Below are 57,671 nucleotides of genomic sequence, written 5' to 3' on the forward strand. Positions count from 1 at the left end.
GCCCTCCATACGATGCCACACGCTCCACTGCCTGCTCAGGACCAGATGCTTCAAGAACAGTGTATCCCAACTGTTGCAACATGGTTGAAGTCATACGAAGCACACCTGGTTCGTCCTCGACCAGGAGAATGGTTTCTGTTCCCGTATGCATGCTTCCTATTTCCAGCGTGCGCTGCTGCAACTGACCGGCATCGATATGTCGTGGTAAATATATGCTAACCGTACAGCCCTGCCCCGGTTCACTGCGAACCTCTATATGTCCCTTGTTCTGCTGTACAATACCGTACACCGTTGATAACCCCAGGCCGGTTCCTTTGCCAACCTCCTTGGTTGTGAAAAAGGGATCAAACAGGTTGTCGAGCACATGCGCATCCATACCACAACCGGTATCGTGCACAGAAATACAGACATATTCTCCAGGCTTTCCCCCTTTATGGAGTGTGCAGTAATCAGTATCTAAAAACACATTGGCGGTCTTAATTACAATCCTTCCTATCCCCTGAATGGCATCCCGGGCATTGGTACACAAGTTTGCCAGAATCTGATCAATCTGGGAAGGGTCGACCTTTACCTGCCATAAGCTAAAGCAGGGGCGCCAGACCAGGTCAATATCTTCACCAATCAGACGCCCGACCATACGAAGCATACCTTCAATGACTTCGTTTAAATCAAGCACTTTTGGCGCGATAGCCTGTTTTCTGGCAAAAGCCAGCAACTGCCGTGTCAGATTAATGGAATTTTCAGAAGCTTTCAAAATTTCTTCAAGACTCTCCGTGAGAATCGATCCTGGCTCAATATCTTCAATCATCAGCTCGGCATTACCATATATAACACTCAACATATTATTGAAATCATGTGCAATCCCCCCAGCCAGACGTCCCACAGACTCCATCCGTTGAGCCTGAAGGAGTTGCGACTGTAACAGCTTCTGTTCTTTTTCCGAGGTATTGAGGTCACGTATCAATTTTGCCTGCTGAATATTTTGATACGCCAGGGTAGAAAGATAGTTGGCCATGGTACACAATACTCTGGAAACATGCCCGAACTGCTCCCTGCTCATACAGGGAACGTCATTGAATATTGCAGCAGCCAGCTCTTCATCCTCACCTATTTGCCTGGCATATTCCCTGATTTGCTCTTCTGTCTGATCTTCATCACGGACCTGGCCGATCAACCAGGATGCAAGATGTTTTCCTTCGACAACGATTGCAGCCCCGGCATTCAGGAAACCAGCACCCTGGCATGGTTGTACAATTGGTCCCTCAATGCTCATCTTTCCGGTCTCTGCATCGGATTGCCTGCAACGAACCTCACCAAGTTGACTTTGCCGTGCAATCTCTGTACAAAACCGTGTAAAATTTCCAGGCTGGGTAATGGGACTGCCGTCAGGGTGAGTGATAAGGGTGGCAACGCCTGTTGCCTTTGCAAACTCGTCCTGCAATTTCTGGATATCATCAATATTAAACAGATCTTCAAATTCTATCTCTTTGGAGCTCTCCAATGGCCGGGTCAAAGCAATAATTCGCTTTTCCAGAGCTTCCTCAAGACTGCGACGAGCTGTAATATCTTCAAAAATGCCCATTAACCCGAATGCGTTGCCGTTCTCATCAAAAAGAGGAGCAACGGAACCTTCGATCCAGATTTGCCTGCCGTCTGCATGACGAACCGACTCAAGAATATGTCGCTTAACGGATTTCCCTTCCAACACATCCTGGTCATGTTGTAAATATTTTGCGATGTCTTCCCTATCCCAGGGCAGTTCATAATCGGTTAAACCTACAACCTGTTCAGGATCCTCCAGCCCGGCTATGCCTGCAAAAACACGATTGCATCCCAAATACCTGCCCTGCCCGTCTTTCCAGAAAATGGACAAGGGCACAGTGTCAATCAGCATATTGAGCATATCCCGACTTTGAGAAAGCTCTGCACAGGATTTCTTCCTGTTCGATATATCACGGAGGTACCCGTCATAGTGGGTAACCGCTCCACTTGAGTCACGAATCACCCTGGTAAAATCGTGAACCCAGATAATGCAGCCCTCTTTTGTTCGAATTCTGTATTCCTGTTCAAACGAGTCCCTGCCTTCTTTGCTGTACTGTTCAACCTCGCTGTGTATACGTACAAGATCGTCTTCATGAATGATGTCGCTGAACACCTTTGATCCGGCACTGAAATCACCGGAAGTATAACCAAGCTGCCCGATATTGGCTGAAACCCATTCCACCGGCCATCCTGGAGCATTCAGCCACTGAAACATGACCACCGGTCCGGCCATAAACAATTGCTTTTCTCTCAACAGTTCGGCCTCTACGGCCCTCCGCCGTTCCACCTCTATTTCCAGAGCATCAAGTGCCTTGATATGGGACAACTCCACCAGGCTTGAACCGCTGAGCTTTTCAAGCTCAAACATCGCCCCCCGTTGATTACCGTGTGCAAAAGGAGTTACAGAGACAACCATATGATACCGCTTTCCTGCCCGGTTCAGTATGGTGGAATGATGGGATACCTTCTGTGCACCCTCGTTGATGGCTGTTTTGACCGGGCAGTGTTCCCGGCAATTCTTTTCCTGAGTGCCGAAAACATCCCAGCACTTCTTATGCAGGGCTTCTCCCATGGTATAACCAGATATCTCTTCAGCAGCGGCATTCAGATATACGAGATTCATATCCTTATCTGTCATATATACAGCTGTCTGTAGCTTATTGAGAATTTCTCTGCTCCAGTTTTTCATCATATTACCCGGGAAGACAATATAGTGTTTTATACAGCAGTGGATGACTTTCCACTCATCGAACCCAACTCACCATCAATAACCACTGTTTACCACAAATCAAAATAATAGCTACGAATCAGCAACTTATACATACACTTTCCGCATTTACCTGTATAAAGCCCCTGTAACCACAAGAGATTATTTACATCTCATCCACCTGCCGGGATACATTTCCCGGCAGGTGCCCGGCAATTATTTCGCCATTGACCGAACAGGGATAGGGGCGGATGGAGTGACAGGCTGTTGCTTGACAAGCAGTTCGCTGGTTTCAGCTAAGCGGTAAAATTCCGCTCTGTAGCCTTCAGAATCCTTGCCTCGTCCGGATTTTGCTAATTGCAGACATTGCTCCCAGGTAAAAGTTCCCAGGTGGTCACTTTTGATCAGCAGCATGCCGTATCCGGCCACAGCTGCAGCAAACTGAAAATCCGCACTGTTCTTTTTCGGCATTGTTACTGAAACCGGCAGGCTCATTTCTTCTGAACTTTTCTTACCAAGGGGCTTATAGCGTAACTTCACGGTCAGCAATTCATCGGCAGTCTCTCCAGTTTTTGCCTGCGATTTCTGGTATTTCAATGGATCAACAGTGGGAATGGATGCATGACCGGCAGGTATCAACTCATAGAGGGCAGTTACCCGATGGCCGACACCGATTTCACCGGCATCTTTGGTGTCATCCCGAAAATCTTCATCAGCCAGTGCACGGTTCTCATACCCCAGCAGCCTGTATGCCCCGACGTGGGCCGGATTAAATTCCACCTGGATTTTGACATCATTAGCCAAGGCAAACAGCGTACCGCTCATCTCTTTAACCATCACTTTTTTAGCTTCAAGCAGAGAGTCGATATAGGCATAGTTGCCATTGCCCTTATCCGCAAGGATTTCCATGGTATCATCATGATAGTTCCCCATTCCGAAGCCAAGCACCGTTAGGTAAATGCCGCTTTTTCGTTCCTCTTCAACCAACTTCTGCAATTCTCCTCTGCTGGTGACCCCGACATTAAAATCGCCATCAGAGGCAAGAATCACCCGGTTATTGCACCCTGGCATGAAACTTTGCCGAGCCAGATCATAGGCGGTACGGATACCGCTGGATGCATGGGTTGAGCCACCTGAGCGCAGTTGATCCAACGCATTAAAGATCGTGCCCCTGTCGTTGGCTGCTGTAGGTTGCAAGACCACTCGATCACTACCGGCATAGGCAACGATTGCAATGCGATCCCTGGATCCCATCTGCTCAACAAGAAGTTTCATAGCCTGCTTAAGCAGAGGAAGCTTGTTGACCGACTGCATGGAACCAGATACGTCTACCAGAAAAACAAGGTTGGATGGCGGAAGATCTGCGGGATCAATATCTTTGGCATTCAAACCGATACGCACCAGTCGATACTCTTTATGGTATGGGCTGGGGCCGACCTCAGCGCTAAGACGAAAATCTTTCCCAGACTCAGGTTGAGGATAATCATAGGAAAAATAATTAATCATTTCCTCTATACGTACGGCACCCACAGGCGGGAGATAGCCCAGGGTCACCATCCGACGCACATTTGCATACCCTGCTGTATCAACATCTATACTGAAGGTTGACAACGGATCGTTCGCCGTATTGATAAAACTGTTTTCCTGTATTGCATTATAGGATTCACGGTTCCACTGTGCAGGCGGTTGTACCACGCCGGCAACACTTCCTGCCATTGGAGCTGGCGCATACATCTTGGCCTTATCCTGTGCAGTTCTGGCAAGGGAGGCATTTCTTTCTCTTGAAGGAGAAGCCACCGTTGCCTGCTCTTCTTGCTTTATCAAAGCTTGAGGTGCAACATCCGCAGCTTCTTTGGGTTTGGCCTGATCTGAAGTAACCGTGTGATTACTTTCCTCTTGCTCAGCCTGTTTTTGAGAGCTGCATCCTGTCAACAAAACCAGAAAAACAAGTACACCTGTCATCAGCCATTTCATAATGATCTCCTTAAAAGTGATATGAAGATATTCCTTTACTCAACATCGTACCACTGTTGACGGACACGCTACGGTGATGTGTTGTAAAAAATATGCCGATTACATGTAACTGACCACAGGTATAACTCAGAACTACTTGAAATATCAGTTTTGTTTACCGAGTCGAGAGACAAGCAAGATTGGATAATTTATTGTTTCCATGCCCCTTAAACTTAAGCCAGGTCAATTGTCTAAAGTATGCGCGACTTCTTTGCTCCATTGTGCAACTCACCATAATCACATCTTTTTATAGCACCGCAAAATGCCACACCATAAGGAAATGCTACATCGCCACCATCTTCTCTCAAGGAAATAAAACTGTTCATTTCAATGCGCAGGTAAAGTAATATCTCCCGTATCGTTCAAATTAATTATCTACATGAGGAACTTACACGTGAGTACATGGCAGGAAACAGCAATGGCGGAATGGAAGATGATCAACCGTCTCGCCATGCGCCGTTTTCCCTCGGAAGCACTTGCTGAAGAAGCAGCGCTTTTTGTTATTAACGGACTGGCTGAAGATAACTGGCGTCGATTACGCGCTTTTTCTGGGAAATCCTCTGCAAAAACCTACATTGCAGCCCTCACCCACAGACTGCTGGAAGATTTTGCCCGCAAACGCTTTGGCCGCATCAAGCCTCCTGCCTGGGTTCACCGCCTGGGAGGCATCTGGACGACTCTCTTCAAACTCCTCTGCCTGGAACGATACACGCCGGATGAGGCTGTAGCCATTATCAAAAACCGGCAACCAGCCTCCTCGGCTACCCTTGAACATGCCGCCTATACTCTTTTAGGAGAAATTCCTTCATGTGGAGAGTATCGGGGAGAACCGGCAGAGCTTGTTGAAGAAGCAAATCCTGAACAGGACTCCGGGCAAGCTTCCAGCCAGCAACTGGAACTGGAAAGACAGGAACGGGCCCAACTGCTCACCATCCTCGGGCGTATGTGTCTAAGCATTGAGTCACCTGCTGAGACGGAAGCCTTTGTTGAAAAAATCAGTGAACTCTCCTTTGATCTCGCACCTGAAGAAACCCTGCTGCTGCAGTTATGCTACCGGGATGGCCTTTCTGTAGCAGAAGCCGGTCGCATGCTTGGATTGAATAGATACCAGGTTCACGGCAGGCTTCGCAGATTATTGGAACGAATCCGCAATACCATCCGTGATGCTGGGCTTGAAAAGGAATTGCGCCAGTTGCTCTAGAGGCACCTCAGCGATGAAAACAGTATCTCTTAGGGTCGTGGAAAATAATACATATCCAAAAATTGCGTAGGATATCGGTTTGGTAACGTCGTCGCGCCAATGGTTCCATACTGGCCGTATGGAGCCATTGACGCGACGACGTTACCGAATTGAGAGACAAGTAAGATTGGATAATCTATTTTTTCCGTGACCCTTATTGAAAAAACGACACTCCAACAGGAAAAGACCGTCTTTATACACATCAGATGGTAAAATTTTACTACGATGCAGGTATGACTCAGAAAAAAAGCACTCTCCCCAAAAAACGGCAATCAGACAAAACGCTTGCCCTTCTGGCGCTGGCCAATAAGCAGCCCAAAGCAGCAGACGCCTGCCTTCAACATGAACAGCTCGCAGCTTTTGTGGAAGGACGCCTCTCCAACGAGCAATCTGCATGCGTCCTGAATCACCTGGCAAGCTGCGATGATTGTTATAGCGAGTGGATGTCACTGCATAAAACTCATCAGGAAGACAAGCAAAACAAACCCGTTGCCCGTCTGCTTCAGTTTATGGGTAAACCAAAATCACTGACCACTGCGGGTTCCCTCCTGGCTGCGGCGGCCTGTTTGGTGCTCTATCTCAATATCAGTGAAAAGAACACCCCTCTCACAATGGGCACAGGTTTTAGGCCCCTGGAAGCGCCGCCTTCTTCCCAACTTGCGCCCCCAGCTCCCGTCAACAAAGAAAAAAGCTCAAAAAAGATAGCCGCCCCTGCTGCAGACGACATGGTACAGCAAGAGATTGAAGAGCAAATTTCTCCTGCCATCGAACTCAACAGACAACGGGAAACGCCCCACTCTCTCAACAACTTTTCATCAGGCGAGTCAGCTGTTGATGAACAATTCAGTGATGGAGCATCTTCCCCCCAGTCGTCTGCGAGAAGAGTTGCTCCCGGTTTCAAGGCAGTGCCGGAGAAACAGAGCATAGAATCAAGATATGGCGAGAACTCACACCGCAGCAAAGCAGAAGCCAGAACAAACTCTCCGAACACGATCACCCTCACCCCTCAGGAGTGGTTGACTGCTCTACGGACCGTCTGTTCAAATGGAGCCACCTCTTCTGAACTGGATGAGCTGTATATCCAAGGACAAACATTGCTTCTCCAGCCACAGCCAGAGAACCAACTTTTGATACAACTCCTGCGAACCTTGGAACAGACAGCCTTGAGCCCCGGGGAACGTTGTGAAAGCATCATGAAAAAATTAGCCCGGCAATGACGATCTGTTCGTATACAACGGAATCTCTTTGCAGCAGCACGCGAATGCCGCAGACCTCTTATCAGGAATGCCCGTTACTCTCGCGAAATGCATGGCCAGGATATGTGCCAAGATGCTCAACCTTCTTAGCAAAAAAATGAAGCTCCTCAAACGCCAGCTGTAAGGGCATATCATCGATATGGCCCTCAACGTCAGCATAAAAACGAGCCACGTTGAAATGTTTATCCACATAGCTTTCTAATTTGACCATCTGAATTCCGTTTGTGGCAAATCCTCCCAACGCTTTATAAAGAGCTGCAGGAATATTACGTACTTCAAAAATAAAGCTGGTAATATAGCTTTTCCCCACCTCCAGACGCGGGACATTCTTTTCTTCTGAAAAAATGAGAAAACGGGTTGTGTTGTGTGGAGCATCCTGAATATCCCGCTGCAAAATATCAAGTCCATAAATTTTTGCCGCCAGATCTGAGCTGATCGCTGCCTGGGTGGGATCATTCCATTTTTTGACGTCTGATGCGCCTTTTGCTGTATCAGCAACAACATGTCTGGTAAGCCCTAATTGATCAATTATTTTGGAGCATTGGGGGATGGCATGTACATGACTATGCACATCGGTCAACTGCTCTATTTGCGATCCTGGCAAGCCAAGCAGGCAGTGACGTATGAGTTGAAAATGTTCTCCAATAATATACAGTTTTTCCCGTGGGATAAGATGATGAACGTCTGCAACACGTCCTGCCAGGGAATTATCCACAGGTATCATGGCCAGATCAGCCTCCCCGTCCTTGACCGCACGAAAGGCAGCCAGAAATGAAACACAGGGGACAGTCTCAAGTTCTGGATATGCCATTCTACAGGCCAGATCTGAGTATGCGCCAGCCATCCCCTGGAAAGATATCTTTTTGTATATGTTTTCCATTAATTCACCTTCATTTTCTTTCAGCTTCTCCTGCCTGCTTACCCGTACGTAACTCTTACCACTGCTTTCTCAGTCTGTAATCATACCGGGCGGTACGTCTCAATTTTTTACAACAAGGGTCGGGTTATGAAAGCTCGTCCTGAAAGAGGGGTATCAGAATTCCATTTACCAATGCTTTGCAGTGATGCAACACCTCATTTTCAAGATGGTACTATGGGGCCAGTTTCTACCCAGTTCTCATATTTTCAGCAAATGGTATGTTTCAGATCGTATTCGTTAAAGGTGTACATCAGGGGGACAATCGTTGGGCCGGTAAATCCGAAGATATTGCCATCACAGGAATAAAACCCCTCTACCTGTGGAGTGGGGAGACGGTAGAGGGGTGAGAAGAAGATTGAGGCCGAAATATCCGGCATCAGATATACCATACCCTGAATAATTCCAGAGTCAAACATTAATTTCAAATTTTCATTTAATTTTACAAAAATACAGATCTTATAGTGGAATGAGTATCTGTCGGAGAATTGTTATTTTTTCTCAGATTAAGGCATTGTCAGGAAATCATGCACAGCCATCCACTTGATATTGCGAGCATTGTTTTTCTAAAAACAACACATATATGAGAAAAAGAGCGTCCTCCGACAGATTATATGAACTCCTGGAAAGGGGTCTGAAAACATAGCGTACCGACTTTTACTGATCATTGAGCAGGAGATGTAACGTCGCCGGAGACATATATTTTTCTGGGGAGTCTTCACCAAGAGTTGAACAGTTAACCAGGGAGCACAAGGCGTCATAGATTTGTATCCTTGGCCTGGTGAGACCGTTCCAATCCGTGATATCCACGCCATTGTTACTGAGAGCCTGCATCATCTGAGCGTTGGAAACACCAGGGGATGCCTGGCGTATTAATGCAGCGGCTCCAGCCACATGGGGAGCAGCCATGGAAGTCCCTGACATGCTTTTAGTACCCCCGCCAATGGCATCGGATACAATATTTACCCCAGGCGCAAAATACTTCACAGAGGTATGGCTGTTAGAAAAACGTGCCACGGTATCATCACTGTCCGTTGCCCCTACACTTATGACATTGGAAAGGCAGCCCGGGGCTGTGACTATCTGAGCTTCTCCATTATTTCCTGCAATGGCCACAACAACGACATTTTTTGCTGTCAGATTTGCAACAGCCCTGTAGAGAGCCTGTGTCCAGGCATACGTGGAATCGCAGGTCTCAGAAAAAGTGGCATTGGTATACAGGCTCATGTTCACCACATCCAGACCAGGTCTGTTTATGTTGAGCCAGTCCAGAGCTCTCACAATATCTGAAGAGGAATAAAAGCTGTTGTTACTGTCCAGCATTTTAACCATGGTGATTCCAGAGCCCGGAGCCACGCCCTTTGCCGAGATGTTTCCTCTGGAGGCAATAATTCCCGAAACATGGGTTCCATGACCGTGATCATCTTCCGCACTTCCAGCCCCTGTCTGAGATGCGGAACCATTTGGACAACATCCCCCGCCGGGATTGAAACAGAAACATTGTTCGGCAAGCAAGGCACTCTGCAGATCAGGATGATCACTATCCACACCCGAATCAAGGATGGCCACTTCAATCCCTTTGCCCGTTATACCAAGCTCGTGGATTTTATCTGCCGCAATAAGAGGAATACTGGAAGCCAGGCCACCACCTCCGTTATCTCGTTGTTCTATATCCTCCTCATAGACTCCACCGGATACATCGGGATCAATGGCACGAATAAGTTTATTGCCGTCTTTCAACAGGCTGTTCTTTTCAGCGCTAACAAATGCCGTGCTGGTAATCCACCCAGAAACGGCGGGAACTGTTGCAAATTTATGTACCAGACTGAAGCCCTCGGACAATGGGCCCAGTAATGCCTGTTCCTGAAGCTTTTGAACCAATTGCATCTGCTCTTCAACGGTGCCTGGCCAGGTCTCGTATTCAAGCATAATAACCACATAAATCCGGTCGTCTACGGTTTTAAGGGTTTGTCGATCTGTCTCAGCGGCCAGAATCCACGAACAGCTGCCAAAGAATACCCAGACCAAAAGAACCAAACCCTTTAGAGTATGGTTACATCGCTTTTTTCTCTTATTGCCCTGCATAATTCACTCCTGCAATGGGAAAACAAATTTTGCTCTTGAACGAACATCCTCATCAAAACGTAAGGGTCTCGGAAAATGATAAATTTGAAACGCCCCTGTATTTGTAACTGGTTACAGGGTGCCTGAGATTTTCGCAATCAGGCTGATCGTGGAAAAATCAGATAGCATGTGAGCAGTTACTGTTTTTTATCATCAAATTCTCAGAGAAAGTATAAAAACTCTTCTATAGAACAGAAAGAATATGATAGGCTGATGTATATACAGTGTATTTTTTTGCCGTTACAGCCTACAGTTAAACTACTTTTACGCTTAAAATACCAATGACGGATCACCAGATAGAACAACGAGCCAAGTCAATCGACGGTATTTCAATCTATGCGTTTCTGCAGATGCTCGAACACGAACGAAAAAGCTGTACTCTGGTTATCAACCAGGAAGACTCCGTCAGCTACATGTATCTCAAAGATGGGAGTCTGATTGATTCGCAACATGGCGACGAGCATGGGTTAGATGCGGCTTTTGCAATTCTGGCCCTGGAGAATCCTACGTTTTACCTGACCAAATCAGAAGAAAGGATACAACGAATTACTCTGCCACTGGGACACATTCTCCTTGCTGCGTCCACGCAACATGATGAAAAGCAATACCAGACTTCTGGCAAAAAAACAGCTGCCGTGCGGCCTAAGTCATCAGTCAGCCCAGCCCTGGCAGCGATCATTGACAAAATCATCGCCATACCGGGTGTGCAGCACTATTATTTTTTAAATAAACAGGGCAAATTGATTGCGCAATCAAGCAAAAAACAGAAAATGGGGGATTTTATTGCATATTGCATTGTCAGTGGCATTCAAATGCGCGAGGCTTTGGGGGCAAAGGGACTGCATAACATCAGAATAAAACTGCAAGATGATACCATGCTGCTGATCGTACCTGTCAGCGGCCTGACCATTGGTCTCCTTCTCAGTCAGGAGACTTCTCTTGCAGAGGTCTACTCCGGCTTGCGTAGTGCGTTAACCACCAAGACAACCAAATCTTAAATGGCCAGCCTGTTATGCCTATAAAAAAATTACTTGATGAAATCTCAGTACTTCCCGGAGTAACCGGCTCATGTATTTTTGATAAAGTTGAAGGCCCTCTCTGTACAAATTCAGATGTTAACATAGCCACTGACGTCCTTCTTCAAGTTGGTTCCTATCTCATTCGTATGCTTAAAATGGGGAGTATGCACGGCATGGAAATATCAGGAACCCACTACCGATTCGACACCTGTACAGTTGTCGGCACCCCCCTTGGTTCAGGAACCATACTGTTGACTATCTGTGATACCAAAGCCAACTGTTCCCTGGTCGCAACCACCGCAGCAATGCTGGCAGCAGACATGCAGGAGCAGCTGCAGAAGGAGGCGTTGGAACCTGTAGTTTCTGAAGCTCCCCTCAAGGTCCAGCCTCCTATCGAGACTCCCGAAGCTCCCCCTCCGGAAAACGACCTCCAGGAACACTTTCTACAGATTGAAGAAGCTTTGGCCGTAGCTATTGGCCCGGTTGCAGGCATTGTTACCCAGGATTATATTGTGAAATGGCAAGAGCAGGGTCCTGCTGAGGCTTCCAGACTTAAAGAATTGATAGCCATGCTCTGTGATGAAATAAGCGACCCAGCATTGGCAGAGCAATTCACCGAGCAAGCCAGTGCAACTCTCCTGTAAACATTTCCCAGCATTTTTTATGAAGTAACTGCTCACAGTGCATTCAATCTCCGTACTCAGTTACGTATGACTCAATACGCCCAACGAGCCGGTTTACGGAAATCTCAACCACTCTGTAGGCAGTTACAAATGCTGTAGTGTATCGAAATACGCAGACTCCTACGAGTAGTTACTTTATGAGAAGACAAGAAAAAGAAATTCACGATACCAACATCCTTTCAAAAATCATACGGCAATGTGATGTCCTCCGACTGGGGTTATCTGCAAACGACAGGCCCTACATCGTTCCGCTTTCATTTGGCTATGATGGCCAGGCTCTCTATTTTCATACAGCCACAGCGGGACTGAAAATTGATATGCTGACCGCCAACAATACAGTCTGCTTTGAATTTGAATCCAACGTCAGGATTATCTCCAATGACACCAAGCCATGCAACTGGTCATTTTCTTTTCAGAGTGTAATTGGCTGGGGAGTTGCCAGAGAACAAACGTCAGAACCAGAGAAAAGGCATGGGTTGAGCTGTATCATGGCCCAGTATTCCGATGATAAATGGGATTTTACACATATCCCTTTGCAAAGCGTGCGGGTCTGGAAAATCCATATAGAAAAGATGACAGGAAAGCAGTCTCTGGATCACGCACACTAGAAGCCTGTCGGAGAAAGCTCTTTTTCCGCCATATTTGTGTTATTTTTAGAAAATCAATGCTCGCAATATCAACCATATGACGGTGCCTGATTTCCGAAAAAATGCCTTAATCTGAGAAAAAAGAGAACTCTCCGACCAAACTCTTAGTGCATGTGTATAAATGAGACTGTTTATCCAAATCTAGGTAATCGATCGACAGGACTCGGAAAAAAACTTCATTGGCTGGCACAAACTAAGAATGAGAATGTTCGTATACGCAGGTGCTGCGAGATACCCTTCTGCATACCGCTTCAGCAAGTTCCTGATATGAAAATGGCTGCTCAAGATAATTCTCTGCTTCCTCCTGCAGATCGTAGTATGGCAAAATACTCGCTGAATATCCGGCGGTAAAAAGGCAGGCAATATCCGGCAGAATCTCCCTTAATTTATAGTGCAGTGCGCGGCCGGTCATCCCGGGGATAAACAAATCGGTAATGAGAAGATCTATCTTTTCACTGCGATGGCGAACCATCTCCAGCGCTTTCTCACCAGATTCTGCATAAACTACTTTATACCCAAACCGAGGCAGCATTACTTTAAACGTATCACGTATCGACTCAGCTGCAGCCACCACCAGTACCTGTTCCCCTTCTCCTCTGGGGAGATTCACTTCCTCCAGCCCATGGTTAAGGTCTTCTGCAGAATAACTGGGAAGAAAAACTCCAACGCTGGTTCCAATATCAGGAGTGCTGCAGACTTCTATAAAGCCATTGTTCTGTTTGGCAACGCCATCAATACTTGACAAGCCCAGGCCGGAACCCATACCTTTTGATTTTGTAGAAAAAAACGGTTCGAATATCTGGTCAAGGGTTGCCGGGTCCATGCCGGAACCTGTATCACTGACACTCAATTGTACATATGTTCCAGGTGTTATCAGAATATTACCGAACGGGTTATCCACTTCTATAAGAATGTCTCTTGTGCTTAACACAACGGTGCCGGTCTCTTCTATCGCATCCCGCGCATTGCGGCAGAGTGCCGTCAATATCTGATCAATCTGTAAAGGGTCTATATTGACCGCTGAAATGTTTTCTGACAGGCTATTTTTCAGCTTTATATCCTTACCAATGGTTTTCAGGAGCATATCCCATACACTGATCACACACTCATTTATATTGATAACCCTGGGATGCACAATCTGTTTTCCGGCAAATGCCAGTAACTGCTCCAGCAGCGTTACAGACCGGCGAGCTGTGTTTTCAATTCCATCCAGTCGCTTATACAGCGTTTTATCGGGCTCACAATACCTTTTTGCAAGTTCCACATGTCCCAGAATTGCAGCCAGCATATTACTGAAGTCATGTGATATGCCTCTGACAAGCCGGCATAAAGCCTTATTTTTTTGAGCATGGACAAGCTGATTCTGAAGTTTCTGCTGGGTTTCTTCAGCCTTCCTGCGGGCCGTAATATCTTTGATAATACAATATGTCTGCTGGAACTCTCCGTTGATGTTCGTACCAACCCTTCCATCAAGATTCACCAATAGGAGCGAGCCATCTTTTCGTACCATCTCAAATTCAAAGCCCAAAATTTCACCAACAGCTTTAAGCTTGGGAAAATTCTTCTGAAACGGCTCTTTCCATTCCTGGCCCAGAAAATCGGCAAAATTTCTTCCGATTACTTCTTCTTTTTCATACCCCAGAGTATCCAGCCAGGCTTTGTTAATTGCAACCAGACAGCCTTTTTCATCCAGGCATTGATACCCAAGTGGTGAACGGTCGTACAGTTCTCTCAGGTACATGTTTTCCTGAATAAGACTTTCATTCCGGCGTTCTAACTCTTCGATATATGCTCTGTATTTTGCGACTTCTGCCGAGCTGCAGGTTGCTTTGTTTTCAGACGATGACATACGAGGACCTTTTTCTCACAGCTACATAACCGTTATTTCGTCATATCCAAACACTTTGTAACGTGTATACCAGTCAGAGTGCTTTAGCTCAGTAAACTCCATATCACCCTGAAGCTGCAACAAAAATCATCACACAAAGCATCCCTGCGGCCGTTATTGGCCTTCCGAACATCTACGAGCAAGGCTCTGAAAAAACGGCCCGAACCTCACCAGGCCGCATCCAGCAGTCTTTCAACAACTGGTCATCTTTATCCTTGTCTCTGCCCGCCAAAGAGTGCTAGTCTTTCGTGAATACAACACACAAATGCTCACTGAAGAACGGAGAAATGCATTTTGGAAAACCCGGCTGAACTCTCTCTTATCATTCCTGCTTTAAACGAGGAGGATACTCTCCGCCGGCTCCTGCCCCAGTTGTTTGCGTTGGCGCCTTGTCCACAGGTCATTGTCAGTGATGGACAAAGTAAAGACAAAACTGCCAGTGTTGCCAGCGACTTAGGAGCAACGGTGGTTTCCGGCCCTCCCGGCAGAGGGGCGCAACTGAATCGCGGGGTTACACAGGCCTCTGGAAGCACATTGTTTTTTCTCCATGCTGATTCCTTTTTCCCTGAACACAGTTATCACATGCTTCTTCAAACCCTCAGGGAAAGCCCGGAACTCGATGGCGGAGCTCTTCGTTTTTCCCTTGCCGGAACAGTTGGAGCATGGCCACGGATATATGAGCACATGGTACATATCCGTAACAGGACATTACAGTTACCTTACGGTGATCAGGGATTTTTTCTCAGGACCCACCTCTGGGAAGATACAACGCAATTTGCAGACTGGCCACTCATGGAAGACGTTGAATGGTGGGAACGAATTCAACGGCAATATACCATGCGAATATTGCCCTGGCCTCTCGTAACCTCAGCACGTCGATTTGAACAACGCGGCTACCTTACCAGTGCCGTGAGGAATCTCTCTACTATGGCCCGATATAGATGGGGCACCTCTCCCTTCATACTTGCCAAGGAATATTATAAATGAACAAAACAAGGTTGAAGGAACAAGGCTCGCATATCAAAAACACATGCAAACCAGAAGCATGATATCTTCCCTGGGCACAGTGGTTTTTGCTCGCACGCCTCAAAACGTTGGCAAGAGCCGTCTGGCAAAAACCTGGAACCGCGCCGCAACCGACACATTCTACCTCCATTGTCTCGACTGTGCTGCCCAATGGTTGCAGGAAGCAACAAATCATTCTGCAGGCTACTGGGCGCTCACAGGAGAAGGCTCCAGACAGGATATATTCTGGAAGAGCGGTAACATTCTTGAACAGGGTGCAGGCGGCCTGGGAGAACGTATGGCCAGTGTCTCTGCCCAACTCTTGAGACGACACGATTTCTGGTGCCTGGTAGGCAGTGATATCCCCCAGATGCCTGCATTGACCGAGCTGGCACTCTGTGAACGCCTGCAACACTCCACCTTTGTATTTGGCCCTTCCCTTGACGGAGGTTTCTGGCTGGTCGCCGGGCGTCGGGCACTTCCCCTGGATATATGGACCACGGTTCCATACTCCTGTTCCAACACCCTGGAAAAAATGATTTCAGCCCTGATTACAAGAAATACAAAGTGGCAAATCGATACCAGCCTGCCTTTGCTTAATGATATCGATCATTACGCGGATCTCCTGTATCTGTTCAAAACGTTACAAGAGATGCGCCCCTCTCTGTCCAGGCCCCAGAGCAGATTACTGGAATGGCTCGGCAATCAGCATATATTCACAGGAGAAGAAAAGTAACTGATCACAGGATGTCTGAGGTTTTCGCAAACAGGCTGGTGCAGTGTATTGGGTTATACTTCTGCCGGGCTTATCGAGGAAAAATCAGGTGCGCCGTTAGCAGTTACCTGGATATTTTTTATTTTCTGGCCAACACCCTTGTTGACAGTTCAATCCGCTCAGGACCAAATCAGCTACACGTATCAGCCTCCGTGTTCTGGTACTCCAGAAGATTTTTCGTGATTGCCATGCAATAAAATAGAATATGTTTCAAAGCGTCTATCAGCTCCATATGCAGATCATGGCTTGTCTCTGAGACGCTGACCTTCTGCTGAATTCTCTGCAGATGATGGCTTTCGGTCAGCAGCTCAAGCCGTTCGAACTCCTCCATCTGCGCCAAAATACCAGATGCTCTTGTGCAGTCTGCGCTTTCAATGGCCATTGTAAGCTGCTCCATACAACTGCAGACGTGTGCGTGCAGAGTTCGAATTTCCAGCTCTCCTTCTCTGCTTAACGCCACCCTCTTGCTTTTCTTTTCCCGCAAAAGCTGCAACATCCTCACCTCAATCACATCACCCAGCGCTTCCTGATCCTTAACAATCTTCAACAAAGTAAACACTTCCCCTGACTCTTTTGGGTGTAATTCCTGCCGCATGATCTGGAAAAGGTATGCAGTCACCTGGGATTCAAGATAATCAATTTTCTGCTCTCGCATCACGATGCCGTCAACAAGCGAAAGCTGGGGAAAAATAACATCACTGGCAGGTTGCTTATTGAAAAACGGAGGGATTGCAGATGCAAGCATCCTGCTAAGTATCTTATTCATTCTGCCGACTTCTGCTCTGGCATAGCTGAGTGCCAGCAGTGGTGTGGAAACCGCAGAATGTTTCAGGTGCCACACCATGGGGATCAGCCGTGCCTCTTCAGGTTTATCAGGCAACAGCCGGACAACCAGTTTGGCGAAAAAAGGCGTAAGGGGCAGAAATGCAAAAGCCATAACCAGATTGTACAAGGTATGCGTATTGGCGATCTGCCGGGGGATATGTGCTACTGTTGTTGCAAGGTCTCCGTCAACCGGCCCAGGCGAAAAAAACCGCACGATGCCAGCCATCTCCTGGATAAAGCAAAGAAAAAAGGAAACACTGCTGAGATTAAACAAAATCTGCGCCAGTGAGACCCGTTTCGCGGCCCTGCAGGTACCAACACTGGCTATGGCTGCAGTAATACACGTTCCTATATTAGCACCGAGCATCAAGGGAATGCTGGTTTCCAAGGTCAATACTCCCTGCTGGGCCAGTACAATAATAATACCCACAAAAGCGCTACTGCTCTGAATGATTGCAGTACACACCATGCCTACGCATACGCTGATCAGCGGTTTTGAGAAAGTATCCAGCAAAGCGATAAAAGGCCTGTAATCATGCAGGGGCTCCATCGCCTGCGACATAAGCTGCATGCCGAAAAACAACAGCCCAAAACCAGCCAATGCTTCCCCGGCATTCTGATAGCTCTGTTTTTTGGCAGTAACGTGCAACAGAAAACCTGCTGCAAAGATGAGCAGGGCATAATCATGCAACCGAAAAGCTATTAACTGGGCATTGACAGTGGTGCCTATTTCTGCGCCAAGAATAACGCCCATGGCCTGCACATAGGTCATTATCCTGGATTGTACCAGCCCCACCAGCATCACGATGATGGTACTGGAACTTTGAACCACCATGGTTGCAAAGGCACCGGACAGCATCCCCAAAAAACGATTGGCGGTCAGTTTTGACATCAATGAGCGAATACGATCGCCTGACATCTTTTTCATGCCGCTGCTCATGGTTCTCATGCCATAAAGAAAAACAGCAAGACCACCGAGAAAGTGAATGAGTATGTATTGATAAGATACGTGTTCCGTCATGGCCAACGCTTAACAAGCGTGAGTATTTTTATTAGAGAGAAGTCTGTCGAAAAATTGCCGTTTTTTTTTTCAGATACGCCCCTGGGTTGATGCAATTCTCAGGCTTGCATTTATATTATCCAACTCTCTATTTCATATTCCATACAGCGCAAGCTGAAAAAGACACATCCAATACAGTTGGAAACCGACATGACCAGACACAAAATCCCCTCCAGTCAGCAAGACCGCAGATATACCCGAAAAGCGGCAAACCAGGCGCGTCTTCGATGGCTGGAATTTCTCCTGCTATTTTTTCTTATTCCTTTTATCTATGCCTTTCATCACGAAGCCTCGCCTCTCTATTTTCTCGTAATTCTGGCTTTTTTCAGCGGAATTGTTCTGTACAGGAATCATGATTTCAGAAATGAGGTTTTCACCAATAAGGATCCCTGGCTCAAGGACATTCGCAGAGTATTATTGCAGTTTTTTCTCATCGCCCTGGCACTGACAGGCCTCGTCTACATCTTTCTGCCTGAACAGCTTTTTTATTTTCTCAGGCAACATTTTTCAGTCTGGCTATCCCTGATGGTCATCTATCCGCTGCTTGCAGTCTATCCCCAGGAACTCATTTATCGAGCTTTTCTCTTCCACCGCTACCAGAGAATTGCTGAGAACGAAAAGTATCTCCTGCATTTTAGTGCGATAGCTTTCTCCTTTGGCCATATCATTTATTTTCACCCCATATCCAACCTGTTAACCCTGGCTGGAGGCTACCTTTTTTCCTGGACCTACCTGAAAACACGCTCGCTGCTCGCTGTTTCATTTGAACATGCTCTCTACGGCTGCCTCATGTATACCATAGGGCTTGGGCGGTACTTTTATACAGGATTTGACAGTTTGCTGTGACGACAAGAAAGACAGGTAACATACATTCAATGGACCGTTCTTTTACCATGAACGTATTATTTTAACTTTCGTTCCCTGATGATATGTATAATTTCTCTGTTAAAGGCACATTCACAAAGAGCCTCACAGCGATCAAGCTGTTCTTTTTGCAGACAGTACGAAGGACAATCTTTTTTACCCGTTCTTCGCTCCTCATACTTTTTGCCGGAATACAAATCAAAAAATTCTTTTGCATAGATGGTCAGCGTTGACCCGCAACCTGGCGCCTGGTGGGTAAAATAGAACAACCCCAATTCAAGTTGCTGAAAATCAACGCCATAGCCATTAATTTCAAGGGAGAGATCGTCTATAAAGGTATCACGTGTTTCCCAAACCGTTCCACACATGGGGCATTGTTTAAATATTGTGTTCTCTTTCATGATATGTCCAAAATAATTTGAATACGTGGTGCCCAAAACAAAAATGACAACACAAAAAACGAAGACATGACGACATGGCTGGCGCCTCGCATCTGCTGCAGAATATACTCACAAGGTACTCCAGACTAGAAATTCTCGGGGACATAACAAGACACCAAGGTATCCATATGCAACACCAGGATTTCGAATATTGAACCAGTAAAAATACTTGACTGTCTCCTGGAAAAAATAAAGAGCCATAGAGTACGATTCACTGGTATACAATATCATATCACTACTCAAAGTGTAGGGAGACAAAGTCTGTAAGTAATGGTTGTCAACCTTCTCCTGCTAAACCAACAAACCGCCTTGCGTGAGGGTACATGGAGCGCGCCCTCTGATTTTTAGATTTTAGCATGTTTTTTTGGAGCAATACATGAACCTCCCTGTTTTAAAAATATTAATCATTGAAAACGACACTGCCTTACTGGATGAAATCTCCAGAAACATACTGCGTTGCGTTGATAATTTTGCCAGAACAGATCTCAGCGTCGAAACCCTGAACGAATCCAGTGTTACCCATGCCATACAATGCATAGAGGAAGATATTGATATTCAGGCAGTTGTTCTCAGTTGGGATATTGATGCTCAGTGGAACGACAGCATTGCCAGCAACGCTTCCAATATACGAAACAACACCGATATCATCACAGCGATAAAGGCAATTCGAGTTTCCCTACCAATCTATATCCTGGGAGACGACACAAAAGGACTTGATATCATTAATGAATCAGACGATATAGAGTCCTTCTTCTTCCGGGACGATATTATTCAGGATCCAGAGTCGATACTGGGTTACATTCTTAACGATTTTGATGACCGTTGCCAGACCCCTTTTTGGGATGCTTATAAAAAATACATCACCGAATCAAATGATTCATGGCACACTCCCGGCCACAGCGGCGGTTTAAGCTTTCGCAACTCTCCTTACATCAGAGATTTTTATCAATTCTATGGCCGGAACGTTTTTGTAGGAGACCTGTCTGTTTCAGTTGACTCGCTAGGCTCTCTCACTGAAGGGACTCATGCCATTGGCAAAGCCCAGGAAGCTGCAGCATACACGTTTGAGAGCACAAAGACCTTTTTCATAACCAATGGCTCAAGCACCTCAAACAAAATTATTCTGCAAACCCTTCTCCGCAGCGGAGATAAAGTTATAGTAGATAGAAACTGCCATAAATCAATCCATTATGGGATTCTCCAGGCAAGGGCAAATCCAATTTATCTCAGCAGCATCTTGAGTCCTGAATTTGGAATATTCGCACCTCCTGCTCTTGATGAAATAAAGGAAAAAATAGAACAGCACCAAGGTATCAAGCTGATCGTGCTTACAGGGTGCACCTACGACGGTCTGCTCATCGATGTACGCCAGGTTGTAAAAATGGCCCACGCAAAAGGCATCAAGGTGTTTATAGATGAAGCCTGGTTTGCCTATTCTCTTTTTCACCCTGCATTCAGGTACTATTCCGCCATAAATGCCGGCGCAGATTACATAACCCACTCTGCCCACAAAGTCGTCTCAGCCTTTTCTCAGGCATCATATATCCATGTCAATGATCCTGATTTTGACGCTGATTTTTTTCATGAAATCTACAGCATGTATTCAAGCACATCACCCAAGTACCAAATTATCGCCTCCCTTGACGTCTGTCACAAACAGCTTGAAATGGAAGGGTATGGTCTACTGAAAGGTCTCCTTGGGCAAGTTGAAGAGTTGAAGACACAGATGCGCTCTTTCAAGCATATAAAAATACTGGAGCAAAGGGACTTCCAGGAACTGTTTCCCCATTTTGCCACAGATAATGTTGGCCATGACAGCCTTAAAATCCTTATTGACGTCTCTGGACTGGAATATTCAACCAGCGAGATTCATAGATACCTGCTGGATGAAATCGGTCTGGAGATTGAAAAATTTACCCATTCAACCATTCTGGTTCTTCTTACCCTGGGAGGAACACGCTCAAAGGTAATCAGGCTGTATAACGCCCTGAAGAAATTGGATCAAAAGAAAGTTACACTTCCTGTTTCGAGAACCAAGAAAGCACTGATAAGCAACCTCCCGGATATCACATTGCATTGCCTTCCTGCAGATGCTTTTTTTGGACCGAGAAAATGCCTGGATTTTGATAACGCTATTGGTAAAATCGCCGCTGGCCTTGTAACGCCATATCCGCCAGGCATCCCTTTGCTGGTTCCCGGACAACTTATAGAACAAGCGACCATCAACTATTTACGAAGCCTTGTTGCCCAAAACACGCACATCCAGGGGATGTATGGCGGACAGATTTACGTGGTTCGGGAACAAGTGACAGCTGGCACCACAGCGTAACAGAAAGAAAACAAGAAACATTTTCTTTACTACTTATCTCCAAGAAGGGTAAGAAGCACTTCATGCCGCTCCTGAAGGTCCTCTTTATCATGTTGCTCCTTGAAATAGGTATCTGATGATTTTTTCAACATATTACCATGTCGCAGGAGCGCCTTTTGAGACCGGGAATCGGTAAGGGTTGCAGCGATTTGTATATATGCTTCCATGAGCCGGATACTCACCGCAACACTTGCCGTACTGTTTTGACGAATTTGATTAAATGCAGTATCCAGAAGGTCTCCGAACGTAACAGGTTTGGTTATTACCCTTAATTGGCCTTCAGGATCATAGCAACGGGAGTGGGGAAAAGGTTTCCCTGAAAGGTAGCACAGCGCTGAACTCAGATAATCAATGCACGAAACCGCTGTAAAAGGGTCATTGATTCCCGGCGAAAGCGAACGAACCGCTATCTCAACGAGTTGATGGATGGCAAATTCCACATCCTGTTCAGCTGTGCGCTGCCTGCCGTAAATGAACCCGCCCTGTACCTCACGAACAAGGGTTTCTGTGAGTTCTGTTTCCCCCTGCAGCATACCCAGGGTGGTCGTATATGTGGCGAACTCTCCAGCCTTTACATACAACTGCATACATATATTATGGGTCGCGCAGAGAGACACCAGTCTCTCGTAATCTACCGATTGCAGGTAACCATCATTTTTCGCAGCTATTTCAGCACTATACAGACAGGAACGATTACACTCTTCAGTGCTTTCCCCTGGTGTTTCCTTGGCATTAGCCGTATCGATATCTTTGAAAATCCTGTCTATATTTTCAATGAGATTTCTGTATACGCCGTGGATTACATGCTCGGCTTTAATGGAGGTGCCTATATTATGAATAAAATAGATAAGGATACCAGCGTTGACAATGGCAAGAAGCACAGAAATATTAACAGAAATCATTGGCACAAAAATATCATTTTGTGCAGAATTAACTGATCGCAAAACAAGCAGACAATAAACAAACGTGGCAACAAATACTCCGAGAACAAACTGAGTACTTTTATCCTCCATGAAATTTGTCAACAACCTGGGACCAAATTGAGAAGATGCCAAGGTCAAGGTAACAATCACAATGGAAAAAACTACACCGGTAACGGAAATCATGGATCCCGCGATGGTGGAAAGCACTGATCGGGCACCTTCAGGCCCCACTATTAAAAAATGTTTGAAGACCGCCCTTTTATCAAGGTGCAGAGTATGCTGTAGCAACTCATACTCAAGAACCACATCCAGAGATATGGTGATAAAGGAAACACAAAAAGCAGAACAAATCATTATTGAGGGAATAAACCATAAGCTGCCGCTTATGCTCACCCAAAAGTTATAGAGTTGCGCTCGACTCATTGTCTGGTTCCAATTCATTATCCTTGCGTGTTAGTAACTGCTCACAGCTACCCCACGAGGTCTTCCGCTGGTCGCTTATCTCTTTGCACCATCGCGGTTTCCCACATAGATAGCCTACCGGAGTCTTCGCTTAGGGCCGCGGGAAATAATAAATATCCAAAAATTGCGTAGAATATCGGTTTGGTTACGTTGTCGTATCAATGGTTCCACGGGCCGTATTGAGCCATTGACGCTACGACGTTACCGAGTTGAGAGACAAGCAAGATTGGATAATGTATGTTTTCCGTGACCCTTACCTGCGAAAAAAACCGTGCTTACCCAAATCTGAAGCACCTGTGACCAGTTACAATTCAGGACTATTTGAAATATCAGTAGTGTTAACCCCTTGATCAGTTACGCTTTTTCGTATAATTACTCATTCATCGTGACCGAGGCCCAAGAAGGAACCAAAGAATCAATCCTAGTAAAGGAAGTATCAGGATCAGCAGAATCCAAACGACCTTACTTCCCGTTGATGCACGGCTCTGAACAGTACTTACAATGGCCCATATATCTCCGATGAGAATGAGTAATCCAAAAATACCCGTAACTTCAATGCCCATATATCCTCCTTGTTTCCCTCTGCCTTCCTTTCCAGAGAGCATACAAACGTTCGCTAAACGATTATAGGTACACCCTTTACTATCATTTGTTCCTGATATTCAGGTGTTGTATTACCCGCACCAACAAAAGACCTCAACAATAAATCCAGCAAAAACATAGAGATAATTCTATGTATTATTTACCGGCTGTCAAGTATCTGGTCATCCTTCGCTCCTTCACGACCTATTCGCTATCAATATCACTGTATTTATGTATTTTTCTTCATATAGAGAAATAACTACAATCCTATTTTCATTGTAAGTACATACATAATCGGCGCTCTCTATATCAACTCATCACACATTTTCAGGTAAATACGAATTGAATCAAAACTAAAAACAGACTGTATCAACATTGACTTTTTTGTGCTGTGTTCTACATATCTATATAATGATTTTGTATTAATAGATTACTTTTTGCACACATACATTTTCACAACGTCAATTCACTTCACACAACCTTATGAATATTACAGACCTAAGAAACCTTAAAAGATTTAATGAGATTGCATTAGTTTTATTAAAATACGGTTTTGATGAAATAGTGAACCGGTTTGAAATCCCAGGAGGACATGTCTTGCAGAAGATACGTCCCATAGATGGAGACCTCACCATATATCAACGTATCAGACTTGTTCTTGAGGAGCTTGGCCCCACGTTCATCAAATTTGGCCAGATCATGAGCTTACGCCCTGATCTTTTACCCCAGGAACTGCTTGCAGAGCTTGAAACACTTCAAGATAACGCTCCTTTCGTTGACACAGAAGCAATTATTGATTCCATAGAACAAAGTCTTGGCAAGGACATTCCTGAGGTCTTTTCCACCTTTGCCCCTCAGCCTGTTGCCGCAGCTTCTCTTTCTCAGGTTCACACCGGAGTACTGAAATCATCCGGAGATCGTGTTGCGATCAAAGTTCAGCGCCCGGGAATCAGTGAAATCATGAAACATGACCTGGATATCCTGGAATCAGTCTGTGCATTTCTGGATGAACAATCAAAGGATCTAAAAACCTTTGAATTGCCAGAGCTTGCGGCCACCATCAGGCGGACCTTACTTCAGGAACTGGATTTTACACTGGAATGCGGCAATATGAACATTGCCAGATCCCATGCTCAAGGCACCGATGTTTACATCCCCAGGCCGTACGATGAACTTTGCTCAGAACGACTCCTTATAATGGAGTTTTTTGACGGAAAAAAATTTAAAGAAGCCATTTCCCAGCAGGAAAAAGACCGCAGACAACTGGCGAGGAATGGCCTGCGGGCAGCAGTAAAACAGATACTTGAGGATGGCTTTTTCCATGCTGACCCACATCCAGGTAATTTGCTCGTAGGCAGCAATATGAATATCTGTTTCATTGACTGGGGCATGGCCGGCAGGTTAACGGACCGAGATCGCTACATACTCATTGATCTGTTATCAACCATTGTTGAAAAAAATACAGAAGGCCTGGTTCGCAGTTTTCTCAGAATATGTGGAGAAACCGGGCAACCCATTGACAGGGAGGGATTAAAAAGAAAACTGAGCGATCTCCTGGATCGATACCATGCTGTACCGCTTAAACAGATCAATGCCGCCCATTTCATTTTAAGCATGATGCAGATATTACGAGATTTTGACCTGCACCTTCCCTTTGAATACGTTATCATGGCAAAAGCATTGATTACCGCTGACGGTGCTGCCAGGCTTGCCTACCCTGACCTGAATATCGTGGAAGAAATGAGCAGCCAGGTACATGCCATATCCCGTAAACGCTACAGCCCCGAGCTGATCTGGAAAAAATTCAAAAATTCATTTGCCGAGCTGTGGCTCATGCATGAGTCGCTTCCTGGCCAACTGCAAAACATTATTCGAGCCATTGAACAGGGCGATCTCAATATCACCCTGACGCTGAAAAAAATCGAACGGTTGGTCACAACAATTGAAAATGCCTCTAACCGTCTAACCATAGGTATTATCACCGGCGCAATCATCATGGGCTCTTCCATGATCATCACAACCGGTGTAAAGCCATTCCTTTTCGGCTATCCGGCTTTGGGCGTTATAGGTTACATCATTTCCGTCGTACTTGGATTATGGCTTGTTCTCACCATCCTGCGTAATAAAAAGTATTAACGTTGGGGGTAACTACGTGTAGCCAAACATATCAACCACCCAAATCATCCTTTAATTCCTGCGTTTTTCTGATATGGCTGAAGTTAAAGCCCGCAACAAAAACACTACCGCCTATGAGGTTACCAACCATTGAGAGCCCTATAAATCGCGCTCCATCCAGGAATGTAAAATGCTCGCTCATATATATGGCTGTCAATATTTCCACAGAGCCTGCGATGGAGTGGTGAAGCCCACCAAGGCCTATCAGAAAAGTAACGATATAGATGCACAGCATCTGGCTGAATCCTGGAGGAGAAACAAGAACAAGCCATGCGCCAATGGCCATTAACCACCCTGCCAACACTGAACTTACAAGAAGTGTCCCTGCACTTTGCCCTACAAGATGATGCCCGATGAACAGATACCCGTCACGCGCCAACACAACATCATCGGCAAGCATCAGTAATCCGGCACTACAGGCTGCCCCCAGTTCATTACCGATGATTACACAGATCCAAAGCCGTAACAGCTGACTGACACTGGCCTGTTTTGCCAAAACAGGATACACTGCCGTGGCTGTATGCTCTGTAAAAAGCTGGGTTCCACTCATGATACAGATGATAAACCCAAGAGGATAAACGAGCGCCATTGCAAGCCTGGGAATCAGTGGGTTTGCCGCAGAAGAGGTAAAGGTGGCCATCACAGCGACCGCCATAACGGTAAAACCAAGAATCAGTCCTGCCCCAACAGAAGACAATACAAAAGAAAGCAGAGGCCGCCTGAGTTGCTCCAAGCCTTCATTGATTGCTTTTTCCAGTACATCATCAGGATGCCGTACAGCCTCATCGTTTCTTTTAACAATGACTGGTATGAAATCCTTGTCTTCAATTTGCCGCTCCACACTACGTTCAGTGTGCACGGCATCTTCTGAGAAGTCGCTTTGTTTACCTGAGTGCTCAGAAGGTTCTTCCTTGTCTGATACGGAAGCTGTTTGTTTGACCTCACTCATTTCCCAAATACCTCTACAATTATTTGTCTTAGTGTCATATTTCAAACAAGAGAGAATGCCTTTGCATGTGGTCTTAGCCTTTATCTTTGCTCATATACCGAGGGATGCCCCAAAAGCCGCAAGCGATCATAAAATTTCTTTTCATCTCTTGTCAAAGAATCCATTACGCCTCCGAAAACCGGTATTGCTTCGAGTATGAGCCTGGAGAATATAAAAACAGGTCGCATACAGCTACGTATATTTTTATACTGCACGTTCAGGGTATTGAGAAAAAATAACGGCTCACACTGCGTCTGCTCTTTCAACCATCAGCCTGGCCTACATATACCCATACGCTGTACCAACCTACTTGCGAAAAATTTAGACACACGGTAACCAGCTACACATACCAAGGGAATTGTTACTTTTAATTGTTTCACCTGTGAGTAGTTACGAAAAAAGTTATAGTTACATGCCAAGCTTCCCATTTCAAGGGTGCCGGTAAAAACAATGCGCATAACATTTTTATATTTCAAGGGATAAACATATGGCCAAACAAAAAGTCGCCGTTGTAACAGGTGGAGCCGAAGGTATAGGAAAAGCGATATGCAAAGCCTTTCAAGCTCAAGGAGCAGCAGTTTGCACCATTGACATACTTGAAAACGACTACTTTGTTGGCGACATCAGCGACGAACAGGTGCTCCGTGATTTTGCCGCAAAGGTCATTGCTGATTATGGATCTATTGATTACTTGGTCAATAATGCCTGCCTTTCAAAGGGTGGCCTGCACACCTGCTCCTTTCAGGATTTCAACTATGTACTTCGGGTGGGGATAACAGCTCCCTTTCTACTAAGCAAACTCTTTATGGAACATCTTAATACACCGGCAAGTATCGTGAACATCTCTTCAACCCGTCACCTGATGAGTCAGGCTGACACTGAAAGCTACACTGCAGCCAAGGGAGGCATTACAGCACTTACCCATGCCATGGCTGTCACTCTTGCCGGAAAAGCCCGGGTAAACACTGTTTCTCCAGGATGGATTGATACCAGGGGAGAGCAATGGGAAGATGCCGATAAGCAACAACACCCTGTGGGCAGAGTAGGTGAACCATCTGATATTGTACACACGGTTATGTTCCTATGCGACCAGCAAAGCAGCTTCATTACTGGCCAAAACATAACCGTGGATGGCGGGATGAGTAAATTGATGATTTACCACAATGACTGTGGCTGGACCTATATGCCATAGCCATGGTGTTCACAAGTATCGTTTTCCTCACCTGCAGGGCACTTCAAGTTGGGCGCACCCAGCCAGATCCCGTATGACCAGATTACCTTCGCCAATGACATCCAGTGTCCTTGTTGAGATGGTGGTGTCCTGGTCGTTGAATGCATTCAAACTGAGATCAACTATTTGGCCGGACAGCAGGTCGTACTCAAACTGAATTCTCACGATGTCCGTGGAACCACAGCCTCCACTCCCGGGATAGTACTCTGCCAACCTTTTATCCACTTGAAAACAAACCGAATCTTTTATCAAGATTCGATTAAAACGCTTGCACTTCAGCAGCAATGGATTGTTCCTGGATATCTGTTTGCTCAACAGCTGGCCGAGTACGGTTTTAAGAAAGCAAACCCCATGGCGATTAAAACGCTCGTCAGGAGACTGCTTCTTTATACTGATGCCAAAGTCGAGTCACAATTTGACGGTTCAGTCAGAGAGACCCTCCGACGCCAAGTCGTCACGGTTGAAAACTAACAAACAAAGAAAAGTGAATCCGTTTACCGAACCGGTTCTTTGAACAAATCTCGCTTAGCCTGACAGCTTTGGGCTACACGCGGGAAGAAAACTTCCCTTTCAGTTAAAACTTTCAATGTGGATATACTTATCAGCAACACCTCGTTCAGTTAGAAGAGATACCATGTCGGCGAGAAACCTTTTTGACCCACATACAAAAAATTCGGCACTGTTTATAGGGACAAATTTTTCCATAACCCCCATATCAATACGGCCTGACCGATGGTAATCCCGATCTTCTACATCCTCTTCATGCGGATTAGTGTACAATACAATCAACTGAATCATGTCGTTCGAGCCGGCAAGAGCGGCGACCTCTTCTCTAAATGGATGATGAGGCCCATTGCGTGCTCCATGGACGAAATATATCCGACGGTTTTGTATTGCCAGAACATGAAGCATGCTCACCATTGGTGTGATACCGATTCCTGCGCTAATAAGCACGATGGGCCGATCATTATCCACAGAAAGGATAAACTCACCTTCCGGTTCTTTTGCGAGGATGACATCCCCTAGTGAAAGGTGATCATGTAGTAGACGGGAGACCAGCCCCAATGGTTCTTTTTTACGCTGATGCGGTATTTTCCCTCTCCGGGCGGGTTTGATAAGGAGTAGGTTCTTTCCACCGATTCGTTGTCACTAAGCTGTAGCTCAATCGGAAGATACTGGCCTGCCCGATACAGCGGTAATTGGCCATTGTCCCGAGGGACAAACACAAAGGAGGTAACATCTTCGCTTTCAATAATTTTTTTGACCAAACGTAGTTCACGGACAGGGCCGTTAGAGGGACTCCATCGCAGAGGCAATACATGATTTAATTGCACGATACGGTCAATTTGAATATTAATAAGCCTCTTTGCACCAAAATGTTTGGCGACCTCGACGGAATCCCAGTCAATTTCAGCATTCCCACTAATTTGCAGCATAGAGCCATTTCCAAAATTCACAAAAAGCACTCCCACCCTGGAATCCACAGTCAAGTTGCCGATGGTGTTGAATAGATTGTTGCCTGCATAATCAGGAAGAACAAGGCAGGTGTCGCTGCTGACTTTGACAAAGCCTGCCCGACCACCCCTGTGAGAAACGTCCATTCCTCTGCTCCTTTCTTCCTGGTTTGCCTTTTGGATGCCGCTGGCAATAAACAACGTATCTGCTTGGACGATTAAGGATTTCATTTGATCATCAAGATGTGTGTGATATGAAATGTTTGCTTTGTCCAAATTTGTGTCAGCCTTGCGCCAGATACGTTTCGATATATATTGCGGGCAATTCCCATATGACTGGTCGACTGCAACAGTAAAGCCTTTATCGTCCCAATGCGTCACCTTTCCATTGGCTCGGTTGCGTCGACGAGTCTCAAGCTCAATTCCCAGAAGGCCAATCTCTGCGCCTGGAAAAAATGACATTTCCAACGCATCGCCTTGCAAGGGTCTCGACCCGACTGTCAAGTGTTTAGGATCAAATGATTGCACAAACCCGGGAGTACCGACCAACAATGTCGCCCATGGAGCCCCTGCAGCATCCCTGGCGGCTGCAACTAAAAAGGGCAGTTGTTGAAAAAATACTCGATGATGGTCTGGCATGAATGGGCGTATCGCATGAGGGGCCCAGTGGCTGACCTCGTCGAGGACACCGACACGTTTTTGTACCGCAATTTCACCCTCATGAAGTGGAGACCACGCCTTTTCAGCTTTCATGATATCGCTCCAGATTGATGGGAATAATTATGTTTTACCCTGCAAATTGAACCGACTCAGTTCAATGCTGAGCCAGTCCAGGAGGAACAACCGTTTATTTAACCCTGACGGGATAAGGAGGGGTGGGGATAATAGGGCAGAAGTATGTATAATTTCCTTTGGGCAAAGAGACGGTGAAATCACCTTGCTCACCATTTTTCAGCAGGATTACCTTCATGCTCGTTTTATCTGTCGTGATATTGTTTTGCCCTTTGTTGAAAACAAAACCTGCGTCTTTACCTGATTTATTGATAACTACGAACTTATACTCTCCAGCCTTTATATCAAAGACATCGCCCTGGGTTTCAAAATAGCCAGGTCTTTCTGTTATGGTAATTGTATTGTACTTGTCTGCAGCTACTACTGTTGAAGCTACGGCGAAAACTGCCAGAGAAATGACCATGGTTACTATCCTTTTCATGACTACCTCCACCTTACCTATATGTGATGTATCTTATCGTAATGCTTGAACCAGCATGACTACTCACCGGTTTAAGCCGACTTGCGATGGTATGGTAATTTTGCAAGAACTAAAGCGCAATCCACCAGACCATCTCTACGCCTTGTCCTTTGGAGGAGTTGAGACGCTTTGCTCTTTTCAAGTCAAGAAACATGCCATTTTTATAAAGTTGCCAACATGTTAATATTATGACCATTTGCCAAGTATGGAAGATGACCAGAGATGACGAAACTTCGTGCAAACACGAAGTTTCGTTGGCAGACAACGATATTTCGCATTTTAAGAGGATAGAAAGCGTGGTATTACAACAAATAAAATTGGGATTCATGTGATGAAATAACTCTGTTTAAGATCGGTATTTGCCATGAACACTGAATTTTTACAAAAGATCGCTCTTTCTGTTGCAAATGAACAATCAATTGGAACCCTGTTACAACGAATCACCACTGGTCTTTCAGATTCCCCCAACACGGTTCTTGCCAGGATCTGGCTGAAACAGCCTGGTGATATCTGTGATAACTGTTTTGCAGTGGATGAGTGTCCTGATCATCGTCTATGCCTTCATCTCGTAGCTTCAGATGGGACTCCGCTTGATCCTGGCATACCAAGACCGATTGGGCTTAATGGTAAATACAGGAGGTTTCCTCTTGGCATCAGGAAAGTCGGAAAGATTGGATCTTCAGGTGAAGGAGTATTGCTGGCAGACGTGGATCAATCACCTCCCTGGCTTAAGGATCCAGATTGGGCTCGACGAGAAGCCGTGAAGAGTTTTGCAGGTCAGCCGTTGCTTTTTCGAGGAGAACTCTTGGGGGTCATGGTGATCTTTAGCAGGAAAATTCTTCGACAGGCAGATTTTGAAATATTACATGCTTTTGCAGACAATGCTGCGGCCGCATACGCCAATGCACGTGCTTTCGAAGAGAATAAGCGGCTTCGGTACAAATTGGAGTCAGAAAATGAATACCTCCGTCGTGAGGTCAGTACCATCTATGATTCGAAAGAAATTATTGGAAATAGTCCACTCATTCAGAAAATGCTGGAGCAGGTGAATTTAGTTGCTCAGGCCGACACAACGGTATTAATTTCGGGTGAATCCGGTACCGGTAAAGAGCTTGTTGCCCGAGAAATCCATCGGAGATCGGCAAGAAAAGATCTGCCAATGGTACGGGTTAACTGTGCCGCAATTCCCAGGGAACTCTTCGAAAGTGAGTTTTTCGGTCATTTGAAAGGTGCATTTACCGGGGCAGTGAAAGATCGGATCGGTAGATTTCAACTTGCAGACAAGGGAACTCTTTTTCTCGACGAAATTGGAGAAGTCCCTTTGGAACTCCAAGTCAAGCTTTTAAGAGTTCTACAAGAAGGTGAATTTGAACCGATTGGTGATAATAAATGTCATAAGACTGATGTACGAATAATAGCAGCAACCAACAAAAATCTTGAAAAGTCTGTTCGCGAGGGAAACTTTCGAGATGATCTTTATTATCGGCTTTCAGTGTTTCCCATTAATGTTCCTCCTCTCAGAGAGCGGGGAGAAGACATCGCTCTGCTAGCCTTTCATTTTATTGAACTGTTAGCTGCGAAATTAGAGATGCCGGTACCAACTTTAAGGGAAAAACACGTTAACAGTCTAAAATCATATGACTGGCCAGGTAATGTAAGAGAATTGGAAAACACTATAGAACGTGCTCTCATTCTTTCCCGCCACAGTCCGTTATCTTTTGAAAATCTTTCTTCTATACAAACACTACGTAAACAGAAAAGCATAGAACAAGTCTCACCCCAAAGCCAATCTCGAACTGTTTTCACATTTGCAGAAATGAAAGAAAGAGAACGCGAGAATATCATTACAGCTCTAAAGCTGTGTAATTGGAAAATAAGAGGAACAGATGGTGCAGCTTCGTCTTAGGCGTGAAACCTACCACTTTGGCCTCACGTATCAAAGTAATGAAAATAACCCGTTAGGACCAGAAAGAAGATAAGTAAAATTAGCATGATACACAACATCGTTTTCCCATGATTTGTCAACAACTGTGTTTTGACACCAAAAATCGCCATTTTTCACAATTTGTTAAAAATGCCTTTTTCAAAATTTCGCAATTATAGTCAGATAGTAACCTGAAAGTCGGCTAAAGCGTCCACTTTAAACAAACGGTACCGCTCTATAAGTACGGCATTGTTGAAATGCCGTGCTTTTTTCTTGCCTTTAAACGTGTACGTATTATTATATATACGCGCATCTTAAAGGGAGGATCATGCATGGCTAAGCCAATAACAGGAAAAACTCATGTCGGTGAACGGCGTGAAAAGCGTCCGAATGGCGATATTTACGTCTATGAACGGATTACGGCCTACGACGAAAAGACCAGGAAGACCTACACTGTCAGTCAGAAGCTAAAAGGAAAAATCAAGGCGGGGACCCAAGAAATTGTGCCGACTCGTCCTAAAAAACGTAGAGGTGAAAGAGATGTTGTTGATGCAACACGTCAGCACACAGGCCTCACGGATATCCTGGAATGGGTTGGTAGGGTTTCCGGCATCGATAATGATATACGTTCTTCATTTAGCGAGGGTGATGCGGAGAAGATGCTTTCTATCGCACGTTACTGGATCGGTTCAGGTGGCAACACGCTCCCGCGCCTTGAAAGCTGGCAGGTGATGCACCCCCTTCCATACCAAGAAACAATTACTGAAGATGTGTATGGTAAGCTGTTCAGGGATGTTGGACGCAATGAAGATGGCGTTCAGCAGTATTTTTCAGCCCGTGCAGCACGACTGGGGAAGTCTCCCGTACTTGCGTTTGATTCAACCACCATTTCGACCTACTCTGAAAACCAGTCAGAGGCACGACGGGGATTCAATAAGGATGGCGACGGGCTCAACACGATCAAACTTTTAACCTTATATTCCGTGAAGGCTCGCGAACCCATGGCCTTCTCCAAACAACCCGGAAATATTCCTGATGTCATATCCATTGAAAATACGCTGGCACAACTCAAGTGCCTCAATCTGGAAAAACCCCTGATTGTCACTGATAACGGCTATTATAGTCAAAAGAACATGATGGAATTCGCCTTGCGCAATGTGAAATTCCTGACCTTAGCCGATCCAAATATTGTCTGGGTTCGGGAAACAGTTGACGAGCTTCGTGCAACAATTGCCGGTATGTCCAGCACTTGTCCTTTTGATCCTACCATCTGTGGCGCAACATCGCGTAGAATGCACCAATTTAGCCGTGTGCGTCAACGATCACGCAATGGCAAAATAGCCGGTGAAAGAGAAACAATCTCACGACGCCTGTATGTGCATGTTTATTATTCTCCAGACAACGAAGTCAAGAAAGAACTGGCCTTTCGCAAGGATCTGCTTGAATTGAAGGCGCAAGTAGAAGAAGGGCAAACCGAGTTCACGGAATCGGCGCAAAAGAAAATCGACAAATATCTAACCTGCTCCAGAAAGGGGCGAGGGGGACGACTGAAAGTAGGATTCAAAGACGAATCTATTGCTGAAGCAAAGAAGTACTTCGGCTACTTCGCCCTGGTCAGTAATCAGGCAATGGACACTTTTACCGCACTTGAAAACTATCGGTTGCGAGAAAAAATCGAAGAACTCTTTGCCGTGCAAAAGGGAAGGCTCGACGGTGCTCGACCACGAACATGGTATCCGGACAATCTACGCGGAAGACAATTCGCACAATTTATTTCGCTGGGCTATCATTGTTTCCTGACGAAAAAAATAAAGGAGGTGCAAGCCAGGCTCAAAATACAAGAACCCGGAAAGTCCAAGTCACTTATTAAACTTGAAAAGAAACTGGACTACTGGATTTCACAACGTTCTTTAGCTCAGATCCTTGATTGGTTCGACTGCATCGAAACCACAACGGTTCAGACGGTTATGGCCGAACATCGATGGTCCACCGAATCAGTAGCCAGAGACAAGCTGTTCTTGGAGTATTTGGGCGTTGATATATAGTGTACGCTTTAGCCGATTTTCAGGATAGTAAAGTGTTTTTTTAATATAGACCGGCAGCACCCTTCTCCTCATGGCCATGAATAGTAAAATAGTATCGACTATAATTACTTCCGCCGAGAGTACAGTCTCCTGTTGACAAACGCCTGTGCTGCTTGTAAATTCTGCCCACATCTTATTATTTCAAGGAGCTTTTATGTTTACCCATTCAATTGATCTTGTGCTCTACGTTACTGGAAGACAGGCAGCGTAACAGACAGACGATTGAGCAGTATTTCAATACGCCATAAAGAGATTATATTCTAAATCCCTCTTTTGGTTACTCTCCGAGTTGGTTCGATAGAACCTCTGCGTTATAGTTGCGCCCTGCCCCAGTAACACTTCCTCATAGCATTCAGAACACGTTAATTACCTGGATCAACTTCTGTTTTTTGCATGCACATGCAATCTCAGCCAACAGTGTTGATTCACTCTGGATATTTCAACTATTTGGAAGAAACCATGAATTCAACAGACACCATAAACACACTACACAACCAGAATATACCAACATCACTTCAACAGGTTGGCTGGTCGTCTTTTTTTCAGAATCAACTGCAAAACGACTCCAACGACACAAGCCCTGCTCGCATTATAGGGGTAAGAAAAAACACATACCTGGCAACTCTGGGGCACCAAGAGATACCTGCCACCCTTTCAGGCAGGCTTTTCAACACATCCGGCTTGTCATTTCCTGCTGTCGGAGACTGGGTGCTGTTACGCGATACGGTTATTACTCAGATTTTTATGAGAAAAAATGCACTCTCCCGAACAGCATCCGGCGGCAGAGACCGTAAAAACAACGAAGCATTTTCCAAACAGCAGGTACTTGCGGCAAACCTTGATATGGTCTTTATCGTATGTGGCCTGGATAGGGATTTCAATCCCAGAAGAATAGAACGCTACCTTACCCTGGTCTATAACTGCGCCCTAGTACCGGTTATCATATTAACCAAATGTGACCTGCATCATGACCCCACGATCCTGATTCAGGAGGTGGAATCAGTCGCTTTCGGTGTTCCTGTATACCCGGTTGCAGCAAATGACACAGCCACAGTCTCACAGTTGAGAGCACTGCTGTCCGTTGGACAGACAGCCGCACTTATTGGATCTTCAGGTGCTGGTAAATCCACCCTGATAAATCGTCTCTATGGGGATGAAATACAGGCGACCAGTCACGTGGGCAGCAGGGTTGGTAAAGGAAGACATACCACAACAACCCGGGATCTCATTGTACTTCCCTCGGGCGGCATGGTTATCGACAATCCGGGCATCAGAGAGATTGCGCTCAGCCTTGATACTGTTGGGGAAAATTCAGCCTTTCCCGACATCGAGGCAGCTGCCAGATTATGCCGCTTTGCCAACTGCAGCCACAATCACGAACCTGGGTGTAATGTTCTGGAGCAGGTAGCAAATGGCCAGATAACGTTAAGCAGACTGCAGAGTTATCAAAAACTGCAAAATGAACTCGACTATCATCACCAACGGGAAAGCAAAAGCGCTTCAAGACTGGAAAAAGAGCGCTGGAAAGCTGTTTCTCAACAAGCGAAAGCCATAAAAAAGAGGAAAAGATAATGGACATACGAGAAGCAAACAAACAGGATGTGCCTGCAATTCTCCAGGTACATCAAAAAGCATTTGGTGAGGACAAAGGTACTGTTATTAGCCGATTAGTGAACGACCTTTTTCAAGACACCACCGCAAAACCCAGCTACTCTTTTATAGCCAATGACAAGGATACCATTGTTGGCCATATTCTCTTTACACATGTTAACATAGAAGGAACGGGCAGCGATATAGATATACCAGCGCAAATTCTAGCGCCTCTGGCGGTTCTGCCGGAGCACCAAAATCAAGGAGTCGGCATTCAGTTAATTCATGCAGGCATTGATGCACTTCGAAAGTACGGTATCAAACTTGTCTTTGTGCTGGGTCATCCCGGCTATTATCCACGTTGTGGCTTTATCCCTGCTGGATCGATCGGGTTTGAAGCCCCATATCCCATCCCCCCTGAACATTCCGAAGCCTGGATGGTGCAGGAACTTTGCCCAGGTATTCTCGACCAGGTGAAAGGAAAAGTCGTGTGCTCAGTTACTTTAAATCAACCTGAACATTGGAGGGAATAATTACATGATGATATTGCGGCGTACTGGCTTGTTTGTGATCTTATTTTGTAAACAGGTTTGAAAAATGCGACAGGTAAGGTAGTGTAAGGAACTATTCATGGTCACCATCTCCTGTCGCAGACAATATTCACCAAAACAGCATATCGCCAGAAAGCCTGGAGGTATGCTGGCAGAAAACAACCAACAGAAAATACTGTAAGAAACTTTGCCCCATTACAGTTCTCTACAGTGCCCCAGATAGTCTGCAACGTTGCCGATCAGCGTTGCAGCATTGACGACAGCCATTATCGGCCCAACTCAAACAAGGAGGAAAAATGCCAGGAATCATCAAATTTGTTGTGCATGCATTCATCTGTTTCTTCATCGCCATCGGCTCAGTGCAGGCCAAAGACCTTATTATCGGCGTAGATGCTAATTTTCGCCCTTTTGAATTCAAAGATGCTCAGGGAAAGTTCACCGGATTTGACGTTGAACTGTTTGATGCCATTGCCAAAGACCTTGGCTTAAACTACAAATGGCAAACCATGGATTTCAATGGCCTTATCCCAGCCCTGCAGTCAAAAAGCATTGATGCCGCCATCGCGGGAATCACTATCAAATCATCCAGGGAAGAAGTGGTGGACTTCTCCTATCCTTACTACGATGCAGGTCTGGTTATCCTTGTACGTGCCGACAACACCAGCATCAAAACCATCGAAGACCTGAAAGACAAAAAAGTTGCAACCAAACTTGCAACCACCAGTGCGGACTACCTCAAAACAAACGGAGTCAACGATGTTAAACTCCTGCCCAACACAGATAACCTGTTTATGGAACTGCTCACAGGTGGAGTGGATGCTGTCTTCTTTGATTCACCACCCCTTATGTACTTCTCCCAGAACCAGGGCAAAGACAAAGTTAAAATTGTAGGTCCTCTGTACCAGGGGCAGTCATACGGTATTGCCTTTCCCCAAGGAAGCGAACTAAGAGAAAAAGTCTCCATCAGCCTGCTAAAATTCATGGAAGATGGAACCTATGAAAACCTCTATGGAAAATGGTTTGGCAAGTTACCGTAATTGTGCATTTATAAACTAATCACCAGCCCGTCTCCTTTTCTAACCAGGAAAGGAGACGGGCTGTTTTTATATGAGATATCATTATGGAAATGGGTTTTGATTTTCAATACAGCGTAATGTGGGAATCGGTTCCACTACTTTTATCCGGCGCAAAGCTGACTATCATCATCACCGTGTTCGGTCTGGTGATTGGCTTTCTGCTCGGTGCAATTACCGGGCTTATGAAGATCTCCAGAAATTGGTTTGTTCGGAAGTTAGCAGGGCTATATATCGAGTGCATTAGAGGAACTCCCATCATGGTGCAGGTGATGTTTATCTATTTCGGACTTCCAATGGCCCTGGGAATGCGCATTCCTCCAATGGCTGCAGGCATCGTTGCCATTGCGGTCAACTCAGGCGCCTATATTGCAGAAATTGTTCGCGGCGCCTTTCAATCCATTGAAAAAGGACAGACTGAAGCTGGACGATCCATTGGTTTGAGCCACTTACAGACCATGTATTACGTAATCTGGCCTCAGGCGTTGAGGCGCATGATACCGCCACTGGGAAATCAGTTCATCATCAGCCTGAAAGATACATCGCTCCTTGTCGTAGTTGGCGTCGGCGAACTGACACGAACCGGACAGGAAATTGTTGCCTCCAACTTCAGAGCGTTTGAAGTCTGGCTGACTGTCGCCTTGATGTACCTTGTGCTGACCCTTTCCCTTTCGCGGTTACTGCATTTTCTTGAAAAAAGGATGGATATCAACACATGATCAGAATCGAAAATCTTCATAAAAATTTTGGATCTCTTGAGGTGCTGAAGGGAATAGATCTCACCATCTCCAAGGGAGAAGTAACCGTTATCATGGGCCCAAGCGGTTCCGGAAAAAGTACCCTGTTGCGTTGTATTAATCGACTGGAAGGCATTACTTCGGGAAAAGTTTTTATTGATAATCAGGACGTTGCTGATAAAAAAACAGATATTAATTTTATCCGCTCAGAAGCAGGAATGGTATTTCAGCAGTTTAACCTTTTTCCCCACATGACCGCCCTTGCAAATGTAACTCTTGGCCCTCGCAAGGTACGTAAAATGCCCTCTGACAAGGCTGAAAAACTTGGCAGGGAGCTGCTTGGCAAAGTGGGGCTGGCTGACAAGGCAGATAGTTATCCGGATCATCTCAGCGGCGGCCAGAAACAGCGAGTTGCCATTGCCAGATCACTTGCCCTGCAACCAAAGGTCATGCTCTTTGACGAACCAACCAGCGCCCTTGATCCTGAACTTGTAGGCGAAGTTCTGGAAGTCATGAAGCAACTGGGCCGCGAGGGGATGACCATGATAGTCGTGACCCATGAAATGGGATTTGCCAGAGAGGTGGCAGACAGGGTTATATTTATGGATGGAGGATATATTATAGAGGAGAATACACCAAAAGAAATATTCACCAATCCACAACACCAGCGTACCCGTGAATTTTTGCGCAGTATCTTATAGTCACCAAACGACTGTCAACGCTCCATCTCATAGACTGTGAGCAATATCAAGGAGAAATCCATGAACCCTGAAAGCAATACAACACAAACATATCATGTGCTTCCTGGACCTAAAATGGGTTTGGTTACCCCTGAATATCTTGAACAGGTCGCCGCTTTAGCTAAAAAGCATGGTATTCCCTTTCTTAAACTCACTGGTGCCCAGCGAATTGCCATTGCTGGACATTCCAAGGAAAGTGCAGAAGCGATTTGGAAGGAGATGGGACAGGAGCAGGGGCCCTCCAAACCTGTGGGCATACATTATATCCAGGCCTGCCCCGGTGAGAAATGGTGTAAGTATGGCAAAAGAGACTCACTGGCTCTGGGGAAAAAGATTGAAAAAGCCTTAATGGATATCCCTTTACCAGCCAAAACAAAGGTCGGCATTTCAGGCTGTGCCATGAATTGTTGCGAATGTTATATTCGCGATATAGGAATTTTTGCGCTCAAAAAAGGTTGGACGCTGATTTTTGGAGGAAATGGTGGAGGTGTACCGCGTATAGGTGATGTTATCCAGGAAGGATTGACCGATGACGAAGTTATTGCATTGGCAAGAAAATGCCTGGAATTCTATGCCAGTAATGCCAGAAAAATGGAAAGAACCGGACGCCTTATGCGACGCACCCCCATAGAGGCTCTTCAAGATTTCATATCAGGTAATTCTTCGGAATGACAATTCATTTATCTTTGTCTTGTTGTAATAGCTCTTTTTTACGAAGGGCAACCCCTTGTTTATGGAAATTTTTTGCATGAAGAAGTAGGTTCCCACGATTTTCGTACGTCAAGGATTGTTCATTGCGCAATTGTTTCATTCGTTGCAATAAGGACGAATCTTTGGCTTCTAAAGCGCTGATTGTTTCATCCAAAAGAATTCGGATAGATGCGGCGTAATAGGATTGAGCATCGATCGTTGTAATACTGTACGCTGAAAAGAGGATAAAGCATTTTCACCAGAACCAGCGAAAACACCCAGTATAAGTTGTATCTGCAACATGCCAACCCCCTTGGCTTGCCCGACCTTGCCGATGTTGGCATGTACATTATTCTGGCGCGCAACAGGGCTGCTTCCCTCCTTGAAAATATCACTGCATTATCAATATATTATCCAGCCAGGTAACACAAAAAACAGTGACTGATGGTATGCACGGCGCACCCTGCCAAGTGGATTGCAACAAAGTAGTTGCGGAAGAAAAACTTATAATTTGAAAAGAGACAGGGACAGATTGTATTCCCTCATCCCCATACACCATATTGCCGCCAGGCTAAACCTTACAGGTTCCAGGCATAAACCATGCCTATGCCTGGAACTCACTTTGCATACTCAACAATTTCGGAATCGCCCTGAAAAGGGCATACCAGGTGTGAACCTAATCAATTGGAGCCTGGACGATTCCCGTTCCCACATCCTCCTCTTCAATGCCAGATACCAGGGGAACAGTAGTACCGCTGGCAATAAGCTGGGATAACAGTGAGCGACTCTCCACCCTGCCTGACCTTTGCCGCTGCCGCTGTGCGAGCAAGGTTGCAACGCCTGCGACATGGGGCGTAGCCATGCTGGTACCACTCATGCTTGTCAGGCCTCCGCCAAGAGCCGCAGATATGATATCCACTCCCGGAGCAGATACATCCACCTGATTATTTGAGAAATATGCCACATCCAGGCCATTGCTCTTCTGGGCAAGGGCCCCAACCGCTATAACACCGGTACCTGCAGAGGGAGGAGCAACAGCAATTTCATATTCAGGCCTATTACTTTCATTTCCCGATGCCGCCACAATAACAGTACCATCATCAAAATAATCTTGAGATTGTACAAACGCAGATAACTCAGAAAACAGATTTATATTGGCACGATATGCCTCCAGAGCCATTGAGGTGGCAGGCTCTATGTCATACTCGTACTCCTCCACCAGTTTGTGTACAAAACCGGGAAAATCGATACCCAAAGACATGGAAATAACATGGGCACCTTCATTCACCGCCCACTGGATGGCCCTGGCTATTGTTAAAGACGAGCCACCACCTTGGCCCAGAACTTTCCCAATCAGCGCCCGACGAACGCCCTTGGCCAACCCTATACGCATCCCGTCAACATCATTGCCGAAAATCGTCCCTGCACAATGGGTACCATGTCCATGTGTATCATTATCCTCCTCTGAGGTAAAATTCTTCTGAATCAGGTTAACCTGCCTGAATGACGGGTGGGAAGGGTCTATCCCTGTATCCAGAACTGCCACGGTAATGCCGGAACCATCAAAAGAAGAAAGCGGCGCACTTACAGCCTGTACTCCCCATGTGGCGGCAGCGAACAGCGATGCATCAATATCTTTTTTTTCCACCGGCTCGATGAGTTTCAGTGGCATAGGGGGAGCGATTGCACGAATTCTGGGGTCGCGCCGCAAATCATTACGCTCTTTGGCGCTCAACTCTGCTTCCATTACTTCAACAGTTTCATGTACAGGGGTAAAAGCTGATGATCTCGATACAGTTCTGAGATTGTCAATGGTCGGAACAACTATACTTTGGCCACTCAATACCACATACGTATTCACTGACATGACTACCTCCTCTTTGTTTGTTGAAAAACATCTTTTCCTCAAAAGATGCCGGGTTGCCTCCTCCGCAACACCAACAAGTCGGTAACAGCAAGTTGAGTATGCGGCTCTTACAGAGCCTCTCAAAAATCACACAGCAGATTCATTTCAACCTCCACAAAAAACACCATCACTGTGGACAACTGTCTTCAACCACGTATGGCGAAGATACAACGGGGTAAGACCTATGAAGAGTATGGAAATATTTCGTAAACAGAAGGATTATCTGACCAGGACGTAACAAATAATTTCTTACGTAAACGTAACTGCTCACAGCCCACCTGATCTTTCCGCGATCAGCCTGGTTTACGTATGACTCAATACGCTGCACCAGCCAGCTTGCGAAAACCTCAGGCGCCCTGTAACCACTTACAAATAGGGGAAATATTCAAGCCTATTTGTATCCGCTGGGAGTAGCTACACGTAAACGATACAACAATTACCACATGCGTTCTGCGTAATCGCCTAAAATGACAGCAAATTGACAATATGATTTGTCAGGTTATCTGAATGGAAAGGGTAACAAACTTGTCCAGCAAATTTACTACATTGAGGAATAAACAATTCAAGTACACAATATGACTAAAATCAAGTTAAAAATACTTACAATACCTGATCACGATCACCTCAGATGGAGATTGTTCTGTTCGACAGCCTGAAATGTCTCTATAAATTTTCGATCTATATGGTCCTTTATTGTAAAGGCAAATCTCCCAGAAAAGATGAAAAACCATTTACACAAAATTCCAACACCACCGCCGAGGTTATATATAAGAAGGTATTGTCCCCCTGGATCAAAAGAGAGAAGCTGTTTGCCATCCAATGCTGCCATCAGGTTATGGTAAAGAACAGGGTTTGCCCTTACAGCGTACACGCCCACTTTGGCCAGTGGTCGTGGCTGAAAAGAGATACAATCTCCACCGCCAAAAATATTGCTGAACGTAGTTGACTGGAGATATTCATTCACAAGGAGTCCCCCATCCGGCCCTGTTGGCAAGCCTGATTCTGCAAATATTGCGGATGGCTTGACGCCAATGGCTGGAAAAATCATATCTGCTCTGTAGGATCTCCCGTCCTGCAATGTGATGTATCCGCCCTTCATCTCCTGGACGTATGAGCCCTCAACGACTTCAATGCCTCTTTTTGTACATATCTTACGGGCCAGTATGCCTATCTTTTCAGGATGATGTCTCATGAGTTGTTTGCCGGCTAAAATACGGATAGTGACGGCAGGTAACTCCTCCAGTTCACTCAGTTGCCAGATATTGCCTGCTATTTCCAGACCTGAAGGGCCGCCGCCAATAATGGCTATTTCCAGTGACTCACGTTTTCCGCGTTTGATTATTTCCTGCCGTGCTTTCAGCAATCCTTCTATGGGCTTGGCAGTAAAGACATTGGGGCCTTGGATGAAGCTGCCCAAAGGGACAAACGAGCCGGCATTACAGGAAAGGACATCATAGGCGATGTTTCCTTCTGCCCCCTCCAGCGAGACCACCTGGTGAGCAGGATCAATCCGCCTAACTTTCCCACGGATAAAACATCCCCCCTGACCTTCCACTACTTTACGGGTATTAAAACGGATTTCATCCGGCGTATAGGTTCCCCCCAGCATTCCAGGCCCCATCCCGGAATAATAATGGTAATCAGAAGGTTGGATAACTGTCACTTCATAGCCTTTTTCGCTAAAAGTGCGCAAACGGGCAAGAGTGACCATATGGGCATGCCCGCCCCCAATCAAGACCATTTTTTTTGCCGCCATATCCGGCTCCCGGAAAAGTACATTGAACCTACGGGCTCAATACCAGCAGTTTAAAAGATACACGCCTGTGGATTCCGCTAAGGCACAGTATTAGCGTTCTTTCGACTTGGACTTGGCATACAATGGACATTGAGCAAAGATACATTCTTTATTCTTTGCAAACTGCTCACATACAATGGGCGTCACTGGCAGAGTCATCCCAAGAGTCTCCTTGAGCATGCGGGATACAGCCTGTAAAGCAATCCAGCAGTCTCTCTGGCAGCAACGGGGGGCTGAATAGCTTGCGATGTCTCTCAGAACTTCTTGTGTCATTTTCTGGACCATCTGCCTTTTTTCCCCATCATAAGGAGTGGCCCCCAACAATACAGACAAGGATATCCCCACACCTGTTGCCGCACCGCAAACACCTAAAAAGGCACAGGCACCACCCGCAATAGTTGTACCCCGTTCAATCGCGGTAGTTATCTGTTGATCGGTGATATCATGTCCATTGTTTTTCAGCGCAGCAAGAATGACAGCAGGTACCAGAGAGTGATGTTCAGGACCGTGAATAGCAAAATGAGGGTGTGAACGGATTTTCTGCATCAGGACAGCCGCATCTTTTTCCTTGCTGGTCAGGCAAATATGTTTTGTGATCTCCACGGCATCTGAACGATGGCACGCATCGCACACAAAATGGCCGCTGGTACAGTGCGCATTTGCCTGCATTGTCCGCCCGCAGTAATCGCAGGTCATTGCTGTATCCATTGCGGTGTAGACGAGATCGGCACCACAGATCATACAATCCACTTTTCGTGCCGGGCGTACCCGCCCCGAGCCCTCGTGTTTTGGTTCTGGTTTTACAAAACAGTTACAGGATGGCTCGGTTTTAACTTCCTTCATGATTTCAGTAAACACAGGGAAATCATAAAGTACAGGTTCTGCATGCTGCAGAGGTTTTGTTGCCTGATAGGTTATGGAATAAAAATCATATCCCTGTATTGACCTGTAGTGATAGCCTGCATGTATCCGGCTATGTGAAAATCCGATGTCATTCAACAATCCGAAGAGGTCATGATATTTCAAGGCACCGCCAATGCACTCGCCGCGAAGTTTTTCATTATACTGTATGTGCAGTGGTATGGTGTCATTATAGGTGATGTCTGAGATAACCAAACGGCCTGCAGGCTTCAGTATTCGATATATTTCTGAAAACACCCTGCGCTTATCCGGCGAAAGGTTCAAAACGCAATTTGAGATCACGAGGTCCACAGATGCATCTGCGATGGGCAGTTCTTCCAAAAATGATTGTCTGAATTCGATATTATTATACTGCAGATTATGAACAACATGGCCCTTGGTGGCTTCAGCTGCCGCAAGCATGGCATCTCCCATATCAATACCGATAACCCTGCCCTCAGGTCCAGTGAGCTTACTGGCAATAAAGCATTCAATGCCTGTGCCGCTTCCCAGGTCAAGTACAACCTCTCCAGGTTGAATATCAGCTTCCATTACCGGTGAACCACAACCATAACTTCGATAGCGCATTGCTTCCGGAATATGCTGAACCAGAGATTCCTCATAGCAGATCGGGTTGAGGATATCTTCCTGGGTCTCTTCAGCTGCTTTACTGTAAAACTGATTGATCTGGGTACGCGTATCATGCCCCGGCAGGCTGAGTACGCAGTTGGAATGCGTGAAAAAAGTCGTGCTGCCTTCAACAGGGCATTCCCCCAGCTTTTCTCCCATTTTTACAACAAAGGCAGGATGACTCACATCCTTATACTGCTGTGCTTCACGTGCGATAAGCCATGCAGCAATGGTATTATACAACGCAACATATGGATCACCACCAGTAAGCTCACCGCAATGGATATAGCTGTGGTCGATATCACCGCCCCCCACAAGATAACGGAAAATATTGGTTTTATAGGCTTCGCTGTTGTTGAGAGAAGCGCTGCGCACACGTTTCAAGACCTCACTGTGAAGCCAGACCTGCTGCACGCCGTCATCAATATGACCGCATTGCATGCTCTCGTTGTATATCAGGGCTGGTGTGGGATAAATATGTTTATCAGGCCCGACGGCCAGGGATTGCCATCCTGCATTGCTCAGGTCATATCGGGTACCGGGACAGGAAAAAATCTGGGACCGTAGAATTTCTACATTATCAATGGTCACGCCCATTTTTTCGGCACGTTCCTGAGCTGCAACCAGATGGGGAAAAATAGCCCCTGGCTCAACAAACTGCATGTCCCTGGCATTACCTTTCTGAAAAAGCCAGAGGTAATGAACATTGGTAACATGCTTTGCTGCAGCAAAATCTATTACCTCTTCCATTTCAGCAACATTGTTACTGGTCACAGTCATGGCAAGGGTTACAGGAAAGCCCAGCTCATGAATGATGGACAGGTTTCTGTCCAACCGTTCAAAGGCATGATCTCCCCGAAGGGCATCATGGTTGGCTTCCATTCCATCAATGCTTACCTGGAAATGCAGACGATCCTTGGGAAAATTCTGAAAAAAATCTTTTTTCTGCGCTATCAGGGTAAGATTTGTCAAAACAACGGCGTGGGTTCCGCTACGTTCGAGTACATCCGTAATACTATTCCAAAAAGCCTTTGAAAGAAAAGGCTCGCCACCTGTGAAATAAAAAATACGGCATCCAAGTTCATACGATTCTCTGATCACATCAAGGCAATCTGCTGTGCAGAGCTTATCACTGGCTTGAGACGATGATTGAAACATGCAATGCTTACAATGCATATTGCATTGATTCGTGACATGCAACCAGCATTCCTTTAATTCCCCCAAGGCAAGCTGCTCAGTTCGAAATTGGTACCCATGTGCCACTGGGCCGTCCAATCTCCTGCAAAGCCAGCGGATCGCATCTGAAGCCTTATCTCCGGAGAGCACACTTTGCAATGCCGTATCTGCAACACTGTTGGGAACAAACCAATCTGGTCTTTGCGGATGAATATAGATGGGAGTTTTTCCATATGCAGTACGTTGCCATGCCGCGATCATATTTGTATCCATTTGCTGTTGTATTCTTTTGCCCTGAGTTCACCACCATGTAATGCTGCTGCATGAACTAAGGTGACACATGCCTCCATATCTGACAACTCTCATGTGCCATATTCATAAAATATTCCATTTCAACGCATTAACAGCCGGCATGAAAAGATGTGAGTGCCAGGGCAATTCAGCATGCTGTTTTTGCACGGTGCATATGACGCTCCCTGTCTTACCTCAGGGATATGGCCTGGATGTACTTTATGTTTTTCTGCTCCTGTAACAACGAACCTGGTACTATCTTTCACATGCCCTCCAATATGCGTCATGCAACCAACAACAAAGACCAGCCAAGTGCAGCGGTATGCCGTTGATAGTGAGTGACAAAAATGAATCTTCTCATCTTTTTTCCAAATACCTGTCAACAGAGGAGTAAAAAAAAAAATCTTTCTGTTACAATAGGTTCATCGCGACTCTGATTTCTTTTCATTCAACTATATTTCAACAATGCGTAATCAATTCATGGGGATTTTTCATTCCAAAGGTTTGCTTCTCATCCTGGCACTGACCCTCTATGCTCTCATCTGCATATCACATGAAGCATACAGCCTGGAACTGTCTCTCAGGGAGCAGGAATATATAGCCAACCACAAACCCATTCGTGTACATAATGAAACTGACTGGCCCCCGTTCAATTTCTATGAACATGGTATCCCTCAAGGGATAAGCATTGATGTAATGAACCGGGTGGCGACTCTCACAGGACTGCGTATCCAATATGTTACCGGACCAAGCTGGGACGAATTTGTTGCAATGATGGCAAATGGTCAGCTTGACGTCATGCTCAACATCATTGACCTCCCGGAAAGAAAAGAGCAGTTTCAGTTTACCGCTCCTTACGTCAAAAGCCTTACCGGTGTCTTCGTGGCCGGCAGTCATCGACACGACATTCATTCGTTTGATGATCTTACAGGCAGGACTGTAGCTGTTCCTGCAGGATTTGATCTTGAAATCAACATGCCCAAATATCACCCGGAGGTACGGCTTCTACCTGTACGTGATATTCTTGAGTGCATAAAAGCGGTGAACGCAGGCAAGGCAGATGCCTTTATGGAAGAAATTGGAGTGGCCAACTACATCGTTTCCCAACGTGTTATCCCCAACATTCATATGGCTTTTCAGGTGGATGAAAAGCCATTTATCAGCAATCTCACCATTGGCACAAGACGCGATGATCCCCTGCTCCATTCCATTATCCAAAAGGGGCTCAACGCCATATCTGGAGATGAACTCAACAACATTCGTCATAAATGGCTCCTCCAGGCTCATGAAATCTATGAACAAAGCATGATCAACCTGTCGGTGCAGGAAAAAGAGTATGTATATCAGCATAAAACAGTCAGGATATGTGTTGATCCCTCCTGGCCGCCTCTGGATTTTATTGATAAACAGGGGCATCACAGCGGTCTTTCCGCCGATCTCATCAATACCATCGCAAAACGTTTAAACCTCTCTCTGCAGCTTGTACCAACCAGCACCTGGGAAGAGAGCCTCTCCACCATTCGAGAGGGGGCCTGTGATATCATTCCACTCATGAACGAAACCCGGGAATCCAGCGATTATCTTGATTTCACAACACCATATTTTAATTTCGCAACGGTCATCGCCACCAGAAAAGATGATGCATCATTTATTGGAGACTATTCGGAACTTTACGGTAAAACCATTGCTCTGCAAGCCTATTTTTTCATCACAGAATATGTTCGATCACACCATCCCAGAATTCAAATTATCGAGGTGGAAAACACGGAAGAAGCTCTCAAACTTGTCAGTGAACACAAGGCTTTTGCAACCATTGACAGCTTACCTACCATTGTTAATACCATTGAACGTTCTGCCTTGGAAAACATCCAGATAGTGGGCTCTGTTCCCCAACAGAACAGTATGAAAATTGGAGTCAGGAAAGAAGAAAAGCTTTTACTTTCACTTCTGAATAAAGGTGTAACCTCCCTCAGTGAACAGGAAAAAATCGGTTTCTACAAAAAATGGCTGAACGTGGAAATCGAAAACCATCTGATGCCCAGAGCGACAGTGATAAGAATCGTCATTGTCTTTTTTATGATTCTTGTTTTTCTGCTTTGGCGGCAACTTACCCTCAATCGCTATACCAGAAAACTGCAGGCCTTGAATACCAGGCTTCAGCATGCCTCAACCATTGATCATCTCACCCAGGTGCTCAACAGAAAATCCATTGAACAGCGACTGCAAGCGGAAATGGATCGTGTGGCAATGACCGGCGATCCACTCACCCTGGTCATCTGCGACATTGACCATTTCAAGTCTATTAACGATTCCTTTGGTCACCTGACAGGAGACAGGGTACTTCAAAAGCTGGCCGGTCATATAGCAAAGGCTATGCGTCATTCAGACCATCTTGGACGATGGGGTGGTGAAGAGTTCTTAATCATACTTCCAGGTGCCAATCGTGAAGGAGGAGCTGGTTTTACCGAAAAACTGAGAAGTTCCATCGAATCCACAGCCTTTGGCATCAACAAAAAAATTACGGTAAGTTTCGGATTGGGAGAATATGAACCAGGGGAAGATATTACAACCTTTATCTCACGCATAGACGCCTGCCTGTATGAGGCCAAAAACAAGGGACGCAACAAGGTTGTTACAGCAGCTCCAACAAATAGTTGAGGGGGGTGACCGGCATGTAAAAATGCGACCGACTTTACCGGGGGACGCAGCAAATCCGATAGGTTGAAAGCGTCCTGAGGAATACGTATTATGCCTCTTCTTCATCCAGCCGCTGCAAACCCTCCATCAATGTCCCTATAAAATCACCGAGCGGGGGATGCTCCCGAATTTCATCCGGGATGCCCTTGGAATAGCTGAAATGTCCTTGATTGCTACCAAGCAGGGAGAACAGAGCATCTTTATCCCGAAGGGTATTAAAGCGAACATGGACAATCTCACCATAATTAAAAAACACCAGGGCCTGCCCCTGATGAAGCAAAAGCTCCACTGTTCCGGTTTTCTGTGCTGTATGCATGAGCTGTAAAAGATCTACGATAGATATTTCCCCCAGCTCGCCAGTCATACCTGAAGCGATATTGCCAGAGCGTAAATTCAGGGTCTGGGCACGTTTTACCAGCATTTTAAAGAGGAAAAGCTGTATTACAGGATACCTTACAATGGCATTTTTAAAATTCTTTTCACTCAGCATAGCCACCTTGGTTGCAGACAGGGTATGAACCGATTCACTGAAAAGTTCGCCGGAAACAAGATTCATATCGCCCAGCAGCTCTCCTGCTCCCAATTCACCGATTTTTGATCCATCCTCGGCAATCAATCCGAGTACCCCCTTCAAGATAACGTAGATATAGGTGGCGGGATCTCCTTTTTTCACTATCGCCTTATTAATGGGAATGGTTTTAAACTCCAAAAGGGAGATCAGATCTGCCAGCGCATCATCGTCAAGGGATTCAAAAAGAGACAGGCTTCGTAATACTCCAAAATATTTGGCAAGAAGTTGTTTGCGGCGGAGCTTTTCTGCATCATCAAGCAGTTTCATCTGCACAGTAGCATATGCCTTGTCTCGCTTATATTCAAATTGGATCAGCCCATCACAGCCTCCACAATCAAAACGAGATTTGTTTTCACTCAAAGCGGGCAAACCACTGAGCCTGACCTGGGACGTAAGAATTTCCACAAGCTTCTGGCTCAGAATAAGGCACCCAGGCTTGGAGGATGATCCCCTGAGGATGTGATTGGTCACCTTGAGCTCCTCACCAACACTATAAATGGGACATGATCGTTCCTGGGTGACGATAAAAACCGCATTACGAATTGTTTTCTTTTTTTTGTTGACCTGCATTTACCTATCTATCCAAAACTGAAGAATTCACAGTCGTCTTCTGCACTTCTCAAACACACAGCGGCATGTCCGCACAAAAGTTTTGTAATTATGTTACGTTGAGAACCCATGAAACGTCAAAGAAGAAAATACACTTTAGGAATCAAGCCCCTGCAAATAAATTAAAAAAGCTCCCTCGCTTGACCTGTTCTTTTTTTATGTGCCATACTGAAAGTGACAGGCAACTACTTGAGACGGATCACATCTTGCTCATGGTGATCTCCCTCTCTTCTTATTGGGGTTTCAGAAAAAATGTCTTGTTCTTTCACCCATAACATCTCCTTTGCAGCATTGAACATCAAGGATTTTTTTTTCATTTTCATCCCCACCACATGCCTCATTCTCACGGGAATGTTTTTCGTCTATGAGATGGAAATCCGGAGTCACATAAACCTGTTGAAAGAAAAGGAAACCAATGCAGTCGTCGTGGGAGAGCAGCTCATCTACGACTCCATCGATCCCATTCTCGAAGACCTGTTATATTTGACCAAGATTGCCACCCAACTCTATTATCAAAATACTGAAACAAAGGATCCGTATCGTTTTCAGCTCTTGGAAAAAACCTTTCTCTCATTTGCCGAAAGCCATCCCATGTACGATCAAATACGCCTGCTCGATGCGCATGGATTGGAAAGGATTCGTGTCAACTTTTCAGCCAACCATGCCGAGTTAGTTCCTCGAGAGAGGTTGCAGGATAAACATCAGCGCTACTATTTCAAAGATACGTGGCAACTTGATCCCAACCAAGTTTTTATATCCCCCCTGGATCTTAATATAGAGCATGGTCAACTTGAGCGCCCTCTGAAACCAATGATCCGCTTTGGACGTGTGCTCACGGATCCATTTGGAAAAAAAATTGGTGTAACTATCATTAATTACAAGGCAAAAGTGCTCCTTGAAAACCTAAAAAAATGGAGCGAAAGCCAGGACGGCAACCTCATGCTGCTCAACCGCAATGGCTACTGGCTGGCCAGTAATCAGCATCAGGAATGGGGATTTATGTTTCCCGAACATACCAGCCAAACCTTCGCAAACCAGGAGCCGGAACTCTGGGCCTCTATCATCAATGTACGAGAAACCGGTCAGATTATGCGCACAAACGGGCTCTATACATACAAGACGGTTCGGCCTCTGCATACAAACATCATCTCCAGCACCGGTTCACCAACAGCAACTGGTGACAGCCAACATGCCCTGAGTACCTCCGAGTATTACTGGAAAATTATTTCCCAGGTGCACCAGGAAGATATTGCCAAGTCACTGCAAAACTTCCGCCAACAAATGCTGGCCGCAGCCTGCCTTGCAACCATTATCATCTTTATCTTTTCCTTCCTCCTTGCCAGAGCTCGAATGCGAAGAGATCAGGCCACATTGTCATTGAAGAAAACCAATGAAAACCTGGAAGCAATTGTTGCGAAGCGAACCAGCCAATTGCAGATGCAAAATGCCCACCTTGTGGATGAAGTCAACACCCGCAAAGAGACAGAACAGGCGCTGCGAGAAAGTGAATACAAACATGCCACCCTCTTGGAAACCATGCAGGAAGGATTGGTTGTATTAAACCCTGAGGGTAAAATCACTTACTGCAACGCCAGGCTTGGTGAGATGCTTGGATATAATGTGGAGGAACTTGTTGGCCACTCTATGGAAGATTTCCTCAAAGAAGAGGACAGACAAATATTTCGTCAACAATTTCAGTATCGGAACCAAGGATTACTCCCCTCCTACGAAGTAACCTGGCTAACACAATCCGGTACCATGCTGCTCTCTTCCATCTCCCCGGCCCTGCTTCTCGACAAACAAAAGAAGATTATCGGCAGTTTTGGCCTTGTAACCGATATCACCGCCCAACGAAAAGCCGAATTAAAAAAACAGGCTCTGGAACATCAACTTCAGCAAACACAAAAGATGGAGGCTTTGGGAACATTGGCAGGTGGTATCGCCCACGATTTCAACAATATCCTTTCGGCTATCATAGGGTATGCTGAACTGGCTGCCGAAAAGGTGGAACCAGGTACCAGTGTAGCCAAATCATTGGAGGTTATTCTTTCCGCAGGAAGCCGTGCAGCAAAATTGGTACAGCAGATACTCGCGTTCTCCCGACAAAGCGATCAGGATAAGCAACCGCTGGAGATTGTTGCAGTTGTTAAAGAGACGATGAAGTTGATCCAGGCCGCAACGTCGTCGTCGATCAGCATACATCTGGACCTCAAAGAAAATGTGGGACAAATCATGGCTAACCCCACCCAGATTCATCAGATTGTAATGAACATCTGTACCAATGCCTGTCACGCCATGGCAGCTAACGGTGGCAAACTTAGCCTTATCGTCAAAAGGGTGGAACTCAACAAAGAGGAGGCACGAGCCTTTCAAATACAGCCAGGCACTTTTGTGCGTCTAACATTCAGCGATACTGGAGAGGGTATTCCTGATGCGGTGCAACAACGAATTTTTGAGCCGTTCTACACAACCAAAGAAGTCGGCAAGGGGACCGGACTAGGCCTTTCACTGGTGCATTCCATTGTTACCGACCTTGCCGGCTCCATCCATGTTGACAGCAAAATAGGTCAAGGGACCACCTTTACTATCCATTTACCAATCAGCCAGCAGCAGGAAACACAGCAAGCCATCATCTCTGAAAAAATTCTCTATGGCAACAATGAACACATTATTTGGCTGGATGACGAGGCACCCCTGATGACAATGGGATGCCGGATTCTCACATCACTTGGCTATCAAGCAACAGGTTTTACGGATCCGGAGCAGTGCCTGGCAGAAATCGTGCGTCATCCCGATTGGTTTCAGCTAATCATCTCAGATTACAACATGCCTAAACTCAACGGATTGGCCCTGTTAAGGGAAATTCGTGCCAGAGGAATAAATCTTCCCATGATCCTCTGCTCCGGTTTCAGCGAGGAAATTTCACTTGAGAATGCACGGCAAAAAGGCCTGCAGCATTATTTAATGAAGCCTGTACGTAAGTACGATATCGCACTTAACGTACATAAGGCGCTTCACAACACCTAACATAACCTGTTTTCCCAAAACAGTCGTCTGGCCCACAACCTGGTACCCTATGTCATAGAGGCCATAAAACGCTTCAGATCTTCCGCTACTGCTGTACAAAACCAATACTCCTTAACAGAGAGGCACGAATTATGATAAAGACAGCTTCCATGTTCCTTTGGGCTTTCATACTGCTAGCAATATTTACGCGTCCCGAGTTGTCTGTCGCGGTTGAAAAAATGGATGTACCTGCGGACAATCCATGTAACGCCTCCATTTCAAAAATGATTCAATCGTACCAACACGACAAAGTATTCAAAACGCTCATTGACCAGGCCTTCATTACTATACAGCAAGTACCGCAAGGCTATCGTGATGGAGGCAATCCCTGGATAGATAAATCCTTTGTTGATATGGTTTCTTTCTTTGCGGAGTGGTGCACATTCCTGCCAGAGGCAAAGGGCAGCTCTGACACAGGGCTCAAGTACATAGAGCAGATGGACCTGTTTGCGTATAAAAATCCGTTTGCCAGGCTAGCTTTTCAAACAGCCCCCGGCATTGATCTTTTTGACAGCTTCGCAAAGGAACGTGGCAATTTTCTCAACAGCGATGAATCCACCAAACAAATAAGCCAGTGGCTGGCTGATCCCCGCATAGAGAAGGAAGAATACCTGATACCAGACCCCTCGGCACCAGACGGTGGATTCAAGTCTTACAACAATTTTTTCTCCCGCAGGTTTAAAGATATTAACAAAGTTCGTCCCCAGACCATGCCTGAGCGGGATTATGTCATATCATCTCCCACAGATGCCATTGTAAACAGCATTCCGGTCAACATAGTTGACGAAAGCACCAAAATCCACACCAAGGGAACACAGGAGCTGAACATCAGTCAATTGCTTGCAGGATCGAAGCACTGGAAAAACTTCGTGGGCGGTACTGCCATGTCATGCATCCTAATGCCAAACACCTACCATCACTATCACGCCCCTGTAAGCGGAAAAGTTGTAGAAACCCGGCTGGTGCCAGGTGCTTTGCTGGGTATGGAGGATTTCCCAAAATTTGTACCACCCAGTGGAAACGTAGGATATCACGGGGCCAGCTTTGGTGCCTTTGAAAGTTACCAGCGAGGATATTTCATCATTGATACAGGAAAATACGGCGTAGTAGCAGTTGTTCCTGTAGGACTCAGCACCGTCGGGTCAGTCATCTTTGAAGAGAAGTTTTTGAACGCCAAAGGGCCGGTACCGGTAAAACGCGGGGATGAACTGGGCCATTTTCTTTATGGTGGGTCACTGGTGATCCTGATTTTTGAGCCCGGCAAATACAAATCGGCAGCTATTAAAGTACGGCTTGGAAACCAGATTGGTCTGTTTGATACGAGTTCAAACGACTGACAAGCTGTCATTCTGCAACGCTTTTATATGGGTTTATTTCACCTCCGGCATACAGAAAAATCATTGCCGGAGGTGCCAGTAGCTGCATGGACAGCGGCATATTGAAGATGTTTTCATGGTTACTCCACATTTTTCCTCAATTTTAAGCCGTTGCACTATTGTACGGCTCCAGCATTTTGTGTCTTCGTATCAACGCCCCCTAACTCTTCAAGCTCAGATATAAATACCCGAACCTGCTTTGCAACTTGATCATTTTCCTTTAAAATCCCCTGCATAACAGTCATCACAGGCTGCATGGCCACCGGCTCAACCACAATTTCCACCTTGAGCTGCTGCACAAATTGAGCCGCATATCGTGCTCCCCGATAATTCCCAACGCGTTTCTGATCACGATTAAAAACACGCATAGCCGTAATGGAAACCGAAAAAGCCCCGGCATCCAACAAACTTTCAGAGACAGCCTCATTATCTATGGATAACGGTAAGAATACTTCTATTTTTCGCATTACTATCTTCCTTGAAGGTGTTGACAAAAAGTATTTACGAGGGTGTTAATATCTGCAGCCGGAGAGGAAGCCCGCAGATGATAGGTGTCTTCCAACGTATCCTCCCTGCTCTGCATATGAGCGATATAAACATCCAACCCCAGCTTATTGAACAACCGGTGCATTGTATAACGTAAGAATGGCATATCTGCCGAAACAGCTGATATTTTCAGTTTGGCAAGGCCTTTCGATTTCTGCCAGGAGAGTGCGATATCGATATCTTTTCCAGGATTGGCACGCAACGCCGGAATGTCGCGGGTGTTCGCCATATCGTTGCAAAGTTCCTGTTCTACATCGGCAGCAAATTGAGCAAGCTGCTCGGTCTGTCGTGAAAGAATAGTCAATATTGCATAATCGCCCTCTCCTTGTCGAAACTTCCTGCCAGATACAATTGAGAGTTGATGTAAATATAGAATAAAAAAAATCTTCTCAAGAAACGAGTCATCCACTGGTGCCTCTATTTTCACACGAGATCTGCCAGCCACAGCCGGTTCGACCCGACACCGCGCAGAAGATGAAGCAACAGGCTCAGAGGCAGCTGCGTCGCTCTCCTCGTATGCGCTCTCAAACGTCTCCAATTGGGCTGCATCAAGCATTGTGCAGCGACTTATACGTAGATCACGAACAGCCTTAACAGTTGCAAGCTTCGCTAACAAAGATGGTGGCGGCTCAGTAATAAACATCTCAACTTTCATATCGGCAGATTGCTTTCTTGAAAGGGATCGAGGGCCGATCTTTCGCCAAACGGATTCCTGCCGATTACTTACGCCAAAATAACGGAGAACAACTCCGCCGATTATTTCGGGGTCGAAGTCAAATAAAAAATCCAGCTCTTCCAGTTGGGTTCCGGCAGTGTGTAACTCAATCTTGTGCGTCTGCATATCTTGGCACCTTGTAATGTGGAGGTATGGAAATCGCTTTCACATCAAAAGAAGCAAATAATATGCCGAAAAAGATTAAACATTTTAGGCAGTTCTATCGTCTTCTAACAACCTGATACACCGTCATTCGATGATTAGAAAATGATGTCCACAGCTCTTTCCATCCACTTCTTTCGCGGAGCGAATTACATAACTGTAATCAAGGGAGACAAATACCCTACAAACATGAAGTAAAACTCTATACTTCACTACTCATTCGTTGTGCCTTCATCGTCCAGTCACAGAAATAACACCACCTCTACAGAAGTAACTGATCACGGGGGTAACAATACTGGCATTTCAATTAGTTCTGAGTTGTAACCGGTCACAGACTCCGTGGAGTCTGTGACCGGTTACCTCCAGAAGCACCCCGAATTTTTTGCTGTATGTATACTAATAAGAAGTCGATCAACCGAAAAAGCAATGCAGGTGTTGGGAGAAACGAACCTTGTCATGCTATAGTGGGGAAATTATAGAGAATGTGTTGCATAAAAAAACCGGACAGCATGTAACCATCCGGTTTTTATATCGAAAAATGATTAATGCCATACAAGTTGCATCCACACTGAACGTTTATGGTCGCGAAAATAGATCAGTGCTTCATACCGGCCCAGCAGCACGGTTGCTATGTTAATTTCTCTGAAATTTTCTTGTTTGAGACCAAATTTCTACGAATAAAAAACCAATACGGAGCACGAAATTGCCAGAGAAAAAGACTTGTTACATAGTTAGCTTGTTTAAAAATAGCTTTTTTTACCTCTGATATAATATTTCTATCAAATGGTATTTTTGTGTACCCATACTTCTTTTCAATATATGTTTCAGCTTCTGAATGGTGCTTCCAGGTTTCGTTTAAAGTCAATCCCGGAAAATATTGAGCAAAATTCGTTGGAAGAGTCG

The 57,671-nt window shown here is 45.7% G+C and carries 43 protein-coding genes (2 of these 43 cut by a window edge); 22 read left to right on the forward strand and 21 right to left on the reverse strand.

Annotated features, from left to right (window positions below; genetic code table 11):
- Both G493_RS32040 and G493_RS28695 read right to left on the reverse strand, forming a co-directional pair.
- Window positions 1–2,734, reverse strand: the 5' portion of a protein-coding gene (locus G493_RS32040; protein ID WP_084813510.1) for a PocR ligand-binding domain-containing protein. 224 nt of this gene lie to the left of the window's left edge; only the first 2,734 of its 2,958 coding nucleotides appear in the window; its start codon is at window positions 2,732–2,734; its stop codon lies beyond the left edge, outside the window.
- 231 nt (window positions 2,735–2,965) lie between these two features.
- Window positions 2,966–4,723, reverse strand: a complete 1,758-nt coding sequence (locus tag G493_RS28695; RefSeq protein WP_051309186.1) for a vWA domain-containing protein — start codon at window positions 4,721–4,723, stop codon at window positions 2,966–2,968.
- A gap of 433 nt (window positions 4,724–5,156) precedes the next feature.
- Here G493_RS28695 and G493_RS0109720 point away from each other — a divergent pair, with 433 nt between their 5' ends.
- Window positions 5,157–5,963: a sigma-70 family RNA polymerase sigma factor gene (locus G493_RS0109720; RefSeq protein ID WP_161629816.1), complete on the forward strand. Its 807-nt coding sequence runs from the start codon at window positions 5,157–5,159 to the stop codon at window positions 5,961–5,963.
- A gap of 272 nt (window positions 5,964–6,235) precedes the next feature.
- Window positions 6,236–7,219 carry an anti-sigma factor family protein gene (locus G493_RS0109725; protein ID WP_153306468.1) on the forward strand — a complete coding sequence of 328 codons (984 nt, stop codon included), beginning with the start codon at window positions 6,236–6,238 and terminating at the stop codon, window positions 7,217–7,219.
- Window positions 7,220–7,280: 61 nt separating this feature from the next.
- Here G493_RS0109725 and G493_RS0109730 read toward each other — a convergent pair whose 3' ends face one another.
- Window positions 7,281–8,138: a prephenate dehydratase gene (locus G493_RS0109730; protein WP_028580218.1), complete on the reverse strand. Its 858-nt coding sequence runs from the start codon at window positions 8,136–8,138 to the stop codon at window positions 7,281–7,283.
- A 693-nt stretch (window positions 8,139–8,831) separates the two neighbouring features.
- A complete protein-coding gene (locus G493_RS32045; RefSeq protein ID WP_051309187.1) occupies window positions 8,832–10,259 on the reverse strand; it encodes a S8 family peptidase in 1,428 nt (475 codons plus the stop codon).
- Between the two features lie 320 nt (window positions 10,260–10,579).
- Between G493_RS32045 and G493_RS0109745 the strand changes: the two genes are divergently transcribed.
- The 3 genes from G493_RS0109745 to G493_RS0109755 all read left to right on the forward strand — a co-directional run bounded on the left by G493_RS0109745 (window position 10,580) and on the right by G493_RS0109755 (window position 12,608).
- Window positions 10,580–11,296, forward strand: coding sequence for a DUF4388 domain-containing protein (locus G493_RS0109745; RefSeq protein ID WP_028580220.1), 717 nt, complete (start codon window positions 10,580–10,582; stop codon window positions 11,294–11,296).
- Window positions 11,297–11,310: 14 nt separating this feature from the next.
- Entirely contained in the window at window positions 11,311–11,961 is a 651-nt protein-coding gene (locus G493_RS0109750) for a hypothetical protein (RefSeq protein ID WP_028580221.1), read from the forward strand.
- Between the two features lie 176 nt (window positions 11,962–12,137).
- Window positions 12,138–12,608: a pyridoxamine 5'-phosphate oxidase family protein gene (locus G493_RS0109755; RefSeq protein ID WP_028580222.1), complete on the forward strand. Its 471-nt coding sequence runs from the start codon at window positions 12,138–12,140 to the stop codon at window positions 12,606–12,608.
- A gap of 232 nt (window positions 12,609–12,840) precedes the next feature.
- Here G493_RS0109755 and G493_RS28705 read toward each other — a convergent pair whose 3' ends face one another.
- Window positions 12,841–14,496, reverse strand: a complete 1,656-nt coding sequence (locus G493_RS28705; protein ID WP_051309188.1) for a PAS domain S-box protein — start codon at window positions 14,494–14,496, stop codon at window positions 12,841–12,843.
- Between the two features lie 333 nt (window positions 14,497–14,829).
- On the opposite strand from G493_RS28705, the gene G493_RS0109765 reads away from it, so the two are divergent.
- Together G493_RS0109765 and G493_RS32050 are read left to right on the forward strand one after the other, a co-directional pair.
- Complete coding sequence (locus G493_RS0109765; protein ID WP_028580223.1) at window positions 14,830–15,522, forward strand: TIGR04283 family arsenosugar biosynthesis glycosyltransferase; 693 nt, start codon at window positions 14,830–14,832, stop codon at window positions 15,520–15,522.
- Between the two features lie 43 nt (window positions 15,523–15,565).
- A complete protein-coding gene (locus tag G493_RS32050; protein WP_028580224.1) occupies window positions 15,566–16,276 on the forward strand; it encodes a TIGR04282 family arsenosugar biosynthesis glycosyltransferase in 711 nt (236 codons plus the stop codon).
- A gap of 169 nt (window positions 16,277–16,445) precedes the next feature.
- Here the strand turns inward: G493_RS32050 and G493_RS0109775 are convergent, their stop codons facing one another.
- Window positions 16,446–18,161 carry a Na/Pi cotransporter family protein gene (locus G493_RS0109775; protein ID WP_028580225.1) on the reverse strand — a complete coding sequence of 572 codons (1,716 nt, stop codon included), beginning with the start codon at window positions 18,159–18,161 and terminating at the stop codon, window positions 16,446–16,448.
- A 189-nt stretch (window positions 18,162–18,350) separates the two neighbouring features.
- On the opposite strand from G493_RS0109775, the gene G493_RS32055 reads away from it, so the two are divergent.
- Window positions 18,351–19,046: a CPBP family intramembrane glutamic endopeptidase gene (locus G493_RS32055; RefSeq protein ID WP_051309189.1), complete on the forward strand. Its 696-nt coding sequence runs from the start codon at window positions 18,351–18,353 to the stop codon at window positions 19,044–19,046.
- 56 nt (window positions 19,047–19,102) lie between these two features.
- Here G493_RS32055 and G493_RS0109785 read toward each other — a convergent pair whose 3' ends face one another.
- Window positions 19,103–19,465, reverse strand: a complete 363-nt coding sequence (locus tag G493_RS0109785) for a hypothetical protein (RefSeq protein ID WP_153306469.1) — start codon at window positions 19,463–19,465, stop codon at window positions 19,103–19,105.
- Window positions 19,466–19,880: 415 nt separating this feature from the next.
- Between G493_RS0109785 and G493_RS0109790 the strand changes: the two genes are divergently transcribed.
- Entirely contained in the window at window positions 19,881–21,833 is a 1,953-nt protein-coding gene (locus G493_RS0109790) for an aminotransferase class V-fold PLP-dependent enzyme (protein ID WP_028580227.1), read from the forward strand.
- 29 nt (window positions 21,834–21,862) lie between these two features.
- On the opposite strand, the gene G493_RS0109795 is transcribed toward G493_RS0109790, so the two are convergent.
- Window positions 21,863–23,218, reverse strand: a complete 1,356-nt coding sequence (locus tag G493_RS0109795; protein ID WP_028580228.1) for a DUF2254 domain-containing protein — start codon at window positions 23,216–23,218, stop codon at window positions 21,863–21,865.
- A gap of 419 nt (window positions 23,219–23,637) precedes the next feature.
- Window positions 23,638–23,820: a PLDc N-terminal domain-containing protein gene (locus G493_RS0109800; RefSeq protein WP_028580229.1), complete on the reverse strand. Its 183-nt coding sequence runs from the start codon at window positions 23,818–23,820 to the stop codon at window positions 23,638–23,640.
- A 616-nt stretch (window positions 23,821–24,436) separates the two neighbouring features.
- Here G493_RS0109800 and G493_RS0109805 point away from each other — a divergent pair.
- Complete coding sequence (locus tag G493_RS0109805) at window positions 24,437–25,975, forward strand: ABC1 kinase family protein (protein ID WP_051309191.1); 1,539 nt, start codon at window positions 24,437–24,439, stop codon at window positions 25,973–25,975.
- A 31-nt stretch (window positions 25,976–26,006) separates the two neighbouring features.
- Here G493_RS0109805 and G493_RS0109810 read toward each other — a convergent pair whose 3' ends face one another.
- Window positions 26,007–26,963 (reverse strand): formate/nitrite transporter family protein, encoded by a 957-nt coding sequence (locus G493_RS0109810; protein WP_084813514.1) that lies wholly within the window; start codon window positions 26,961–26,963, stop codon window positions 26,007–26,009.
- 526 nt (window positions 26,964–27,489) lie between these two features.
- On the opposite strand from G493_RS0109810, the gene G493_RS0109815 reads away from it, so the two are divergent.
- Window positions 27,490–28,194 carry an SDR family oxidoreductase gene (locus tag G493_RS0109815; RefSeq protein WP_028580232.1) on the forward strand — a complete coding sequence of 235 codons (705 nt, stop codon included), beginning with the start codon at window positions 27,490–27,492 and terminating at the stop codon, window positions 28,192–28,194.
- A gap of 27 nt (window positions 28,195–28,221) precedes the next feature.
- On the opposite strand, the gene G493_RS33380 is transcribed toward G493_RS0109815, so the two are convergent.
- From G493_RS33380 to G493_RS0109830, 4 genes are all read right to left on the reverse strand, one after another.
- On the reverse strand, window positions 28,222–28,398 hold the full coding sequence (locus tag G493_RS33380; protein WP_205623659.1) for a hypothetical protein: 177 nt from the start codon (window positions 28,396–28,398) through the stop codon (window positions 28,222–28,224).
- A 405-nt stretch (window positions 28,399–28,803) separates the two neighbouring features.
- Window positions 28,804–29,298, reverse strand: coding sequence for a ferredoxin reductase domain-containing protein (locus G493_RS32060; protein ID WP_051309192.1), 495 nt, complete (start codon window positions 29,296–29,298; stop codon window positions 28,804–28,806).
- Window positions 29,256–30,440, reverse strand: a complete 1,185-nt coding sequence (locus tag G493_RS28720) for an FAD-binding oxidoreductase (RefSeq protein WP_051309193.1) — start codon at window positions 30,438–30,440, stop codon at window positions 29,256–29,258. Before G493_RS28720 ends, G493_RS32060 begins: the two co-directional genes overlap by 43 nt.
- Before the next feature lie 94 nt (window positions 30,441–30,534).
- A complete protein-coding gene (locus G493_RS0109830) occupies window positions 30,535–30,900 on the reverse strand; it encodes a hypothetical protein (RefSeq protein ID WP_035274138.1) in 366 nt (121 codons plus the stop codon).
- Between the two features lie 403 nt (window positions 30,901–31,303).
- Between G493_RS0109830 and G493_RS28725 the strand changes: the two genes are divergently transcribed.
- From G493_RS28725 to G493_RS0109880, 8 genes are all read left to right on the forward strand, one after another.
- Entirely contained in the window at window positions 31,304–32,845 is a 1,542-nt protein-coding gene (locus G493_RS28725) for a sigma-54-dependent Fis family transcriptional regulator (RefSeq protein ID WP_205623660.1), read from the forward strand.
- A gap of 350 nt (window positions 32,846–33,195) precedes the next feature.
- Complete coding sequence (locus G493_RS0109840; RefSeq protein WP_028580235.1) at window positions 33,196–34,908, forward strand: IS1634 family transposase; 1,713 nt, start codon at window positions 33,196–33,198, stop codon at window positions 34,906–34,908.
- 498 nt (window positions 34,909–35,406) lie between these two features.
- Window positions 35,407–36,519, forward strand: a complete 1,113-nt coding sequence (gene rsgA / locus G493_RS0109845) for a ribosome small subunit-dependent GTPase A (protein WP_051309194.1) — start codon at window positions 35,407–35,409, stop codon at window positions 36,517–36,519.
- Window positions 36,519–37,070 carry a GNAT family N-acetyltransferase gene (locus G493_RS0109850; protein ID WP_028580237.1) on the forward strand — a complete coding sequence of 184 codons (552 nt, stop codon included), beginning with the start codon at window positions 36,519–36,521 and terminating at the stop codon, window positions 37,068–37,070. The genes rsgA and G493_RS0109850 overlap by 1 nt, the downstream gene beginning before the upstream one ends.
- Window positions 37,071–37,384: 314 nt before the next feature.
- Window positions 37,385–38,125 (forward strand): transporter substrate-binding domain-containing protein, encoded by a 741-nt coding sequence (locus tag G493_RS0109865; RefSeq protein ID WP_028580238.1) that lies wholly within the window; start codon window positions 37,385–37,387, stop codon window positions 38,123–38,125.
- A gap of 89 nt (window positions 38,126–38,214) precedes the next feature.
- Window positions 38,215–38,880, forward strand: coding sequence for a glutamine ABC transporter permease GlnP (gene glnP, locus G493_RS0109870; RefSeq protein ID WP_028580239.1), 666 nt, complete (start codon window positions 38,215–38,217; stop codon window positions 38,878–38,880).
- Window positions 38,877–39,599 (forward strand): amino acid ABC transporter ATP-binding protein, encoded by a 723-nt coding sequence (locus G493_RS0109875; protein ID WP_028580240.1) that lies wholly within the window; start codon window positions 38,877–38,879, stop codon window positions 39,597–39,599. The genes glnP and G493_RS0109875 overlap by 4 nt, the downstream gene beginning before the upstream one ends.
- Before the next feature lie 60 nt (window positions 39,600–39,659).
- Window positions 39,660–40,310: a nitrite/sulfite reductase domain-containing protein gene (locus tag G493_RS0109880; RefSeq protein WP_028580241.1), complete on the forward strand. Its 651-nt coding sequence runs from the start codon at window positions 39,660–39,662 to the stop codon at window positions 40,308–40,310.
- Window positions 40,311–41,004: 694 nt separating this feature from the next.
- Here G493_RS0109880 and G493_RS0109890 read toward each other — a convergent pair.
- The 3 genes from G493_RS0109890 to G493_RS0109900 all read right to left on the reverse strand — a co-directional run bounded on the left by G493_RS0109890 (window position 41,005) and on the right by G493_RS0109900 (window position 47,008).
- The gene (locus G493_RS0109890; protein ID WP_028580242.1) at window positions 41,005–42,195 is read right to left on the reverse strand and encodes a S8 family peptidase; all 1,191 of its coding nucleotides are present in this window, start codon (window positions 42,193–42,195) and stop codon (window positions 41,005–41,007) included.
- A 658-nt stretch (window positions 42,196–42,853) separates the two neighbouring features.
- Entirely contained in the window at window positions 42,854–43,990 is a 1,137-nt protein-coding gene (locus tag G493_RS0109895) for an NAD(P)/FAD-dependent oxidoreductase (protein ID WP_028580243.1), read from the reverse strand.
- A 90-nt stretch (window positions 43,991–44,080) separates the two neighbouring features.
- Window positions 44,081–47,008 (reverse strand): radical SAM protein, encoded by a 2,928-nt coding sequence (locus tag G493_RS0109900; RefSeq protein ID WP_028580244.1) that lies wholly within the window; start codon window positions 47,006–47,008, stop codon window positions 44,081–44,083.
- Between the two features lie 483 nt (window positions 47,009–47,491).
- Between G493_RS0109900 and G493_RS0109905 the strand changes: the two genes are divergently transcribed.
- Window positions 47,492–49,684 (forward strand): transporter substrate-binding domain-containing diguanylate cyclase, encoded by a 2,193-nt coding sequence (locus tag G493_RS0109905; RefSeq protein ID WP_084813515.1) that lies wholly within the window; start codon window positions 47,492–47,494, stop codon window positions 49,682–49,684.
- Window positions 49,685–49,772: 88 nt separating this feature from the next.
- Here the strand turns inward: G493_RS0109905 and G493_RS0109910 are convergent, their stop codons facing one another.
- On the reverse strand, window positions 49,773–50,864 hold the full coding sequence (locus G493_RS0109910) for a DUF4388 domain-containing protein (RefSeq protein ID WP_028580246.1): 1,092 nt from the start codon (window positions 50,862–50,864) through the stop codon (window positions 49,773–49,775).
- A gap of 291 nt (window positions 50,865–51,155) precedes the next feature.
- On the opposite strand from G493_RS0109910, the gene G493_RS0109915 reads away from it, so the two are divergent.
- A complete protein-coding gene (locus tag G493_RS0109915; RefSeq protein WP_028580247.1) occupies window positions 51,156–53,930 on the forward strand; it encodes a hybrid sensor histidine kinase/response regulator in 2,775 nt (924 codons plus the stop codon).
- A 131-nt stretch (window positions 53,931–54,061) separates the two neighbouring features.
- Window positions 54,062–55,306 (forward strand): phosphatidylserine decarboxylase, encoded by a 1,245-nt coding sequence (locus G493_RS0109920; RefSeq protein ID WP_205623661.1) that lies wholly within the window; start codon window positions 54,062–54,064, stop codon window positions 55,304–55,306.
- A gap of 155 nt (window positions 55,307–55,461) precedes the next feature.
- Here the strand turns inward: G493_RS0109920 and G493_RS0109930 are convergent, their stop codons facing one another.
- The 3 genes from G493_RS0109930 to G493_RS0109940 all read right to left on the reverse strand — a co-directional run.
- On the reverse strand, window positions 55,462–55,812 hold the full coding sequence (locus G493_RS0109930; RefSeq protein WP_028580249.1) for a P-II family nitrogen regulator: 351 nt from the start codon (window positions 55,810–55,812) through the stop codon (window positions 55,462–55,464).
- A gap of 2 nt (window positions 55,813–55,814) precedes the next feature.
- The gene (locus tag G493_RS0109935) at window positions 55,815–56,732 is read right to left on the reverse strand and encodes a hypothetical protein (RefSeq protein WP_028580250.1); all 918 of its coding nucleotides are present in this window, start codon (window positions 56,730–56,732) and stop codon (window positions 55,815–55,817) included.
- Window positions 56,733–57,396: 664 nt separating this feature from the next.
- Window positions 57,397–57,671, reverse strand: partial view of a hypothetical protein gene (locus G493_RS0109940; RefSeq protein WP_028580251.1) — the final stretch only. 400 nt of this gene lie beyond the right edge of the window; only the last 275 of its 675 coding nucleotides appear in the window; the start codon falls outside the window, past its right edge; its stop codon occupies window positions 57,397–57,399.

It is taken from the genome of Desulfogranum japonicum DSM 18378 (assembly GCF_000429945.1).
In the GTDB taxonomy this organism is placed as follows: Bacteria; Desulfobacterota; Desulfobulbia; order Desulfobulbales; family Desulfobulbaceae; genus Desulfogranum; species Desulfogranum japonicum.

What these genes read in the sequence shown, in the direction of transcription:
- G493_RS32045 (WP_051309187.1), bottom strand. Translation starts at nt 10,259, where the DNA reads ATGCAGGGCAATAAGAGAAAAAAGCGATGTAACCATACTCTAAAGGGT.
- G493_RS0109905 (WP_084813515.1), top strand. Translation starts at nt 47,492, where the DNA reads ATGCGTAATCAATTCATGGGGATTTTTCATTCCAAAGGTTTGCTTCTC.
- G493_RS0109920 (WP_205623661.1), top strand. Translation starts at nt 54,062, where the DNA reads ATGATAAAGACAGCTTCCATGTTCCTTTGGGCTTTCATACTGCTAGCA.
- rsgA (WP_051309194.1), top strand. Translation starts at nt 35,407, where the DNA reads ATGAATTCAACAGACACCATAAACACACTACACAACCAGAATATACCA.
- G493_RS28720 (WP_051309193.1), bottom strand. Translation starts at nt 30,440, where the DNA reads ATGAAAGCTGAAAAGGCGTGGTCTCCACTTCATGAGGGTGAAATTGCG.
- G493_RS0109795 (WP_028580228.1), bottom strand. Translation starts at nt 23,218, where the DNA reads ATGAGTCGAGCGCAACTCTATAACTTTTGGGTGAGCATAAGCGGCAGC.
- G493_RS0109865 (WP_028580238.1), top strand. Translation starts at nt 37,385, where the DNA reads ATGCCAGGAATCATCAAATTTGTTGTGCATGCATTCATCTGTTTCTTC.
- G493_RS0109890 (WP_028580242.1), bottom strand. Translation starts at nt 42,195, where the DNA reads ATGTCAGTGAATACGTATGTGGTATTGAGTGGCCAAAGTATAGTTGTT.
- G493_RS0109800 (WP_028580229.1), bottom strand. Translation starts at nt 23,820, where the DNA reads ATGGGCATTGAAGTTACGGGTATTTTTGGATTACTCATTCTCATCGGA.
- G493_RS0109910 (WP_028580246.1), bottom strand. Translation starts at nt 50,864, where the DNA reads ATGCAGGTCAACAAAAAAAAGAAAACAATTCGTAATGCGGTTTTTATC.
- G493_RS0109750 (WP_028580221.1), top strand. Translation starts at nt 11,311, where the DNA reads ATGCCTATAAAAAAATTACTTGATGAAATCTCAGTACTTCCCGGAGTA.
- G493_RS0109875 (WP_028580240.1), top strand. Translation starts at nt 38,877, where the DNA reads ATGATCAGAATCGAAAATCTTCATAAAAATTTTGGATCTCTTGAGGTG.
- G493_RS0109880 (WP_028580241.1), top strand. Translation starts at nt 39,660, where the DNA reads ATGAACCCTGAAAGCAATACAACACAAACATATCATGTGCTTCCTGGA.
- G493_RS0109850 (WP_028580237.1), top strand. Translation starts at nt 36,519, where the DNA reads ATGGACATACGAGAAGCAAACAAACAGGATGTGCCTGCAATTCTCCAG.
- G493_RS32055 (WP_051309189.1), top strand. Translation starts at nt 18,351, where the DNA reads ATGACCAGACACAAAATCCCCTCCAGTCAGCAAGACCGCAGATATACC.
- glnP (WP_028580239.1), top strand. Translation starts at nt 38,215, where the DNA reads ATGGGTTTTGATTTTCAATACAGCGTAATGTGGGAATCGGTTCCACTA.
- G493_RS28705 (WP_051309188.1), bottom strand. Translation starts at nt 14,496, where the DNA reads ATGTCATCGTCTGAAAACAAAGCAACCTGCAGCTCGGCAGAAGTCGCA.
- G493_RS0109755 (WP_028580222.1), top strand. Translation starts at nt 12,138, where the DNA reads ATGAGAAGACAAGAAAAAGAAATTCACGATACCAACATCCTTTCAAAA.
- G493_RS28725 (WP_205623660.1), top strand. Translation starts at nt 31,304, where the DNA reads ATGAACACTGAATTTTTACAAAAGATCGCTCTTTCTGTTGCAAATGAA.
- G493_RS0109840 (WP_028580235.1), top strand. Translation starts at nt 33,196, where the DNA reads ATGGCTAAGCCAATAACAGGAAAAACTCATGTCGGTGAACGGCGTGAA.
- G493_RS0109785 (WP_153306469.1), bottom strand. Translation starts at nt 19,465, where the DNA reads ATGAAAGAGAACACAATATTTAAACAATGCCCCATGTGTGGAACGGTT.
- G493_RS0109915 (WP_028580247.1), top strand. Translation starts at nt 51,156, where the DNA reads ATGTCTTGTTCTTTCACCCATAACATCTCCTTTGCAGCATTGAACATC.
- G493_RS0109775 (WP_028580225.1), bottom strand. Translation starts at nt 18,161, where the DNA reads ATGACGGAACACGTATCTTATCAATACATACTCATTCACTTTCTCGGT.
- G493_RS0109745 (WP_028580220.1), top strand. Translation starts at nt 10,580, where the DNA reads ATGACGGATCACCAGATAGAACAACGAGCCAAGTCAATCGACGGTATT.
- G493_RS0109730 (WP_028580218.1), bottom strand. Translation starts at nt 8,138, where the DNA reads ATGGAAAACATATACAAAAAGATATCTTTCCAGGGGATGGCTGGCGCA.
- G493_RS0109930 (WP_028580249.1), bottom strand. Translation starts at nt 55,812, where the DNA reads ATGCGAAAAATAGAAGTATTCTTACCGTTATCCATAGATAATGAGGCT.
- G493_RS0109935 (WP_028580250.1), bottom strand. Translation starts at nt 56,732, where the DNA reads ATGCAGACGCACAAGATTGAGTTACACACTGCCGGAACCCAACTGGAA.
- G493_RS0109725 (WP_153306468.1), top strand. Translation starts at nt 6,236, where the DNA reads ATGACTCAGAAAAAAAGCACTCTCCCCAAAAAACGGCAATCAGACAAA.
- G493_RS0109810 (WP_084813514.1), bottom strand. Translation starts at nt 26,963, where the DNA reads ATGAGTGAGGTCAAACAAACAGCTTCCGTATCAGACAAGGAAGAACCT.
- G493_RS32050 (WP_028580224.1), top strand. Translation starts at nt 15,566, where the DNA reads ATGCAAACCAGAAGCATGATATCTTCCCTGGGCACAGTGGTTTTTGCT.
- G493_RS0109830 (WP_035274138.1), bottom strand. Translation starts at nt 30,900, where the DNA reads ATGAAAAGGATAGTAACCATGGTCATTTCTCTGGCAGTTTTCGCCGTA.
- G493_RS0109815 (WP_028580232.1), top strand. Translation starts at nt 27,490, where the DNA reads ATGGCCAAACAAAAAGTCGCCGTTGTAACAGGTGGAGCCGAAGGTATA.
- G493_RS0109895 (WP_028580243.1), bottom strand. Translation starts at nt 43,990, where the DNA reads ATGGCGGCAAAAAAAATGGTCTTGATTGGGGGCGGGCATGCCCATATG.
- G493_RS28695 (WP_051309186.1), bottom strand. Translation starts at nt 4,723, where the DNA reads ATGAAATGGCTGATGACAGGTGTACTTGTTTTTCTGGTTTTGTTGACA.
- G493_RS0109790 (WP_028580227.1), top strand. Translation starts at nt 19,881, where the DNA reads ATGAACCTCCCTGTTTTAAAAATATTAATCATTGAAAACGACACTGCC.
- G493_RS0109900 (WP_028580244.1), bottom strand. Translation starts at nt 47,008, where the DNA reads ATGGATACAAATATGATCGCGGCATGGCAACGTACTGCATATGGAAAA.